Genomic DNA, 57,671 nt, shown 5'->3' with positions numbered 1-57,671 from the left:
TGTCTATATTTTATAGGCAGCAGCTTTTTTTATGCAATTGCCGATGATAGCTCTGTCCCACAGGTATTTCATTACTTCCGGTCCTGCGATGCTTCAAACAATAAACTTGTAAATTACTCATAAAATGCAAAGGAATGCTTCACCTATTCAAGTATGTACCAAACGAAAAAATATCTCTGTATAACTTTTTAAAAGAATTCAGCTTGGTTTTTTATATGTAATATTGCATATCAGAGTGTATTGATAAAAGTGTAAGGGGTCACTATAATGAGGGCATAAAGATAAATCACATTATCGTAGCAAGAAAAAGGAGGAAATAATATGGAAATCGCAATGGCAGTTTTGAAATTTGTAGGTGGCGTAATCCCGTTAATTCAAGAACTTTTAAAAGCATTTATGTAAGTTTATTAGTTAGCTATCATTTATCAATCATTATCATATCTTACTAAAAAAAGAACGGGGTGATTTTTCTGAATATTAAGAAAAACACTAAAAGAAGAAAATTCCTTACATGTTTATTAGTTAGTTTATGCACTATTAATTATTCATCTATTTCCTTCGCAGAAACACAAGTAGGTAATGCAACTGATGTAATCAAAAATGCTAGTGGCATTGATACTGGCATAGCAAATCTTAAATATAATAATCAAGAAGTTTTAGCTGTAAATGGTGATAAGGTAGAGAGTTTTGTTCCGAAAGAAAGTATCAATTCAAATGGTAAATTTGTAGTAGTGGAACGCGAGAAAAAATCACTTACAACTTCACCAGTCGATATTTCGATTATTGATTCTGTGGTGAATCGTACGTATCCAGGAGCGGTACAACTTGCAAATAAAGCTTTTGCAGACAATCAACCGAGTTTATTAGTGGCTAAGAGAAAGCCTTTGAATATTAGTATAGACTTACCTGGCATGAGAAAAGAAAATACAATTACTGTCCAAAATCCGACATATGGTAATGTGGCTGGAGCAGTAGATGATTTAGTATCTACTTGGAATGAAAAGTATTCTAAAACACATACGTTACCTGCAAGAATGCAGTATACAGAATCTATGGTTTATAGTAAATCACAAATCGCAAGTGCCCTTAACGTTAACGCTAAATATCTCGATAACAGTCTAAACATCGATTTTAATGCGGTTGCAAATGGAGAGAAGAAAGTGATGGTAGCGGCATATAAGCAAATATTTTATACCGTAAGTGCTGAACTACCTAACAATCCATCCGATCTTTTTGATAATAGTGTTACTTTTGGTGAGTTAACTCGTAAAGGTGTAAGTAATTCGGCTCCACCTGTTATGGTTTCAAATGTAGCTTATGGTAGAACTGTTTATGTAAAATTAGAAACAACATCTAAGAGTAAAGATGTACAAGCTGCTTTTAAAGCCTTACTTAAGAATAACAGCGTCGAAACGAGTGGACAGTATAAAGATATTTTTGAAGAAAGTACCTTTACTGCTGTAGTATTAGGCGGAGATGCGAAAGAGCATAACAAGGTTGTTACTAAAGATTTCAATGAAATCCGAAATATCATTAAAGATAATGCTGAATTAAGTCTTAAAAATCCAGCATATCCAATTTCATATACAAGCACTTTCTTAAAAGATAATGCAACTGCTGCTGTTCATAACAATACAGATTATATTGAGACGACAACTACAGAATATTCAAGTGCTAAAATGACACTTGATCATTACGGTGCTTACGTTGCTCAATTTGATGTATCTTGGGATGAATTCACATTTGATCAAAATGGGAAAGAAGTACTAACACATAAAACATGGGATGGTAGCGGCAGAGACAAAACAGCTCATTACTCTACAGTTATCCCTCTTCCACCAAATTCAAAAAATATAAAAATCGTAGCTAGAGAATGTACTGGTCTTGCATGGGAATGGTGGAGAACAATTATTAATGAACAAAATGTTCCATTAACAAATGAAATAAAAGTTTCAATTGGAGGAACAACATTATACCCAACGGCTAGTATTAGTCATTAGGTATAAAAAAGCGCCCTGTAATCAGGGCGCTTTTTTACTTAGTCACAAATTTTACTCTTTCCAAAACTGCTCTAGCAAAATAACGATCATAGTACCTACGAGTAATCCGTTACTTAAAACATATTGTAAGGAAGAAGGAACTCCGCTAAATGCACTTTCTGGAAGAAACATTATTCCCAAACTGATTAATAATGAAATTCCTAATATAGTTAATCGGCGTTGCTTTAATTCTTCACGTAAAATGGATTGAAATGAAATGCCTATTACTTGGACAAATGTAGCTAAAAGTGCAGAATTAGCAATAGGACCTGGTAGCAAGGATATAAAGTTTACAATTGAGGGGATAAAAGAAATACCTGCTAATATAAGACTTGCTATAAGAAACGACTTCACCTTTTTTTGACCTGTTAGTTGAATAAATCCTGCTGATGCAGGTAATGGTACAATTCCAATTGTAGAGAACAATGATGAAATAATATGTGATATACCTCCGACCCATACACCACGGTTCAGTGTTTGCTTTTCATTTTCTTTAGATAGGGGAGCCACTTGTTTTACAGCCGAAATAGCAGCAATTGTATTTGCAACTAAAAGAAAGGTAAATAAAGTTGCAGTTAGAGTCATTCCAATATCGAATCTAGGTGTGCCCCAAGCAAATACCTCTGGTAACTTAACTAGCGTTGTATGTGAAGGCATATGAGATGATTTTCCTAATACTGCATACAAAAGCCAACCACATGAAATTCCAAGTAACACAGCGTAACTTTTCATCCATCCTTTCCCTTTAATTGATAAGAAAGTAATAAGGGCAAAAACAAAGAGCGCAATAGTAGCTGTTGTATAGTCAGGATGAGTTGCAGGTCCTTGTAATCCCATCATTCCTTTTAGTAACACACCACTAAGCTGAAGAGATAATATTAAAAGAAAGGTTCCTGTAACCAAGGGTGTAAATAAACGTAAGATTCGATGAACAAGCCCTGTTATACCAAGAACGAAGAGTAATATACCTGCAATAATTAATCCGCCTTCTAAAAGTTGCAACACGTCTTTTGCGCTTTGTCCCTGATGCATAGCAACTTGTCCCAATATGACAAATATACTTACCCATGAACCGGCTGGCCCGTCCGCAATGGGGTAGCGATGCCCAAACCACGCTTGTAGAAACGAGCTTACTCCCACGACTAAAAAAGTCCGCTGCATTAATGTTGAGATATCTTCTATTGGTAAATGGAATATGCCACCAATAATGATAGGTAATGCAATTGCATTTGCTAATAGAAACACAAACCATTGTAGAATACTAAAACTCGTATCAAAGTGTTTTTTATTCATATTATTCTCCTTTGCCGAAAAAGAATATCATAGTAAAAATCCATCCTTTCTACACAGTTAGATTAAAAAGGATGGATTTATTAAATCTATAAAATTATTTTAATTATATAGATAGATTTTTAATTAATTACCATGTACGGAATGGCAAGAATTTCCCATTAAGTGTAATCACGATACGAGGATCGCCACCTTTTGGATCTTCTTGTGTATCCACACCTAGGTTGAAGTTAATCGCACTCATTACACCTTCGCCCGCTTTTTCTAAGATTAACTCTCTAATAGTTGGTGCATATTGTAACATCATTTCATATAAACGATATGCAATCGGGTCAGTAGGAGGCATTTCCATTACTTGGCCGCGAAGTGGAACTACTGTTAATGCTTGAACTACTTCTTCATCTAATTCTAATAGTTTACCGATTTTTTCTGCTTCTGGACGTGTCATTGTAGCTTGTCCTAATAACGCTGTTACAACCCAAGTCTCAGAGTTTTCACTTACTTTTGCAATTTCTTCCCATGTTAAACCTTTTGCAATTTTTGCTTCTAAAATTTTTTTTGTAGCTTCCGGTCGATTCATATCTAATACTTGTCTTTTCATATCTAATAACTTCCCTTCGTATAAGTAATATTAATTATTTTGTTTCACCATGTAATGCTTTATATCCATCTACCACTACATCTAATTTCCCTGTATGTGGATCAATAACTAAACCGTGTACAGGAACATCTTTTGGAATAAGTGGGTGATTTCTTACTAAATCAACATTAGCTTGTGTTGAATCGCAAACATCATCGAATCCGAATAACCATTTTTTAAGGTCAACACCAGCATATTCAATCGCTGATAAAATTTCTGGTGAAGCTACTCCACGATCTAATATTTTTTGAAGTGTTCCTTTTGGATTCGTTTGGCTCGCACCACATCTATGGTGTCCAATAAGGAAGATTTCATCTGCATTTAAATCGTATACTGATGCGACAACACTTTGCATAACACTATCGAAAGCAGAAGCAATTTTACCACCTGCATTTCTGATGACTTTTGCATCACCATCGTGTATATCTAAAGCTTTTGGAAGTAGCTCAATTAAACGAGCATCCATGCAAGAAACAACAACCATACGTTTTTTAGGCATTTTTGTCGCTTCACGAGGAGCGTATTCCTTATTTTCTACAAATTGTTCATTGAACGATAGAATTTCTTGTAATAACATATTTGTAACCTCCTTTAAATCTAGATGTATTTTTTTGTTGCGTCCTCTGTGTTATAAGTAAATATAACTGATAAATAATGTGATGTAAGAGGATAAACTAAGTATAGTGAATTGTATCGATAAGCAGAATAAGTTGGCGAAACACTTTCGGGCTTTCTACTTTCACGGTGAAAGGATTGGTTTATATCATTGATCAAACAGATTTTGAGATACTGAAATTATTAGGAGAAAACTCAAGAATACAATGGAAAGAGCTTGGCCAAAAAATACATATGACGGGGCAGGCCGTAGGAAATCGAATTCGAAGATTAGAGGATTTAGGGATTATTGAACAGTATACAATTGCAATAAACCGAATCAAATTAGGACAAGTAGTGACTGCATTTGTTACTTTGTTCGTAACAACAGCTAATCACCAAGAGTTTATGAATTTCTTTCAAGGAGAAGAAGGGATTTCTGAAGTACACCGTATAAGTGGTGAGGGGTGTTATTTATTAAAAACACATTTTGCGTCCAATGAAGACTTAGATAACTTTCTAGGACGACTATTAAAATACGGGAATTATCGTGTTAACTTATCAATAGGAAAGTTGAAATAAGGTTTCTTTTCCTTGGAGGGGATGGCAACATTATTTGCTAAACTTTATTTGTATAGAGATAATGAAGTCGTTTCATGTTTATCTTAAATAGTCAGAGCCTTACTACAATTTATGTGTAGTAAGGCTTTTTAAAGTTGTTAAAAAAATACATTGTAAGGAAGAAGGAAAGCCGTTAACAATAATGTAATTTCTAATAGAGTTAATTGATTGTATTGTAAAATTTTTTGAGATGAATTGTAGGGGAAATGAAGATCTTATAGAAGGGATTCTTATAGGAAGGGGATGTCCATGTTCGATTCAACAGATTTTAAAATTATAAAGTTACTACAAGAAAACGCTAGAATGAACTGGAAGGAAATTGGAGAGAGAGTACATTTGACTGGCCAGGCTGTTGGGAAACGAATTAATAAATTAGAAGAGGCAGGTGTCATTCAAAAATATACGATAGATATCGATAGGGCTAAGTTAGAAGGGTCTATTATGACGTTTGTTACACTATTTCTGCATGCACCACATTATCATAATCAAATTCAAACCTTTTTTGAAAAAACGGACGTAATTACTGAAATGTATCGTATAAGTGGCGATGGCTGTTATATCATGATTCTTCACACATCTTCACATCAACAATTAGAAGAGACTCTTGCAGATGTTTTACATTATGGTGATTATCGTATAAATACTGTCATTAAGACAATTGAAAAAAAGAAAGAATAAGATATTTATCCTTTCTTTTTTTATATGGAAATGGAATTCTTTATTTGTTTTTGTTTATAAAACTGTTTGCTGACATGACTTTTGCATAAATATCACCAAACTCTAATGCGCTCATGAATGACTGATGAGCGTGTACTGCGGGGATTAGATTTCCTTGAAATTCTAAATCTTTTGTTGTACAAGCATCTTCAATTACAACACATTGAAATCCTAAATCACTGGCAGCACGTACTGTTGCATCAATACATACGTGAGTCATCATACCGCAAATGACTAGTTGATCTATTTTTTCTTTTTTTAATGTTTCAAATAAATTGGTTCTTAAAAAACTATTAGGATGATGTTTTTGTATGACTCTTTCGTTAGCAATCGGTTGTACATCATCATGAATTTGAACACCTACTGTTTCAGGTAAGAAGAAAGTAGCTCCTTCATTGTTCGCAATATGTTGTACGTGAATAACTGTGTTATATTTTTCACGAAATACTTTCAAGACTTCTTTCGCTTTTTGTGCGGCTTTTTCAGGTTGATGCAATTCCATATTGCCGCCTTCAAAGTAATCATTTTGCATGTCGATTAATAGTAACGCTTCGTTCATAGTTAATCACCCCACATATATTTGTACAGTACGTTGTTTGTACTGTACCGTTATTATATAAAGTGTAGGTATGTGCAGGTAATAATGTCATGAAACGATTTTAACGCATACAGTTTCATTGTGAAAAAGCTAAAAGATACAAAGTAAAGATTGGGGAAACGGCTATATTAAACGTAAATATCAGGATGGTGAAGTGTTAGTGAAAGAGGACGATCATATTTGATTTAACACTTTTGTAAGTATAATTTTGCTATAATAAATACGTACTTACACGAAGGGGAGTTTAAAGATAAAATGAAGTCGTTTAATATCGATCATCTTATAGCTAGTGTTTTACAATGGATATTAAATATAGCTTTAATTATATTATCCATTGTGTTATCGATTTTCTTAGTGAATGAGACAATTACATTTGTGCAGTATATCTTTTCGGAAAAGGAGTATACATCGTATAAATTGGTTGAAAGTATTATCGTCTACTTCTTATACTTCGAGTTCATCGCATTGATTATTAAGTATTTTAAGTCGAATTATCATTTTCCGTTACGTTATTTTATTTATATCGGAATTACGGCTTTAATTCGATTAATTATTGTATCTCATGAGGAACCGATGGAGACGTTGTTATATGCGGGATCCATTCTTGTTTTAGTTATTGCTTTATACATATCGAATATGAGAGATTTGAGAAAAGAGTAGTGCAGACATAAGTTTGCGCTATTTTTCATTTTTTCGTTAATAAGTTGTAAATTTCGACATGAAATTTTTATATTAGTTTATCATGTTTTTGTAATAAATAAATCTAAAAAGGAGTGATGTGATTCATGTTTAACAAATTTTTGGGGAATTCAAGAGCAAAAAAGATTTGTGGAATTGGGGAATTAGCAACTTTAATAGGTTTTTCGTCGTTAGGGTCAGTTAGTGCAGGCGTAGCTTGCACTACCTTTTTATGTCTTGACCTTCAAGTTGCTTGAAAGTTTACAATGTAAATAGGGCGTTTGAAATTGAAAAAAATTGAGAAATTAAGTGAAGAGGTTTCTTTTAATTGGAGGTTATAACAATGAGTCAGGAATTGAAGTTACGTCCTTTAGAACGGGAAGATTTAAAGTTTGTACACGAACTTAATAATAATGCCCATATTATGTCGTATTGGTTTGAAGAGCCGTATGAGGCATTTGTGGAGCTGCAGGATTTATACGATAAACATATACATGATCAAAGTGAACGCCGGTTTATCGTTGAGAAAAATAATGAGATGGTTGGATTGGTCGAATTAGTGGAAATCGATTATATTCACCGAAGAACTGAATTCCAAATTATTATTGATCCTAATTATCAAGGGCATTGCTACGCAGCAGAAGCGACGCGTTTAGCGATGGATTACGCTTTTTCTGTATTAAATATGCATAAGATTTATTTAGTTGTGGATAAAGAAAATGAGAAAGCAGTCCATGTGTATAAAAAGGTTGGATTTATAGTGGAAGGCGAGCTTTTAGACGAGTTTTTCGTTGATGGTAACTATCATAATGCGATAAGAATGTGTATGTTCCAGAAGGAATATTTTAAAAATAAGTAGTTGAATGATTTGGAGGTAATGTTGACGCTTCGTAAAACTGTATGCTAAAATCCCTTTTAAGTATTAAGGAAGGTGCAGAACATGCTTTATATAAAATTTGTAAAACTCATTAGAAAACTTTGCTCCGCACAAATGTATACGGTGAAGCGTTGTACGGAGCTTAATCAAGGGGCATAAATCCCTATATTCATCGACTGAATAACTTTTCTAAAAAAGTATAGTTTATCTATGCTTATTTGGTTATGGTTTTTCAGTTGATGTATAAAATAGATTAAGGGGCCATAGACAATGCTTTGTCTATGGCCCTTTGTGTATATTATTCCAATGAGCTTTTACTGTAAATTGGAGTAGTATGGGAAAACCACGAAGCAGAGGGCTAGTGTCGAATGACGCTATCTCTCTGCTTTTTTTAATTTCAGGAAAAGAGGAATAAAAATGAGTTTACTTAAAGTTGAACGTTTATCACATAGTTTTATAGATAAAGTATTATACGAAAATGCTTCTTTTGATTTGTATAAAGGGGAACATATGGGGATTGTTGGACAGAATGGTGCAGGGAAAAGCACATTAATGAAAATATTGGTGGGGGAAATTATTTCTGATAAGGGGAGCATTAAGTGGCAACCTAATATTCAAATTGGACATCTTGATCAATATGCAGAAATTGATGGGAGCTATACCATTTCACAATATGCAAAGCGAGCCTTTTATGATTTGTTTGAAATGGAAAAGAGAATGAATAAGTTATATGAAGAAAGTGCGATGACTGGAGATGAGAATCAACTATTGAAAGCAGCTGAAATACAAGAACAGCTTGAGGCTCGTGATTTTTATTCAGTAGACAGCTTAATAAATAAGGTGGCAGCCGGTTTAGGTATTGATGCGATTGGGATGGATCGTGTTATTGATGAATTAAGCGGAGGACAACGGGCAAAGGTAATTTTAGCAAAGCTTTTATTAGAAGAGCCTACTATTTTATTACTAGATGAACCGACAAACTTTCTTGATAAAGAGCATGTTGAATGGCTTGCTAATTATTTAGTGAATTTTGAAGGGGCGTTTATTGTCGTGTCACATGATTTTGACTTTCTAGAAAAAGTGACTTCTTGCATATGTGATATAGAGTTTGGAACGGTGAAGAAGTATTACGGCAAATACTCAGATTTTGTAAGACAAAAGGAGCATTTGCGAAAAGATTATATGCGCCAATACTATGCACAGCAAAAGAAAATTGAAAAAACGGAAGAGTATATTCGTAGAAATATTGCTGGAGTGAATTCAAAAATAGCGCAAGGGCGTAGGAAGCAGTTGCAACGTATGGAAAGAATTGCGCCACCAAGTTTTACTCATAAACCGTCTATTCATTTTCAGAAACTTCCTATTTCGGTTCAGACAGTTCTGGAAGTAAATAATCTTGAAGTGGGTTACGATTTTGCTCTCTTACCAAAATTGAATTTTTCAGTGATGGGTGGGCAAAAACTTGTTATTACAGGGTTCAACGGAGTAGGGAAATCTACTTTATTAAAAACAATCGTGGGAACTATTTCTAGTATTGCCGGAGAATTTCACTTCTCAGAGCAAATAAAGATTGGATATTATGAGCAAGATCTGAATTGGAGCAACGATTCTTTAACGCCACTGCAAATTATTTCAGAACAGTTTCCTAAACTAAACGTGAAGGAGATACGTCATCATTTATCTGCATGTGGTGTGAAGGATACTCATGTTTCACAAGAAATTCGTACGTTGAGTGGTGGTGAACAATCAAAGGTTAAATTATGCGGATTATTATTATCACCTTGTAATTTCTTAATTTTAGATGAGCCGACAAATCATTTAGATGCAGAAGCGAAGGGAGCTTTGCAAAAGGCACTCATTCAGTTTAAAGGTAGCATTATACTCGTATCTCACGAAGCAAGTTTTTATCTTGATTGGGCAGATAGTATTTTTAATATAGAGACAGGATTAGTTAAGGGGGTGTGAAACATATGAGTAGAAATGATTGGAAAAAGAAAATTATTTTATTTTTGACCGCTCAAACGATCTCTTTGTTCGGTTCCTCTCTCGTGCAATACGCGATTATATGGTATATCACCTTAACAACATCGTCAGGGTTAATGTTGACCATTTCAACTGTTTGCGGATTCCTACCGCAAATTGCAATATCTTTATTTGCAGGTGTTTGGATTGATCGTTACGACCGTAAAAAGATGATTATGTTATCGGACGGGAGTATAGCAATTACTACGTTAGTTTTAGCAGTTTTATTTTTAACAGGATATAAAAGTATTTGGTTACTTTTTATAGTACTACTCATTCGTTCAGCTGGGACAGGGGTACAAACGCCAGCTGTGAATGCGTTAATCCCACAAATCGTTCCGAAAGATTATCTTATGAAAATAAATGGGATAAATAGCGGTATTACATCTTTAATTATGTTTCTTTCTCCAGCAGCAAGTGCTGCAATTCTTTCTATTGCTAGCATTGAAACGACATTTTTTATTGATGTTATTACGGCTATGATTGGAATTAGTATTATGTTTATCATTCAAGTGGAGAGACATGTGAATACAGAGAGTAAGCAAAAATCTAATTTACAAGGTATAAAAGAAGGCTTTGCTTACTTAAAAGAAAATGTATTTATTAAGAGGCTACTCTTTTTATTAATCATTGTCATGATTTTAATAAGTCCAGCCGCCTTTTTAACACCTTTAATGGTAACTCGTTCTTTCGGTGCAGAAATGTGGAGACTTACTGCTAGTGAGATGACTTTTAGTGCGGGGGCGGCAGCTGGTGGCGTATTGATTGCGGCATGGGGTGGTTTCCGTAATCGTATGCATACAACAGCGCTAGCTTGTGCGTTGTATGGACTGCTTATGATTGGACTAGGGATTGCTCCGGTATTTATTGTGTATTTAGTATTTAACTTTTTAATTGGTATAACAATGCCGTGCTTCAATACACCGGTTACCGTGTTATTGCAGGAAAAAGTAGAACCTTCTATGCACGGACGAATGTTTAGTCTTGTACAAATCGCTAATTCATGCGCGTTTCCTTTAGGAATGATAATATTTGGTCCATTGGCTGATATGTTTAGTGTAGAAATTTTGTTAATTTATGCTGGGATATTCGTGCTATTGTGTGCGATTTATGTTGTAGTAAGCAAGAGGTTTGAAGTGTAAATATTTATGTTTGAAAAGGTTTGTGAGGCAATTTAAGGTGCTTCATAAACCTTTTTCTATTTATAATAATCAATAATTTTTTATTGTAAAACAATAAAAAATTATTGACGAATGATTTTGTTTTAGGTAATATGATGTTAATAATCTAAGGGTAATTATATGAATAGAGGAGAATGTGAAATGATAAATAAATACGTCGTAGCTATTTCTTTCATGATTTTAGCGATCATTTCTTTAGCTATACATGCTTCAAACAGTAAAGTGGGAGCGAATGGATTCCTTGAAGAACCTTTCTTTTTCTTAGTACCGATAAGTTATGTATTGTTCTTGAGTGGTATTGGTGTATTACTATTTGGATTTATTACTTCAAAGCTGAAAAAAAGTAATAGATAAAATGAAGTTTAAGTAGTGAGGGATTCATTAATCGGGACAAAACACTCACCATGAAATAGAAACATACTATATGGAAGAAAAATAATAAGTGAGCTGAATCATGATGAATCATTATTTTTATAGTGGTAGACAAGTGGGAGCAGCTATTACACTGGCAGGAGCACAGGGGACAATTCATGCTGTGAATCAAGCGATTCAAATGCAGCAGCAAGCATATTTTGCACAAATGATGCAAGGGCAGTATATGTCGTACTCACAGCCTCCGATGCAAATTGTACATTACGATGTGCATCCAGCGGGTTTATTCTCCATTCCATATGGCGGGACATACTTCTTATGAAAGAAAGCGACTGATAAGAGTCGCTTTCTTTTTTTATATTCCGCCTAGCTTCATTCCAAGGAATGCAAAAAGGATACCGATTATATAAGTAGCACTTAAATATAGAAATAGTATGCAAAAGTTTTTACGATTGAAGAGCTGAATGGACTCTAGTTTAAATGTTGAAAATGTCGTGAAGGCACCCATAAATCCAGTACCTAATAATAATTGCCAACCTGTAGTGACGCCATTGCCAATTATATATCCGAGTAAAAACGCCCCTGTTATATTAATGAGAAATGTAGCAATTGGAAAGGAAGTTTTATTTCTTTTTTTAAACCAATTGCTAATTGCAAATCGTGTAATAGCACCGAAGAAACCTCCAGTTGCCACTAATAAAGCTTCCATCATAAGTGATCACCTTTCGTAAGATGTTTCTTAAGTAAGAAATCACCTAATGTATAGCCAAGACCAGACATAATGAGTCCACCAAGTATGCTGCATGATACATATAAGAAAGCCGTATTCCATTCAGAATGATTGATTAATTGCACAGTTTCTACACTAAATGTCGAAAACGTCGTAAAGGAACCGATGAATCCAGTTCCAACGCCTGTGATAATTTCTGAAGGCAAGATATTTCTTCGAGCGATATACGTAGTTAGCCACGCTAATAAGAAGCAGCCGGCTAAGTTAATAAGTAACGTAGCTAATGGAAATGAATGATGCCATGAAGTATGAATAGTAAGACCTAAATAATAACGAGAGAGGGCTCCTAATATACCGGCTATGCCAACGATAATATAAATCAATTTCTTCACCTCTTTAAATAGCTTGCTCAAAAAAATAGACTCCTACCAGTAGTTATACTGGTAGGAGTCATTAGCTAAGCAGCAGTTATGGCGAACTCCATCGCCTATAATTATTACATATAGTGTACTAAAAATTGCGTAGAATTTCCAGTGAAGAAGTGGAGCTGTTTTGTATGTATGTGATGCTTTAAGATAGGGAACTTCTGTTTATAAACTAAATATAGTGATATAAGGTTTTTGATGTGATAAAATGTTTCTTATGTCTGTCATTTGTTTTTAGTTGACTGAAAATAAAGAAAAGTAAAATTGGTAGTTTTAGAAAAGGAGTCGTTCGTTTGAAAAAATTATTAAAAATAGTACTTATATGTATTTTAGTAGGATTGGGAGTTGTAGGTGGTTTTTTAGCGTATATGACACTTACAAAAGAACAGCCGGCTAATGTTATAAGTTTGAAGGTGGAGAATAATAAGGAACGCGTGTTAGCGCTTGGAAATGAATTTAAAGTTACAACATTTAATATTGGCTATGCTGGATTAGATAAGGATCAAGACTTCTTTATGGATGGTGGAAAGAGATCTGGTTCAAGTAGTAAAGAGCAAACGGAAACGAATTTAAAGAATATGCTTTCGTTTTTACAAAATGAGAATAGTGATTTTACGTTATTACAAGAGGTTGATATAAAATCACTGCGATCTTTTGATGTAAATGGACATGAATTTTTGAAAAAAGGATTACCTGATTATGCTTCGTCGTTCGGAAAGAACTATGATACAAAATGGGTCCCTGTACCAATTACAAGTCCAATGGGATATGCGGAGGCTGGACTAAGTACGTTTTCTAAATATACAGTCCAAACAGCGCAGAGGTTCCAACTTCCTGGAATGGAGCCTTGGCCAAAGCGTTTGTTTGATTTAGATCGAGCGATTGTTGAGCATAAAATACCTGTTAATAATGGGAAGTTTGTGAGACTCGTAAATTTACATTTGTCTGCGTATGATGAAGGCGGGAAAATTAGAAAACAGCAAGTAGAGTTTTTAAAAGAATATATGAACAAGCATTATGAAAATGGTGATTACGTAATAATGGGCGGAGATTGGAATCAATTACTTTCGAACGCTCAGTTAAGTGATCCGAAGTTTGTGAAAGAGCGCCCAGAGTGGTTAGTAGAGTTACCAAAGGACTTTACTGATGGTGGCTTTAAGTGGGCTGTAGATCCGTCTGTTATGACGGTGAGAGATGATGTGAAGAAATATGTGGAGGGTGAAAACTTCGTCACGATTATTGATGGTTTTATCGTTTCACCGAATGTGGAAATTGTAAATGTACAAGGGAAAGATTTAAAGTTTGAAAATAGCGATCATAACCCAGTAAGTGCGGTATTTAAGCTGAAGTAATCGATATGTATAAGTAGAAGGTGGGGCTTCATATATGGAGTGGTTAAAGAGAACTTGTTTTTCTAACCTTGAGAAAGAATCACAGAAAAATCATTTATTGCTGTTCATTACGATTTGTAGTTTCTTTCTTGGAATAATCGCGATTGGGTATTACGGATATATTTTTACAGAGAGAGCAATAGCATTTTGGGTTTGTGGCATTTCAGTTGTTGTATTTGGAACGCTTCTTACTTTTATAGAAAGCATGGAAGCGATGTATAAATATATCATGACATTTATGTTGCTTATTATGTCTTTCATTATGGTACAAGCTTTTAACGAAAGTCCGGCTGTGTTTCAAATGATCTACTTTACACTAGCAGTTTCACTTATTTATTTAAGTGAACGTCTCGTTATCATTCTCGGCGGAGTGGCGGTTGTTATCACATTTATTCTTTGTAGTTATTGGCCGGAGCAATTTTTTGCTTATACAGCGGCATCTGAAGCTGCAAACTTCGCAAGCTTGTTAGCAATCGTAACGATCGCTATGTGGGGCGTAACGAAGATTGGCTCTAATCTGCTAGCTCGTTTAAGTGATGAGAAGCAAGAAGTGATGAGGAAAGCTCAGGAGCTAGAAGAGACTCAAAGACTTATTGAGGAAACTGTTGTGAAACTAGATAGTAATTTCAATCATTTAAGACAAAATATGAATACATCGATGGAGTCGATGAGTGAAATTAATTTTGCTTTTGAAGAGGTGGCAGTTGGTACTCAATCACAATCAGAGATGATGCATCGTTCAGTAGAAGTATTGAATGATATGGAAGGAAATATTGAACAAATCATTTCTCAAGTAAGAGGTGCATCGATTCGTGTTGATGAAAGTTTAGAGATTTCAAAGGGTAGTGTACATACTTTACGAAATTTTGAAGCGAATATGAGAAGTTTAAATGATGTTGTTTCACAATCAGGAATTATATTTAGAGATTTAATGATGCAGTCGAAGCAAATTAACGAAATTGTAGATGTAATAACGAATATTTCAAGTCAGACGAGTTTGCTAGCTTTAAATGCAAATATAGAAGCTGCAAGAGCAGGAGAGCATGGAAAAGGATTTGCTATTGTAGCGAATGAAGTATTAAAGCTTGCCGAAGAATCGAATCGTTCTGCGGGGAGAATTCAAGGTATTTTGAAGGAGTTTAGTAATCAAGCAAGTAAAGTGGAAGTGCAGGTAGAGAAATCAGAAAAAGTACAAGAAGAATGTAATGAAATGCTAGCAAGTGTTTTAACAAATGTAACGGATTTAGGGAAGTTTATTGATGCAATTAATGATGTAATGAGAGAGATTGTTGGTCATCAAGAAAACTTGCAGGTTAAAACGACGAATATCGTAAAGGATGTTACACATGCTTCTAATGTAATTCAGCAAACTTCTGCGGCTACGGAAGAAGTGTTAGCAAGTGTGGAAGAAGAAAAACATCGAAATGATATATCGGTGAAGACGTTACATACTGTTAGCGAGCAAGTGAAGTTACTAGAAGATATTTTAGAAAAGTAATATCTCTTGAAAAGGGCACACCATATGTGCTCTTTTTTCATTTAAACGAATACTTAATAGTAATTTAATTGCTTTTCTGCGCGTTTTCTGCCAAGCTTAAGGAGATAAACTGAGACTTTAATTAGTGGGGCTATACGCTACTGATTATTAGTTGAACCCCGCAAATAGCGGAATAAAATACTTCAAAGAAAGAATTATATAGGTGACGCATATGATCGAAGTTAAGACTTCTGAACTTAGTGATGGAGAATTTAATAGAGGGGTATTTGCAACTCGTGATATTAAAAAGGGTGAGTTGATTCACTCAGCACCAGTTATCTCTTATCCGAATGAACAGCATGAACACATTGAGAAAACGTTACTTGCTGACTACGCATTTGAGTATGGGGTAAATCATACGGCATTCCTTTTAGGATACGGCATGTTATTTAATCATGCATATAATCCGAATGCAACGTATGATATTGTCTTCGAGAATCATACGTTTAACTTCTTTGCTTACAAAGATATAAAAGCGGGAGAAGAGATTCTAATCAATTATAATGGTGAAGTTGATGACGATGAGCTATTATGGTTTGATCAGGAAAAAGAAGAGAACGAAAAGTAAATTATAATAAGTAATAAAAAAGATGCTTTTACCTATGTAAAAGCATCTTTTTTATTGATGAAAATAAAGTAAAGGTTACAAAAAAATACCACTTTATTTTCGTATGGTATAGTAAGATACTGAAGGATAGTGTTTTGAAAAAGTAATATATTTTACAAATTGTTGTCTTTCTGATGACATGTCAAGTTTAGTAGCCCATTTGGGTTGCTTTATTATGCAATATATATTTTAATATGAGTGGCACCTCTTATAAATTAAGAGGTTTATAGGTGTCTCGAATTGATTTTGGGTACACTGTATCCACCACTTTAGGTTCGTTCATGTATGTGGGGATATTATGGGCCCGTATAACGGGATAAAAAGAATATAGAAATAGAGGAATCGTAAAATGAATATGCAAGAGGTTTATGAATATTTAAGTACGGTATTGCCTGAAGGTCATGTGAAACAAGATGAAATGTTAAAGAATCATACACATATTAAAGTTGGTGGAAAAGCAGATGTGTTCGTTGCGCCGACGAATTATGATGAAATTCAAGAAGTTATCAAATATGCTAACGAATATAATATTCCAGTTACGTTTTTAGGAAATGGATCGAATGTCATTATTAAAGACGGTGGAATTCGCGGGATTATAGTAAGTTTAATTCACATTACAGGTGTGACTGTAACAGGAACGACGATTGTAGCACAGTGTGGTGCAGCAATTATTGATGTATCACGTATTGCATTAGATCATAATTTAACGGGTCTTGAGTTTGCTTGTGGTATTCCAGGTTCAGTTGGCGGAGCATTATATATGAATGCTGGTGCTTACGGCGGTGAAGTATCGTTTGTATTAACAGAAGCTGTCGTAATGACAGGTGATGGAGAGCTACGTACTTTAACGAAAGAAGCATTTGAATTTGGATATCGTAAGAGTGTATTTGCAAACAACCATTACATTATTCTTGAAGCGAGATTTGAGCTTCAAGAAGGTGTGCGTGAAGAAATTAAAGAAAAAATGGATGATTTAACGTTTAAACGTGAATCAAAACAGCCTTTAGAATACCCTTCATGTGGTAGTGTATTTAAGCGCCCACCAAATAACTTTGCTGGTAAATTGATTCAAGAATCAGGTCTACAAGGTAAGCGAATTGGCGGAGTGGAAGTTTCTTTAAAACACGCTGGATTTATGGTGAATGTTGATAACGGAACAGCACAAGATTACATTGATTTAATCCATTTTGTACAAAAGACCGTTGAAGAGAAATTTGGCGTGAAGTTAGAGCGAGAAGTAAGGATTATTGGAGAAGATAAAGAGTAACGAAATCCGTATGAAAATGTGAATTATTTTAAAATAACATTTGGGTATTGTTGACAATTTGTTTTTAATTCAATATAATGGCTAATAATTTAACAAATAATATACGTTGAAAGAGCCCAGTAGCAGTTTGTCACTGTTAACGAGAGAGCTAGGGGTTGCTGGAACCTAGCACAAACAAACTTGCGAATTACACTCTGGAGTATCTTAGGTAATGCTAAGCGGATTGGCAATCGATATTATTGCTAAGAGTGGTATGAGTAGCTATGCTATTTATACAAACTGGGTGGTAACACGGTGAATAATCGTCCCTATGTCATAGACATAGGGACTTTTTGTTTTCAAAAAAATAGAAGGGATGAAAAAGATGAATATTATTGATGAATTAGAATGGCGCGGTGCCATTAATCAACAGACGGACGAAGAAGGTTTACGTAAGCTAGTAGAAGAGAAAAAGATTTCACTATACTGCGGAGTTGATCCGACTGGTGATAGTATGCATATTGGACATTTGATTCCGTTTATGATGATGAAGAGATTCCAGTTAGCTGGCCATCATCCAGTTATTTTAATTGGTGGGGCAACAGGAACAATTGGTGATCCGAGCGGACGTCAATCAGAACGTCAACTTCAAACGTTAGAAGTAGTTCAGCATAATGTGGATGCGTTAACAGCGCAAATGAAAAAGCTATTTGATTTTGGCGGAAATAGCGAAGTGAAGATGGTAAATAACTACGACTGGACACATGAAATAAACATTATTGAGTTTTTACGTGATTACGGGAAGAACTTTAGCATTAATAGCATGTTAGCGAAGGACATTGTAGCCAGTCGTTTAGATACAGGTATTTCTTTCACAGAATTTACGTACCAAATTTTGCAAGCGATGGACTTCCATCATTTATACACGAAAGAAGATGTTCAACTGCAAATTGGTGGTAGTGACCAATGGGGAAATATTACGAGTGGTTTAGATTTAATTCGTAAGTTAGAAGGGCACGAAGCGAAGGTATTCGGATTAACGATTCCATTATTATTGAAATCAGATGGTACGAAGTTTGGTAAATCTGCAGGTGGTGCGGTTTGGCTTGATCCTGAAAAAACAACACCATTTGAATTTTACCAGTTCTGGGTGAATACAGATGACCGTGATGTAGTGAAATACTTGAAATACTTTACGTTCTTAACGAAAGAGCGCATTGATGAATTGGCAGTGAAGGTAGAAACAGAGCCTCATAAACGTGAAGCGCAAAAAGTATTAGCGGAAGAAATGACGAAATTCGTTCATGGAGCAGAGGCACTACTGCAAGCTGAGAAGATTACAGCAGCGTTATTTAGCGGAGATATTAAATCGTTAACAGCTGATGAAATTGAGCAAGGTTTTAAAGAGATGCCAACATTCCAGTCTTCAAAAGAGACGAAAAACATCGTAGAATGGCTAGTTGATTTAGGGATTGAACCATCTAGACGACAAGCACGCGAAGATATTAATAATGGAGCTATTTCTATGAATGGTGAAAAAGTAACGGATGTGGGGACAGATGTTACTGTAGAAAATTCATTTGATGGACGATTTATTATTATTCGTAAAGGGAAGAAGAACTACAGCCTTGTGAAGTTAGGAGAGTAGTTTGTGTGAAAGGATGGGGGTAGGAAGAATACTTCCATCTTTTCGTATACACAATTTGGACATAAAATTATCAGTAAATTTAGATAATTGAAAGGGTTATATGATTCTGCTGCCGAATATATAAGCTAGAGAAAATTACGGATAAAAATAGCCCGAACCATGCAGGGCATGATTCGGGCTTATATTCAGATTAGTAAGCTAAGCTGAATAGACCTTTAATGTGTGATAAGTAACGAACGTTACTTGCTTCTTTCATTAATGATGCTGGTAAGCCTTTAAGTGGAGTATTGCTTGCTCCAATTGTAGCAACAGCATCTTTACGTCCTAGACTAGCAAGTGTTCCAGAGTTTACAGGTGCGAACTCTTCGAATGCTTTGCCTTCTAGTGCTGCGTATAAGTTGTATCCAATTAACTCACCCATTTGCCAAGCGATTTGTGCAGTTGGTGGGTATGGACGTCCGTCTGGAGCGAAGACAACAGCGCTGTCTCCAGCAACGAATACGTCTTTGTGAGAAGTAGATTGTAGGTATGCATCAACTGTTGCACGTCCACGGTTTACTTCAAGACCTGATTCACCGATTAATGGGTTACCTTGTACGCCGCCTGTCCAAACGAATGTGTTAGCAACAAGTTTTTGACCGTCTTTTAAGTCAATTTCATTGCCAGCAACGTTTGTTACAGGAAGACCTGTTAAGAATGTAACACCGCGTGCTTCTAGGCTAGTAGTTGCACGTTCGATTAAGTGGTCTGGTAATACTGGAAGGATTTTTGGACCTGCTTCAACAAGAAGAAGTTTAACTTCTTTTGGATTTACGCCGTGGCTTTTTGCAAGTTTAGGCATAATGTCAGCAAGCTCACCAACTAGCTCAACGCCAGTTAATCCGCCACCACCGATTACGATTGTAGCATCAGCTTCGTTTTTCGTTTTTGCGTATTCACGAATACGGTCTTCAACGTGTTTGTAGATTTTGTTTGCATCAGCAGCAGATTTTAATACCATGCTGTTTTCTTCTAGTCCTGGAATACCGAAGTAAGCAGTTTTACTTCCTAAAGCAACTACAAGTGCATCGTAAGATAAAGTAGTGCCACCAGCTAGTTTAATTTCTTTCCTATCAACTGAGAATGACTCAACTGTTGCGATTTTAAGATCGATGTCTTTACCTTTGAAAAGCTTTGTAAGTGGCATTGCAATTGCTTGCTCAGCAACGTTACCAGCTGCAAGGCGGTGTAGTTCAGTGATGATTTGGTGTGTTGAGTATTGGTTAATCACTGTAACTTGTGCTTCTGATTTGCTGTAATATTTACGTACGTTTAAAGCGGCAAGAAGACCGCCATAACCAGCGCCTAAGATGACAATTTGTTTTGACATAGTATGATATCCCCCGTCTTTACTAATTGTTGTTATAAGTTAAATTATTTATTGTTACGTTCTGCACTAATTTGAAGGTATGCGTTCACAAAGCGGAACATTTTTTGTGCTTGTGGGTCTTTTAGTAATTTTAATAGACCGAACAGGCCGATAACTTCGTTGCTTTCGTCAGCACGATCTTTCGCTTCGATAGCAGTTGCAGCCATGCCTTTCACTGTATCTTTTACAGGTTCTACAAGCTCTGTGATTGCACTAACAGTGTCGCTTTTTAATACTTCATCAGTAGCAACAGTTTGAGCGAAGTCATAAGACTTAGTTAAAATATTAACAAGCTCAGTTAATTTTGGAAGCTGTTCTACTAGTGTTGTTAATGATTCTTGTACCTCAGGTTTTAACAACTGATCAAGTACATCAAGTTGTCCTTGGCTAGCAGAAATTTGTACAGTTTCTTGTTCTGGCTTTGTTTGAGTCATAGTTTCTGGCATCTCCAATTCTCCTTTACGATAGCAATACTCTTATTTTTGATAGGTAAGATAGTAAACGTTTGCGAAACTTTATACAAAGTTTCACAAAGCACAATAAAATGCCTTTAAATTTATGCCAGCAAGTAAGCTGAAATCATAAATCCAAAACCATAATGTCCTACCTATTATTTATGAACTGTCCGATACATGGCTTGTCCGCATAATGAAAAGTTCCTTTATCGGAAAGTGTATATAATATATATCCTATATTATATACTATATACACCTATGTTAACATAAAAATGATTCCTAATTATTTGATATTAAGCGTATAACGTAGTACTGACAAGGCGTGAAAGCGCATAAATTATTTTGATAAGGTAGGAAATGTACGTATATATAAATAAAAAAAGGAAAAAATGGACAAATTTATGTTCATTTTTTCCTTTTTTTATTGTTCACCTTCTGTAATTAGCATCGATGTGTTACCGCTTTTTTCAAGGTGGCATTCGCCCCAAGTACAAAGAGAATCGAGAATGGATTCTAAAGACCAACCGTAGTCTGTAAGAGAATATTCTACTTTCGGTGGTACTTGATTGTATACCTTTCTTTGAATAACTCCGTCTTCTTCTAATTCGCGTAATTGCTGTGTTAACATCTTTTGTGTAATACCAGGCATGAGACGTTTTAATTCACTCGTTCTCTTTGTACCTTTCGTTAAGTGGCAAAGAATAACGACTTTCCATTTTCCGCCGATAACCTCTAAAGTCGCTTCAACGGGAATATTATATTTCTTCATATAAAAAATCTCCTTTGATGAATATAGATTTCAGTTCTCCAACAAAAGAAGCTAAATAATTTAAATGTTACTAAAAAGTACCTATAGCACTTTAAAGTACGTACTTTTTATCATGTTGAATATGTTCCATAATAGCATATGTAAGAGGGAAATGAGTAGTACGGTACTAAAAAGTGCCTATGTTACTTTTTGGTACCTATCGTACTTTAAAGTGCGTTCTTCAAAAAAAGAGTGAAGCCATTCATAATAGCATATATCAGCAGTAAAGTTATGTTTGTAGAAGATAAAAAGGCCTTTTTATCACACTATTATGATTGGATTTCTCGCATTAAGGAGGAGTTCAATTGAATTCATATACAGTATCTTCTTCAGCGGTACAGACGAATCGAAGAAGTATGTTTGCTTTATTAGCACTAGCAATTAGTGCGTTTGGAATTGGTACAACCGAATTTATTAGTGTCGGTTTATTACCATCTATTTCAGAGGATTTACATGTTTCTGTTACAACAGCGGGTTTAACCGTTTCTTTATATGCATTAGGAGTAGCGTTTGGTGCCCCAGTATTAACGTCGTTAACAGCTAGTATGTCGCGAAAGACGTTATTAATGTGGATTATGATTATTTTCATTATTGGTAATGGAATTGCGGCAGTGGCAACAAGTTTTACTGTGTTACTTATCGCGAGGGTTGTATCTGCGTTTGCGCATGGTGTTTTTATGTCGATAGGATCCACAATTGCGGCTGCGCTTGTACCAGAGAATAAACGTGCAAGTGCAATTGCATTTATGTTTACTGGTTTAACTGTTGCGACCATTACAGGTGTACCGATTGGAACATTTATCGGTCAACAATTTGGTTGGAGAGCATCGTTTATGGTAATTGTGGCAATTGGAATCGTTGCCTTAATCGCTAACAGTATGCTGATTCCGTCTAACTTGAAAAAAGGTACATCCGTATCATTTCGTGATCAATTCAAACTGATTACGAATGGAAGACTATTACTTGTATTTACTATTACTGCATTAGGGTACGGGGGGACATTCGTAACATTTACGTATTTATCTCCGCTATTACAAGAAGTAACAGGATTTAAATCAAGTACCGTTACAATTATTTTGTTAGTGTACGGAATTGTAATTGCGATTGGGAATATGGTTGGCGGGAAATTATCAAATCATAATCCGATTCGAGCATTATTTTACATGTTCTTTATTCAAGCAATTGTATTATTTGTTTTAACATTTACAGCGCCATTTAAAGTCGCTGGACTCATCACAATTATTTTTATGGGACTATTTGCGTTTATGAATGTTCCAGGGCTACAAGTGTATGTCGTTATCTTGGCTGAGAGATTTGTTCCAAGTGCTGTTGATGTGGCATCAGCGATTAACATTGCAGCATTTAACGCAGGAATTGCTCTTGGTGCTTACTTGGGCGGTATTGTAACGAACTCGTTAGGGTTAATTCATACGGCCTGGGTAGGAGGCATTATGGTAGTAGGTGCTGTTATTTTAACAGCGTGGAGTATGACATTAGAAAAAAGAGATCAAGTGAAATAAGGGAGAGAAAATATAATGAAAAATTTACAAAGTACAACAACATTGCATAACGGTGTAGAAATGCCTTGGTTCGGTTTAGGTGTATTTAAAGTAGAAGATGGACCAGAACTTGTAGAAGCTGTAAAATCGGCGATTAAAGCAGGATACCGCAGTATCGATACAGCTGCGATTTATGGAAACGAGAAAGCTGTAGGAGAAGGAATTCGTGCTGGTATAAAAGAAGCAGGGATTTCTCGAGAAGATTTATTTATTACTTCAAAAGTGTGGAATGCAGATCAAGGATATGAAACGACACTTGCTGCATATGAAGAGAGCTTAAAAAAATTAGAGCTAGATTATTTAGACTTATATCTTGTTCATTGGCCTGTAGAAGGGAAATACAAAGATACGTGGAGAGCATTAGAAACACTTTATAAAGAAGAACGCGTACGTGCAATTGGCGTAAGTAACTTCCAAGTTCATCACTTACAAGATGTAATGAAAGATGCGGAAATCAAGCCAATGATTAACCAAGTAGAATACCACCCTCGTTTGACACAAAAAGAATTACAAGCTTTCTGTAAAGAACAAGGTATTCAAATGGAAGCATGGTCACCATTAATGCAAGGTCAATTGTTAGATAACGAAACATTACAAGCAATTGCTGAGAAACACGGTAAAACGACAGCTCAAGTTATTTTACGTTGGGATCTTCAAAATGGAGTAATCACAATTCCGAAATCAACGAAAGAACACCGTATCATTGCAAACGCTGATGTGTTTAACTTTGAATTAACGAAAGAAGATATGGAGAAAATCGATGCGTTAAATGAAAATCATCGTATTGGTCCAGATCCTGATAACTTTGATTTCTAAACTTATAGTGGAGAGAAAGAGTGCAAACAGTTTGCACTCTTTTTTTGTTTTGTTTATGCATAAAAAAAGTTTCTAACTAAATAATAAACAGAAGAAAATTTGTTATTTCATAAGGGGTTGTAAACATGAATATAAAAAGATCTTTCAAGCTAATGGCCGCTTTTTTGAGTGTTTTATTTGTTTTTGCGAACTTATTATTTCCACTTCAACAAGCATTCGCGGAAGTTATGGATCATACAAAGTATGAAATGGATTGGAGTTATAGTAAGTCAAAGAAGAAACCAATTCGAACAGAGCTTATTAAAACAGCAGATGGTAAAATTGCCTTTTGCTTAAATGTAGATTTGAAATCTCCAAGCGGTCAAGATTTACCGGAAATGGGGAAAGTGGATATTAATGTGTATCGTGTACTATTAAATGGATATCCACAAAAGAGCCCACAAGAATTAGGTGTTTCTGATTGGAGAGAAGCGCATTATGCAACGCAGCTTGCAGTATGGAATGCGTTAAAACAAATTGATATTAATGATTTAGATTTTCGAAATAAAAATGTAGAAAAGGTAACGAAAGATATTGTTGCAAAGGCAAGCGCTAGTGAAGAATTACAAGAAATTACGATGAGTGTCGTGCCGTCAGAAGAGCAACAAGCAGTGTTGAAAAATGATTTCTTTGAAACAGGTTTATATACAGTAGAAACAAATGCGAAAAGCGGAACATATAAAGTGCAAGCAACAGGTGCACCAGAAGGCGCGAAATTTGTAAATGAAAAGGGCGAAGCAAAAACGGAATTTAATGTAGGAGAAAAGTTCCGCATCTTAATTCCGAAACAAACACCAGCTGGTGGGTTTAGCTTTAAAGTATTAGGGAATTTAACAAAGTTACAAGGGATTGCACATAAAGGGACACCGACTATTCAAAATGCAGTTGTATTACTTGAGCGTAGTGAAGAAAAAACAAGTCCGGAGTTATCGGTAAGTTGGAAAACAACAAATGGTCATGATAATAATAAACCACATACTCCAAATGAACCACATACTCCAAATGAACCACATAAACCGAATCAAAAGAGATAATGAAAAAGCATTGGCTTGTGCCAGTGCTTTTTTATATGACTGATAAAATTATATTAAAAAAATTAAATGCGGGATAAAATTACTGTTTATACAGTTTGAACTCTATTTAGAAATAATATAAATATACCAAAATTCAAACATTACAATTAATAGATTGTATTCACAAAATCGTAACATTATTCTGATTGGAAAGGCTATCAAACAAAGTAGAAAGCGTGTAAAATTCAGTTGGAAAAACTACCTATTGATGGTCATATATGAAGAAAATGTAAGATTCTATTATTATTCACAATTTTAGATGTATAGATGACAATACTGAAATATATCTTTTACTATTCTCTTTTTATGTAGAGAGAACTCGTCACAAGTAGAGAGAAGTGAGGGGGATACAGTACATAAAAATTTTATAATGTAAGAAAGCGAATACATTGAGAGGAATGCGGTAGTAATTGATACAGGTGTGCGAGGTGTTAGTCTATTCGTTAAATGTTTTTATAAAAATAATAGGATGTCTTATTAAATGAATATATAGGATAGTTTCTCTAAATAAAGGAATAGGGGACACAGATTATGTCGAAGAAAAAGACGAGTAGGGTATTAGTAGCTGGAATATGTATATCTACATTATTATCGCCAGTAGCTTTCGAAGCATCGAAAGGATATGCAGCACCTTTAGAAGAGGTTAAAGGTGGGAATTTGGAAGAGAACAAATTTGAGCAAAGGACGTTCCAGGTACCTGGAAAAGGGGATATAGACAAGGAAACAGAACGATTAAAAGTAACTTTTGATCTTTCTGTTAATGAACCGACTGGAATTTATGCAGCGGCAAATGAAAAAATTACAGTTGAAATAAAAGGAACACAGTCTATTCAAGCTTTCATAGGAACGAGATCTTATGATGAAGAGGCACCTGAAAAATTTGATTTAAAACCTGGAAAAAACGTTATTTCATCGCCAAGAGGTGGTATTTTATATTTTTACAATATGAATAACGAAGGTGAGGTAACTGCTTCAGTTACGAAGGGTGGTAGCCATTTTCCTTTGTTTATTTTAGGTAAGCATACGAAAAAAGATTGGGATGAAATGTTAAAGAAATATAAAGATCCTTATGCGGTTGAATTAAAAGGTGAGCGGAGTTTAGTTACTGCTAGTCCGAGCTCTATACAAAAGTTTATGAAAAACACAAGCCCGATAGAGTTAATGAAATTGCATGATAAGATTATTCGAATAGAAAATGCAGTAGCTGGTTTATCAGAGGATGGAATTGGACTCGCGAAATCTCCAATTCATTATGTTCAGTTTGTTGAAAAACGGAAGCCTGCTGAAGATGATTTTATGTTTGCAACAAATTATCATACAGGATATATTCCAAGCGCAATGAATAGAGTTTTAGATATAGAAGTGCTTGAAAAGGATGGCTGGGGACCATGGCATGAAGTTGGACATCTACATCAGCAAAGTCCTTGGGATTGGGATGCTATTGGAGAAGTAACAGTCAATATTTATTCTTTAATGGTGCAAAAAGCATTAGGAAATGAATTAGAAATGGATGGGCACTATAAAAAGTCATTTGAGTACTTAGAGAAACCTATAGAAGAAAGAATAATTGATGAATTTGATCCTCTTACAATGTTTTGGCAATTAAATGTTGTTTACGGAGAACATTTTTATCCGAGACTGCATCAAGCTTATCGTATGTTACCTAAGGAGGAATTGCCTACTTCTGATGAAGAGAAAAAGCAAATGTTTGTTTATATGACATCAAAAGTGGCAGGACAAAATTTAGTTCCTTTCTTTAAAGAATGGGGATTAACTCCAAGTGATGAGACTAGAGAAAAAATAGAAAAATTAAATTTACCTAAATTAGAAAAAGAAATATGGAAAGCTACAGATAGTAATGATATTCGCGAGAAGCAAGTTGAACCGTATAAAGTTCCGTATGGTGAACCTGCTAATGAGGTACAAAACCTTGTAGTTGGTACCAATTTTGATGAAGAGCAAGCGGGTAAACTTGTTCAAAATTTAGGTGAGAATGTAAAAGTAACAGGTAAGATTATATGGTCTAAATTAGAGAGTGGAAAACAGGAAGTGTTAGTAGAAATTGAGGATGAAAAAGGGAATGAAAATTTAATTACTGTTCCAGTCAATGCTGTTTATGGTGACAGTATGATTTTTCAAGGAATTTCAAATGATGTAATGTCGACAGTGGAGCTTCGTCACAATGAAAAAAAATTACATGTCGCTTTTATTAGTAATGAAATACATTACCTTTTTGATAAAGAAAAATATATAGGTTTAACAGCATATGATCAAAATGGGATTGAAAAGAAAAGTGTATCAGCAGAAGGGCAAGAAAGTGGAAAACGATTTGCGATGGAACTAAATGGATTGAATTTTGAATATGGTGATGTAGTAAAAGTATTCCATGCAGAACCGAGTCGTTTAAAATGGTACCGAAATAACGAACTTGTAGATCAAGGGAAAGCTAAAAATAAAAAAGAGAAATTCTTTAAAATTACTCCGCAAGGCTTTGAATTAAAAGATGGTTTGCAAGAAGTAACGGCACGATCACAAATGGTAGTAGTCGGAACGGACATTGCCCAGTTAGATGTGAAAAACTTTGTTGAGGTAAAAGAAGGAGAAGTAGTCGGGTTTGTGGAGAATCCTGATACAACGAAGATCGGAAAGCAAACAGTAAAAGTAGAAACGAAAGATCGTTTTGGGAATAAGCAAGTGACAGAGGTACCTGTAGAAGTGGTTTATGGAGATAGTATTGTATACGCAGGATATGGCGATGATATTGCTTCAATTGTAACTTTAAAGCACGAAGAGAAGAAATTCCATGTGACTGATATGGATAGCGAGATTCATGAGTATTTTAATAAAGAGTTATACATGGGTATCACGTTATACGATCGAGATGGAAAAGAGAAAAAACATGTAACAGCAGAGGGACAAGAAACATCAGAGAACTTTGCGAAGCAAGTGAATGGTATGCAATTCGAGTATGGAGATGTAGTAAAAGTATTCCACGCAGAACCGGATCGTTTGAAATGGTATCAAAATAATACCCTTACTGGTCAAGGTGAGAAAAAAGGGGCAAAAGAACTATTCTTCAAAGTGACAGAAAAAGGCTTTGAGAGAATGGATATGTTGCAAGAAGTAACAGCGAAACCGCAACAAGTAGTAGTAGGAACAGATATTGAGAAGTTAGACGCAAAAAACTTTGTTGACGTGAAAGATGGAGAAGTAGTTGGATTTGTAGAAAAACCAAATACAACAAAAATCGGTGAACAACAAGTGAAAGTAGAAACGAAAGATATGTTTGGAAATAAGCAAGTGACAGAAGTTCCTCTAACAGTAACATATGGAGATAGCCTACTTGTATATGGATTAAGTTATGGTGCCGACGATATGAAATCAATTGTAACTTTGCATCATGATACGAAAAAACTGAGTGCGACACATACAAAGAACCTGATTCATGATTACTTTAAAGATGAAAAGTATTTTGAATTCACATTGTACGATAAAGAAGGAACAGTGAAGAAACATATAGCGGTAAAAGGTTTAGAGAATACGCAAGCATTTGCTAAGGAAGTGAATGGGCTTGCATTTGAGTATGGAGATGTAGTGAAAGTATATCATGCGGAATCTTCTCGTTTACATTGGTATCAAAAAGATGTATATGTGGGCGAAGGAAAAAGTAAAGAGATAAAGGAATTAGTCTTCAAAATCACTGAAAATGGATTTGAAAGATTAGACGGCGAGCAGACAGTAAAAGCAAATCCACAAAAAGTAGTAATTGGAACAAACAGCGAAACGCTAGACGCGAAGAAGTTTGTTGAAGTGAAAGATGGAGAAGTGGTAGGTTTTGTAGGGAAACCAGATACGACAAAAATTGGTCAGCAAACAGTGAAAGTAGAAACGAAAGATCGTTTTGGAAATAAGCAAGTAACAGAAGTAGCATTAGAAGTAAAGTATGGAGACAGTTTTGTATACCAAGGGCTTAGTGACGTTATCCGTTCTATTGTAACGGTAAATCATGACGATAAGAAACTACATGTGACGTATACAAATGAACAAATTCATAGCTACTTTAAGAATGAATTATATATGGGAATTACGCTATATGATCAAAACGGAATGGGGAAAAAACATGTAACAGCAGAAGGACAAGAAACTTCAAAGAATTTTGCTGAGCAAGTAAATGGAACTTCATTCCAGTATGGAGATGTAGTGAAAGTGTATCATGCCGAATCAGGTCGTTTAATTTGGTATAAAAATAGTGAGTTAGTAGGAAAAGGAGATAAGAAAAAGTTTAAAGAAATTTCCTTCAAGATTACTCCAAATGGCTTAGAACAAGTGCAATAATAAGAAAAAGCTCGTAAAACATTATGTTTTACGAGCTTTTTTTATTACTCAGTTTCAGAAACTACTGTGAAGCGTTCGTTTACGTGTTTTGGATTTTCGATTTCATCAAGTGCTGCAACTGCGAAGTCTTCGTAACTTACGTAGCTATCACCTTTTGCGTTAACAAGAAGATTGTCTTGTCCAGCTGTATAAGAACCAGTACGTTTTCCTAATGCGAATAGTGCAGAAGGACTGATGAATGTCCAAGTAATATCGTTTGTTTGTTGCAGAATTTCTAAGTTTTTACCTTGGTTTTGAGCTGTTGCAAGGTATTCATTTGGGAAACCTGGCGTATCAAATACACGCGTTGTTTTCTCTTCGTCTACAAATAAGCTTCCAGCGCCGCCAACTACAAGTAATTTTGTGTTAGGTGCACCTTTCATAGCTTCAATTAGTACGTTTCCTGCATCTACGTGAAGATGTTCTTCTCCTGCTGGAGCGCCGAATGCATTTACAACTACATCAAATGCTTGTAGGTCATTAGATGTAAGAGCGAATACATCTTTCTCTAAAACTTTTATATTTTCTTCTGTAATTTTTGCAGCGTTTCTTACGATTGCAGTTACTTCATGTCCGCGATCTAATGCTTCTTTTAAAATACGACTTCCTGCTTTACCAGTTGCTCCGATGATTCCGATTTTCATAATAAATCCCTCCAAAGTGTTTTGTTAAAGTGTATATCTGAAAGTAAATGAATTTGTTGTAATAAGGTTTGTTACAACCTGATGTAATCATTATAGTTACAGGTTGGTGTTTTTGTCAATGGGATAGTTTGTAGATTTACTTTTTATTTTAGTATGCACAGTTAGAGGGAGGAGAGTCATAAAGATATTGTTACTTCGTGTCTGGCTAATATTTGGAAATTGCAAATTGTCGAAAAATGTTGATTTTTAAATGTTTTTTAAATATAATTCGTTTTATGGAGAAAAGGAGGGGTTAATTGTATGAATATTTTAGAGCAATTTGTTTCATCAACGAATACAATTCTTTGGTCATATATTCTTATTGCAATGTTAATTGGTTTAGGTCTTTATTTTTCTATTAAATTGAAATTCGTACAAATTACTCATTTAGGAGAAATGGTTCGACTAATGAGTGATGGATTAACTGGAAAGACGCGTAAAAAAGGTAGTGTATCTTCTTTCCAAGCGTTCTGTATGAGTTCAGCAGCTCGTATTGGAATCGGGAACTTAGCCGGTGTAGCGTTAGCTATTTCTATGGGAGGACCTGGAGCGGTATTTTGGATGTGGGTTATTGCGATTGTCGGAGCGTCTTCAAGTTTCGTGGAAAGTACGCTTGCGCAAATTTATAAAATAAAAGATGGCAGTGGCTTCCGTGGTGGTCCTGCTTATTATATGGAAAAAGGTTTAAATAAACGCTGGATGGGGATTTGGTTCTCTATTCTAATTACAATTAGTTACGGTTTAATTTTTAACTCCGTACAAGCGAATACAGTTACTTTAGCATTTAAAAATGCATTTGGTATTGAGCGTTACATTGTTGGGATTGCATTAGCTGCATTAGTGGCAGTTATTATTTTTGGCGGTGTGAAAAGTATTGCGCGTATGTCGGAAATGATCGTTCCACCAATGGCACTTATTTATATTGCAGTAGCAGTTTTCGTTGTTATTAAAAATTATTATTTAATACCGGACATGTTTACAGAAATCTTTAAAGGTGCATTTGGTTTAGATTCAGCTGTAGGTGGCGGTATTGGTGCTGCGATGAAATATGGTATTCAGCGCGGATTATTTGCGAATGAAGCAGGTATGGGTAGTGCGCCGAATGCGGCAGCAACAGCGGATGTAACACATCCAGCGAAACAAGGATTTATTCAAACAATTGGAGTATTAGTAGATACATTTTTAGTATGTACATCAACAGCATTTATCGTACTATGTTCTGGTGCATATAAGGCAACGAATTTAGAAGGTATTGAATTAACGCAAGTGGCGTTAAGTTCACAAATCGGTTCGTGGGCAAGTAGCTTCTTAGCGATTATTATTTTCTTATTTGCATTTAGTTCACTTCTAGGAAACTACTATTATGGTGAAACGAATATTGAATTCATTAAACAAAGTAAAACTTGGTTAACAATTTACCGTATTGCGGTGGTTGCAATGGTATTATTCGGTTCTGTTGCTACACTTCAAGTTGTATGGAATATGGCGGATTTATTTATGGGACTAATGGTAATCACAAACTTAATTGCGATTACGCTTCTTGGCCGATTTGCATATGCTGCTTTGGCAGACTATGTAAGGCAAAAGAAACAAGGGAAAGATCCAGTCTTCAGTGCAGATTCTATTCCTGGTTTAACGAATACAGAGTGTTGGGATAAGCCAACGGTAACGGATAAAGAAAAAGCAGTGTAATGAAAAGGCGAGCGTCGAGATAAAATCGATGCTCGTCTTTTTTGTTGTAGTAAATGATAAAAAGAGTGAGAGGGAATTGTTAATATAATTTTTTTTGTTCATTATTCTCGTTATTTGTAGAGAACGCACTGTCTTAAAAGTATGAACGGTCAAATGTGAGGAGTGATTGAGTATTGGATAAATGCACGTACTGGTTATATTTTCACGTAAAAAAAACATATATGTTAAGAAGTTTAACGTGCTCATGTCATAAAACCTAACATAAAGTTCTTGATTACTAAAAGTTTTTAGAATATAATTTTCTTATTGTTAGGAAGAGGGGGCAATGCAATTATGGATTTTTTAGCTAAGGTAATTGGGGATGTAAATAATGTCCTTTGGTCATATATCATTATTGCGATGTTAATTGGGTTAGGGCTTTACTTTTCATTTCGTGTGAAATTTGTCCAAGTTCGTTACTTCGGTGAAATGATTCGATTGCTTGGGGACGGGGCAAGTTCGAAAACGAGGAAAGAACAAAAAGAGAAGAGTGGTGTATCGTCGTTCCAGGCTTTTTGTATGAGTACAGCTTCTCGTGTAGGTACTGGTAACTTAGCTGGTGTAGCTATCGCAATCTCAGCAGGTGGACCAGGAGCAGTATTTTGGATGTGGTTAATTGCGGTAATTGGGGGTGCTTCTGCATTTGTAGAGAGCACATTAGCGCAAATTTATAAAGTAAAAGATGGGAATGCATTCCGTGGTGGTCCAGCTTATTATATGGAAAAGGGTTTAAAGAAACGCTGGCTAGGAGTTGTCTTCTCTGTTCTAATAACAGTTAGTTTCGGATTAATTTTCAACGCTGTGCAGTCAAACACAGTAGCAGCGGCTTTTGATGGAGCATTTAACACAGATGGTAAGTTTGTAGGTCTGTTTATGGCTGGTTTACTTGCAATCATTATCTTCGGCGGAGTAAAACGTATTGCACGTGCGGTTGAAATGATTGTTCCAGTAATGGCAATTATATATGTAGCAGTGGCATTATTCGTTGTTGTAACAAACATTACGGCAATTCCGTATGTATTTAAAGAAATTTTCTTACATGCTTTCGGAATTAAAGAAGTAGTAGGTGGGGGATTAGGAGCTGCGATTTTACTAGGGGTAAAACGTGGATTATTCTCAAATGAAGCAGGTATGGGTAGTGCGCCGAACGCAGCTGCGACTGCAAACGTAACGCACCCAGTTAAACAAGGTTTCATTCAAACTTTAGGGGTATTTACAGATACATTATTAATTTGTAGTTGTACAGCATTTATCATTTTATTATCAGATGTGCCTGGAGCGGCTGATTTAAACGGAATTCAATTAACGCAACAAGCATTAAGTCAACATATCGGACCGTGGGCTTCTATATTTGTAGCAGTTGCAATCTTCTTGTTTGCATTTAGTTCATTAGTAGGTAACTACTACTATGGTGAAACGAATATTGAATTCTTAAATGGAAGTAAAGTGTTATTAAATGCATACCGCATTGCTGTACTTGGTATGGTTGTTTTAGGATCTGTAGCAACAATTCAAATCGTTTGGGATTTAGCAGATTTATTTATGGGGATTATGGCTGTTATTAACTTAGTGGCGATCGTATTCCTTTCTAAGTACGCTTTTGCAGCGTTATCGGATTATATTAAGCAAAAGAAACAAGGAAAAGATCCAGTGTTCTATGCGGAGTCTATTCCAGGTTTGAGCAATACAGAGTGCTGGGATAAGCCAACAGTAGCTGATAAAGAAAAAGCAGTATAATGAGGTGAGCATCAAGTGAAACTTGATGCTCATTTTTTTGTTTTATCCCGCTATTTGTGAACAGTAAAACTTTCGATTGATGCGGGCTGATAATCAGTGGAGATGACACTGATTAAAGTTTCGCTATATAATGTAAAAGACGAACATTCATGAATGCTTTATAATAAAATGTATTTTTTTTAAGAAAAGTGCGGATATGAGTTGTGATTTGTGTTAGAATGGAAAATGCCTTTGAAATAAGAGGTTTTATGATCTTTCCTATCCGATTGAAGGTTTTAGAGGAGAAATGGAAAGTTCGGATTATTTCTTATTTCAAGTGGTCAGACGTTCAACGTTAATGAAGAGTTAAATGGAGGATTTTATTAATGAAGTTTGTTATGTTTCTTGTAGGATTGCTCGTTGTATTCGTACTCGGTTTTCTTATAAGTGCCGATCGAAAGAAGATTAAGTATAAACCAATCGCAATTATGCTTGTTATTCAGCTAGCGTTAAGTTATTTCTTATTAAATACGCAAGTTGGTTATATTTTAGTAAAAGGAATTTCAGATGGATTTGGCGCGCTTCTTGGATATGCGGAAGCTGGAATCGTTTTCGTATTTGGCGGTCTTGTTAATAAAGGAGAGGTTTCATTCTTCTTAACAGCGTTATTACCAATCGTATTCTTTGCCGTTTTAATCGGAATTCTGCAACACTTTAAAATTTTACCGATATTTATTCGTGCTATTGGTACTGCGCTAAGTAAAGTAAATGGTCTAGGAAAACTAGAATCATATAACGCAGTAGCGGCTGCCATTGTTGGGCAAGCGGAAGTATTTATTACAGTAAAAGATCAATTAAGTAAAATCCCAAAACATCGTTTATATACATTATGTGCATCTTCCATGTCGACAGTATCAATGTCAATCGTAGGTTCTTATATGAAAATGATCGAACCGAAATATGTAGTAACAGCACTTGTATTAAATTTATTTAGTGGTTTCATTATTATTCATATTATTAACCCGTACGATATTACAGAAGAAGAAGATACACTGAAATTAGAAAATAAGAAAAAACAGTCATTCTTTGAAATGCTAAGTGAATATATTATGCTTGGTTTCACGATTGCAATCACAGTAGCGGCAATGTTACTTGGTTTCGTAGCATTAATTACAGCAATTAATAGCTTGTTTGATTCCATGTTCGGTATTACATTCCAAGCTATTTTAGGATACATTTTCTCACCATTAGCATTCGTAATGGGTATCCCGCAAGCAGAGATGGTAACAGCGGGACAAATTATGGCAACAAAATTAGTATCAAACGAATTTGTTGCGATGCTGGATCTTGGAAAAGTAGCTGGTGATTTATCAGCTCGTACAGTTGGTATTCTTTCTGTATTTCTTGTATCATTTGCGAACTTCTCATCAATCGGAATTATCGCAGGTGCAACGAAAGGTATCGATGAAAACCAATCAAATGTTGTATCATCATTCGGTCTACGCCTTGTGTACGGTGCGACATTAGTAAGTATTCTATCAGCGATTATCGTTGGTGTTATGTTATAAACAAAGATGGCCCTAGCTCATAGCTAGGGCTATTTTTTTATGGTAAATCTGCATGAAAAAACCAATTATTTAGGAATATATTAACATATAAAAATCTTTTTAAATTTATATTGCATTTCGACTAGATAACGCTTACAATTTGATTTGTAGGTGGTATCAATTTCAGACTTTCAAGTATGGTAGGAGAGAAGAGGCTACCTTTTATAAATTGCAATTTATGTAAACGCTTACTGATTTTAGATAAAAGTTGAATAGTATTTAGGGGTTTTAAATTTTTTTAACACAAATGGTCAGACGTCATTCGTTATACGTTATACGACCGATAACTCGTGGGAGAAGTGGAGGATTCACATATGAAGATCGTAATGTTTCTAGTCGGTTTACTTGTAGTATTTGTACTAGGGTTCCTTATCAGTTCAGATCGTAAGAAAATTAAATATAAACCAATTGCACTTATGCTTGTCATCCAATTGGTACTTGCGTATTTCTTACTAAATACAAAGGTCGGATTTGTATTAGTAAAAGGGATTGCAGATGGGTTTGGCGCTATTTTAAAATTTGCGGAAGCAGGGGTTAATTTCGTATTTGGTGGTTTAGCAAATGATGGACAAGCACCATTCTTCTTAACAGTATTATTACCAATTATTTTCTTAGCAGTATTAATCGGGATCTTACAACATATTAAAGTTTTACCGATTATCATCCGTGCAGTCGGTTTCGTATTAAGTAAAATTAACGGCTTAGGAAAACTAGAATCATATAATGCAGTAGCAGCCGCAATTGTTGGTCAAGGTGAAGTATTCATTACAGTAAAAGATCAACTAAGCAAATTACCGAAAAATCGTTTATACACACTTTGTGCATCTTCAATGTCAACAGTATCGATGTCAATCGTCGGTTCTTACATGAAAATGATTGATCCAAAATATGTAGTAACAGCACTTGTATTAAACTTATTCAGTGGATTCATTATCGTTCATATTATTAATCCATATGAAGTGAAAGAAGAAGACGATATTTTAGAATTACAAGAAAATAAAAAACAAACATTCTTTGAAATGTTAGGCGAATATATTATGCTTGGTTTCTCTATCGCTGTAACAGTAGCGGCGATGTTAATCGGTTTCGTAGCATTAATTACAGCAATTAACGGTGTGTTCGATTCAATTTTCGGAATCACATTCCAAAGCATTTTAGGATATGTCTTCTCACCATTAGCATTCGTAATGGGTATTCCAACATCAGAGATGCTAACGGCAGGACAAATTATGGCAACGAAATTAGTAACGAACGAATTCGTTGCAATGCTTGACCTTGGTAAAGTAGCTGGAGATTTATCAGCTCGTACAGTAGGCATTTTATCTATCTTCCTTGTATCATTTGCGAACTTCTCATCAATCGGAATTATCGCAGGTGCAACGAAGAGTATCGATGGCAAACAAGCAAACGTTGTATCTTCATTCGGATTAAAACTTGTATACGGTGCAACGTTAGTAAGTATATTATCAGCGATTATCGTTGGGGTTATGCTTTAATAAAAACAAACGAAGTCGTTTATCTCTCGCCTAGAGGGATGAACGACTTTTTTATTTTGATATGATAAATAATATAGAGAGGGGGATTAAGTTGAAAGAACGGGATAGTTTAAGGGAGTCTGATGAGATTATGGAGAACATTAATCAATTAACTGGTGAAGATGCTAGAACCGTTTTGAAATTCATACATGGGTATTTAAGCATAGTAGAAGAAGGGGATGGGACTTTTACTCATAGTGATTTTGTTGAAAAGGTTTCAGCGCTTTATAAGAAGGATATGGCTAAGGTTATTAAGCTTAGAGAAGAAATAAAAAAATCACCTTAATACATTCATTAAGGTGATTGAAATACTATTCAGTAGGAGGCGTAAATGTACGTTTCTCTAATTCAGCATCTAGCATAAATAGTGCGTTTGAATCGCTTGTAATACGTTTTAATTTTTGGATGATGCTATCGAATGAAGCTTCTTCTTCTACTTGCTCATCGACGAACCATTTTAAGAAGGTAATTGTTGCGTGCTCACGCTCATCCCAAGCGATATCAGATAAGTTGTAAATACGCTTCGTTACTTCACGCTCGTGCTCAAGTGCCACTTCAAAAGCGTTCAGTACAGATTCATATTCGTTATTCGGATTATCAAATCCAGTAACAATAGCGCGCTCACCGCGGTCGTTAATGTAGTTATAAAGCTTCATTGCGTGGAAACGTTCTTCCTCAGCTTGTACAAGGAAAAAGTTAGCGAATCCATCATAGCTCTCAGATGTACAGTAAGCAGCCATTGCCATATAAGCGTGGGCAGAGTAAAATTCAAAGTTCATTTGATCGTTTAATGCGTCGTGCAATTTTTTAGATAACATAAAATCCCCCTTAGTATTGTGACAAGAATATTATACCATAATTGATAATATTCTCATTTTGATGTCTCGAACCTTTTCGAAAGCTTTGTGACGTGAGCCTCCATAATGTCTTGTAAATCTAAATCATATTTTTTTGAAAGAATAATAAGGTTAGATAGTACATCACCAAGTTCTTCTTTTAGTTCCTGTTTTAGCTCTTCTTCTGTTTTCACTTTTTCGTCAGGACGATCACGACCAATTTCAATGGCGCGAACAACGCGTGAAACTTCTCCAACTTCCTCTGTTAAGAAATTTAAGCGAATAAAGGAATTATACTGTGACCAGCTTCGTTTTTCGTAAAATTCCTCCACCCATCTTTGAAATGCGACGATATCCATTTCTTCCTCATCCCTTCAATATGTTGTACAATGTTCATTGTATCATAACAATATATAGTTTCGGGGTGTAGGAATGAGAAAGATTTGTGTGTTTGCAGGTTCCAACTTAGGGGAGAGACCAGAATTTAAAGAGCAGGCAATAGCGTTAGGAAAAATGTTTGTTGAGAACGATTATGAGCTTGTATACGGTGGTTCTTGCGTTGGATTAATGGGAGAAGTGGCAAATGAAGTTCTTCGCTTAGGCGGACGTGTAACAGGTGTTATGCCACGCGGTCTATTCCGAGGAGAAATTGTTCATACAGGGCTAACAGAATTAATTGAAGTAGAAACGATGCACGAGCGCAAAGCGAAAATGGCAGAGCTTGCGGATGCTTTTATTGCATTACCAGGCGGATACGGAACGTTTGAAGAGCTATTTGAAGTAGTATGTTGGTCACAAATTGGTATACATAATAAGCCGGTTGGTTTATTGAACATAAAAGGCTTTTATGGGCCAATTTTGCAAATGGTTGAACGTGCAGCAGAAGAAGGATTTATGAATCCATCAAATAAAGAGTTGATCGTTTCAGCTGAGACGGCAGATAAACTAATTCATGCAATCCAAAATTATGAGCGTCCTGTTTTAGGAACGAAGTGGAAGCAGCTATCATAATACAATTTTATAGATGTTTGTGGAAACACATGTCATTTTATCTTGAAAAGGCATGTGTTTTTAATTTGGTTAAATATATTAATGTTAAGATGTAATGTTTTTGGAAAAGGAGAAATAGATGGAGGAGTTTGTGTATTTACGTCCTGTTTTTAAAAATATTTTAGCAGCATCTATTCTTGTTATGCTAATTGTTTCAACACAGAAGAAAGAGCTAATTAATGAATTTTCGCTTTGGCTTATTTCGATATTGTGTATCGGTGTTGCCGCGATAACGTTGTTTATGTCTGGGTTTATCGTTGATGAGTATAGTCTAGCTGGAGATGTACAGAGTTTTAGCATGTTTATTGCAATTGGTTGTATTAGCGGTTTGAATTTTATTATTTATTATAGACGGCAATAAAAAGAAGGCATTCCATATTACTTCGGAATGCCTTTATCATTTTGATTTTTATATAGATTTTTGGAAACACATGTCTTTTTTATCGTAAAAAGGTATGTGTTTTTAATCTGGTTAAATATATTGATAGTGAGATGTGAAATCGTTGGAAGAGTGGAAGTATAGATGGAGGTATGTTTTGCTGACTAAAAAAAGAACATCTGAATAAAAGGTAAGTAAGGAATTATTGAGTGACATAGAACTGTTCCGTTAAAGGGGTAGATTGTGGAAGATAGGGAATGTTTTTTATGAAGTTAATAGAGGTTTTTTTAATCGAAATCAGAATAAATTTTATAGATGTAATCCTTTATGAATTTTTAATCAGCTATGTATCATAATCTAATCATTAAAATGAAAATTGGAGGAGAAATGAGCATGGGTCGTTCTGTATTAAAAATGTATAACTACCACTTATGGGCAAATGAAGTTATTTTAAATCGCTTAAAAGAACTACCGCAAGACATTTTCCATAAGGAAGTTAATAGTGGTTTTTCTTCGGTGGCAAAAGTAATGTCTCACATATACCTTACAGATTTAGCCTGGCTCGAGATTATTTCTGGTAAAAGCATGAGTGATGCAATGGTACACACAGATCAATTGAAAGAACAGCTGGAAACAAAAAATATTGAGGAAATGGAAACTAGTTTTTATGAATTATCTAAAAGATATAAAGAACTTTTAAGTAGTCAACAAGATTATGAAAAAGTGTTTGAGGTTGATAATCCATATGCTGGGTACCTGGATACGACGGTTTCTGAAACAATACTACACGTCGTCACCCACGGAGCATATCACCGTGGGAATATAGCCACAATGTTGCGGCAAATGGGTCATACCTCTGTTATGCAGGATTTTGGACTATTTCTATATTCAAAATGAATTTTTTTATTTACCATAGAGTATGGGTTTATATGATGTTTTTTGTGGACGGCTTTTATTAGTGATTTAAGCTTAATTGTGTATTATACAAAAAAGGCATTCCATATTACTTCGGAATGCCTTTATCACTTTTATTATTTTGTTTCTTATACAGGTACCAGCCACCCCAGCCGCCACCAATTGCTACAACAACGAGGAAAGCATAGTCTTTCACCTCGACACGTATATTGAAAATATTAGCTATAAGTAAGACAATCCCAACTGTTATTAACGCAAAAAATGCTCTAATTAAGTAGTCTTTCAACTGAACCACTCCCGCCATTTAAGTAGTAAATGATGAATATGGAAAAGCTTTTTTGGATCTATTTTACTAAAGGGTGTTACCTGTATATTAACATAAAAGAGATTGTAATATATTGATAAAAGTAGAGGAGAGAGGTGCTAATATTGTCGTGATTTGTCGGTAAGTCGATATATTGGGAAAATCGCTGATATAAATTTCATGTACTGATATGTGCGACCACTCCATAGAAAAAAAGCGACTCTGAACGAGCCGCTTCCGCTTTTAGGTGATATCCAGCTCCAGCAGCTAGAATCTCCGGTCATTTCGCTCTCTCGCTCGAAGCAAAAAGCGCTTCAAGGTCGAGAGCTCCAATGCCCTGCGATTCTGAGCAAGCCGCTTCCGCTTTTAGTTCTATTATTGATTCAAGAACGCACGTAGCATCCAAGCGTGTTTTTCTAGTTCTGTGTAGATGCCTAGTAGTAGGTCAGATGTCATTTCGTCATCAGAGTTTTGAGCGATTTCCATGCCTTTTTTCAGTTCGACTAGCATCATTTCGTAGTCTTTCATGATTGCTTCAACCATTCCTTCTGCAGTTTCGCCGTATGCTGCTTCTTGAATAGAAGATAGTTCTAAGTATTCTTTCATTGTTGCTACTGGTTTGCCACCAATTGCTAAAATGCGTTCTGCAATTTCGTCGATGTGAGTAGCTGATTCTGTGTAAAGTTCTTCGAATTTCTCGTGTAATGTGAAGAATTGAGGCCCTTTTACGTACCAATGGAAGTTGTGTAATTTTGTGAATAAAACGCTCCAGTCTGCTACTTGTTTGTTTAATACTTCGATTACTTGTTTGTTCATTATGATCAATCTCCTTTTGAATTGTTATGTTATATCAATTACTAATTTATAATTATTATAATCTAGTAATTGATATAAATCAACCCTTTTGCTGGAATTAATTTGAACAAATTATGAACTGTTATAAATAAAAATCCCTATTACTGTGGAGTAATAGGGATTTTGTTTGATATATAGCTCTTGTTCTAAAAGAGCCGCTTTGGCTTTTAGATGTTATCCAGCTCTGGTGACCGATTGTTCTGAGCAAGTCATCTCCGCTTTTAATTGTTATACAGCCTTTTGCTTCTCTTCTATATCCTGTCCATCCCAGCACTCTGTATTCTGTAAACCAGGGATAGAACTTGCAATGAAGACAGGATCTTTTCCTTGTTTCTTTTGCTTTATATAGTCTACTAAGGCTGCGTATGCAAACTTGCTAAGGAATGAGATGGCAATTAAGTTTGTGAATACCATTAGTCCCATAAAGAAATCAGCTAAACTCCAAACCGTTTGAAGGGCAGCGATAGATCCGAAGAACACCATTCCGACAACTGCAACACGATAAATCAGTAACCATGTTTTGCTTTCTTTAATGAATGCGATGTTTGTTTCACCATAATAGTAGTTTCCTAGTAAAGAACTGAAAGCGAATAGGAAAATAATAATCGCTAAGAAAGTGCTTGCCCACGGTCCAATTTGTGAACTTAATGCTCGTTGTGTTAATTCAATACCTTCTAAAGTCGATCCTTTGTAAAGTCCAGAACATAATACGATAAACGCTGTTGATGTACATACTAAGAATGTATCTACGAAAACACCTAATGCTTGAACAAGTCCTTGTTTTACAGGGTGAGATACATCTGATGTTGCTGCTGCGTTAGGGGAGCTACCCATACCTGCTTCTGTCGCGAATAAACCGCGCTGAATTCCGAATTTGATTGCTGCTCCAATACCACCAGCGATAGCTTGGTCTAAACCGAATGCGCTGTTAAATATTTCTGTAAAAATGCTTGGTAACATATTGAAGTTGTTAATTACGACAAAAATAGCCACACCGATATAAATGATCGCCATTGGAGGGACAATCATTTCTGTAATACGTGAAATGCTCTTGATACCACCAAAAATAATAACTGCAACTAATAAAGCTAATAGAGCTCCTACGATCGTTCGCTCTAGTCCAAAAGCATTTTCAAACGCTATTGTTACTGTATTTGCTTGTACAGAATTGAAAATTAATCCGTACGCAACTGTAATAAGAAGTGAAAACCAAACACCCATCCAGCGTTTGTTTAATCCTTTTTCCATGTAATATGCTGGTCCACCACGGAACCTGCTTCCATCTTTTACTTTATAAATTTGCGCGAGCGTACATTCTACGAAACTAGTAGCTGCTCCAAGGATAGCGATAAACCACATCCAAAATATTGCGCCGGGTCCACCCATTGAAATGGCTAATGCTACACCAGCTAAGTTTCCGATACCGATACGTGCCGCTGCACTTAAGCAAAATGCTTGGAATGGAGAGATGCTATCTTTCTTTTTTTCTTTTCGATTAAACCCTTTACTAATTAAACTGACCATCTCACCGAAATGAGTAATTTGGACGAATTTTAATTTGAAAGAGAAATAAAGACCGAAGCCGATTAGCATTGCAATAAGAATATATGACCATAAAATATTATTCGTTACCTCAAGGAATCTGCTAAAGATATCAACCATATAATACACTTCCTTTTTTCCGTAATAAGAAAATTATATGCAAAAAATATACGAGAATCAATTTTTCTAAAAAATTATGTTACATAAACGTATTTTGTGTTATGATTATGTTACATCGTAATATTTTTAGAATTATTTACATTTTAAAAAACTAAATTTAAAACGAGAAAGAGGGGATAATTTGAAAGAAGAATCTTTATTGAATATAAGCCTTAAGAGTTTGAAAATGAGAAGTAATATATTTTTTATCATTACATCTTTAAGTATCTTTTTAGGAGCCACTTATTATTACAATAAAAGATTTCCAAGTCATAGGTATCCTGAATGGTTAGAATTTCTAAAATTGATTGGATGAACAAAAGACAGAAAAACAGAAAATTAAAATAAAGAAGTTATGGAGGAGCTAAATATGAATATTAGAGAAAGTGAACTTCCGGGTATTGGTTATAAGTTTCAAATCGTTACGAAAGGTAACGAAAAGATGGTGATTGTCATTCATGATGATGGGCGTAGAGAAATGTATCATTTTGATTCAGATCATGAAGAAAGTATCTCAAGTATTTCATTACGTGACTCAGAGGCGAGACAAATTGCAGCAATATTAGGTGGAATGGTATACAAACCTAGAGCATTAGAAAATGTTGAGATGGTCTTTGAAGGTTTAGCAATTGAGTGGTTTAAAGTGGAGAATGCAGCTCCGGCAATCGGAAAAACAATTGGCGACCTTGAAATAAGAAAAACATATAGCGTAACGATTATTGCAGTTATGAAAAAGAATATGAAAAAGCTGTTCAATCCAGGACCAGAAACGGTAATTGAAGAAGGCGATATGCTTGTAGTTTCAGGTGAGAGAGAAGAAATTAAAAAAATTATTAATGAGTTACTTTCGAATAGGGGGACTGACTAGATGGATACGTTAATTTTTGAAGTTGGTACAGCTTTAGTTTTAGTAGCAATTGCGGCGGTAATTGCTGGAAAGTTTAAATTCTCAGTAATTCCTTTTCTAATTGTTCTTGGAATGTTAGTAGGACCGCATGCACCGACAATAGGTGTTATTGATCTCAAATTTATTGAAAGTGCGAGTGTAATTTCCTTCCTTGGACGGATTGGCGTTCTGTTCCTTCTGTTCTACCTAGGACTAGAGTTTTCGATGAAAAAACTAATTAAATCTGGACGTTCCATTGCGATTGGCGGAACAATCTATATTTTAATTAACTTTTCACTTGGATTATTATACGGGTTTATAATGGGATTCCCTTTACTAGAAATCTTAATTATTGCGGGTATTATTACGATTTCTTCTAGTGCTATCGTTGCTAAAGTGTTAGTGGATTTAAGAAGAACTGGTAATAATGAAACCGAATTAATTTTAGGAATTATTATGTTTGAAGATATATTCCTTGCTGTATATTTATCAGTTGTCTCTGGTTTAGTTCTAGGGGATCATGCTTCCTTCCTAGGTGCTCTTACTTCAATTGGGATTGCTTTAGGATACATGCTTCTATTCTTTATTGTAGCTAGAAAAGCGACGCCGTTATTAAATAAATTGCTCAATATTAGTTCGGATGAAATTTTCATTATTGTAGTATTTGCTTCTTTATTCTTTATTGCAGGTTTCTCGGAAACAATTCACGTTGCTGAAGCAATTGGAGCACTTCTCTTAGGATTAGTTTTCTCTGAGACAGAGCATAGTGACAGAATTGAGCATCTCGTTGTTCCATTTAGAGACTTTTTCGGAGCTATTTTCTTCTTCAGTTTCGGATTAAGCATTGATCCGTTTTCATTAGGCGGAGCGATATGGTTAACGTTAGGTGCTGTCCTTCTTACAATCATCGGAAACTTTGTTGCAGGAATGATTGCAGGGCGACAAGCTGGATTATCTCATAAAGCGTCAACAAATATTGGATTAACAATCGTTTCAAGAGGAGAATTCTCCATCATTATGGCCAATATCGGCATCGCCGGTGGTTTAATGTCAGTCTTGAAACCATTCTCGGCACTATACGTGCTTATACTATCCATCTTAGGTCCACTTCTGACGAAAGAGTCAAAGAATGTATATAAATTTTTAAATAGAATCTTTAAGTGGGATACGAAGACTAACTAATTTTTAAAAATAAAAGTACAAGATATTTACTGCTTGTACTTTTATTTTTTGCAATGAAAACAGTAAAGAGAGGTACATGATGTTAGGAGAGTTGATTCAATCCGTTTTAGTTTTTCTAGAAGGACTTGGTTATTGGGGAATTATGCTTGGATTGATGTTAGAGGTTATTCCGAGTGAAATCGTATTGTCTTATGCAGGTTATTTAGTATCAACAGGAAGCATTACGTTTTGGGGCGCTGTCGCGTTCGGTACAATTGGTGGTGTAATCGCACAACTATTCATTTATTGGATCGGTCGGTACGGAGGAAGACCCGTCCTTGAGCGATATGGAAAATATATTTTAATTCAAAAGAAACATATTGATTATGCTGAAGATTGGTTTAATCGTTACGGAACTGGTGTTATTTTTACAGCGCGTTTTATTCCTGTTGTGCGTCATGCTATTTCGATACCAGCGGGTATTGCGAAAATGTCACATGCTAAGTTTATTACGCTAACTACATTAGCTGTTATTCCATGGTCAATTGTATTTGTATATTTAGGTTTTAAATTAGGAACAGAGTGGGAAAGTATTAATAAAGTAGCTGGGCCATATGTGAAATACTTTGCACTTGCAGCTATTGTTTGTGCAATTGGTTACTTTGTATTAAAAAAAATGATGAAAAAAAAGTGATTACGTAAAAAGAATCTATGCTGACATAGATTCTTTTTTTATTGTCATTTTTCGAAAGGGGAAAGAGTAGGTTTAATATTTTACATATTGTGGCATACATATAAGAAAAGGGAGTTTGGAAAGGGGATTATAGAGAAATGGAACTCCAGTTTCAAAATGTATATCAACAAGTTGAGAATTGGTATGTGTTGGATTCGGAGCTTCCTTGGGATGTCAAAAGGCTTAGAGATGATTTGTTTTCACTGATTGAAGTATGTAAAACACCAGTTGTTTTTTGTGATACGTGTGATGCGAATCATGTGCTTCTATCATTAGGAGAAGAAGAAGAGGAATTCTTATTCCCAGTAGGTGGTTTTTATCATAAAGAAAAACAATTAATTTTTGTTTGTATGTGGGAAGAGTACGAGCAGGTGCTCAAAACACTACTGCATGAGTTTCGTCATGCGATGCAGCATAAGAGAGAAGTATTGTATGTTGGAAGTGAAGTGTACGAAGATAGATGGATTGAGAAAGATGCGAGAAAGTTCGCGGAGAGGAAGTTAGATGAATATAAAAATAGAAAGTTAATGTAAAGCATAGTGGAGAAATGGCACTGTGCTTTCTTTATTGATTACTAAAAGTAAGTGATTGACTTTTATGAAGTTTAGTTCTAAACTAATGGTATGAAATGAGCGAGGTGATAGAATGAAGACAGAAGATAGACTCGGATTACTATTATGGTTTCGTTTATCACGTTTTTATAACAAAAGTATTCGTGAGACGAATCAGCATTTGAAAGAATGGAATGTATCTGCCGCTCAGTTTGATGTGCTAGCTCAAGTTGGAGGACATAATCGTCTAACGCAGCAAGAGCTCGGAAATAAACTATTTGTTACGAAGGGAAATATCACGCAGCTATTAAATAAAATGGAGCAGCTGGAGTGGATTCATCGTGAACAAGAAGGTACTACAAAATATATTTCGTTAACAGAAAAGGGAAAAGCTTTATATGAAGAAATCGTCCCGCCTCAAGAAACGTTCCAAGCGGAGCAGTTTCAAAATTTAAATGTAGAAGAACAACATCAATTATTACAATTACTAAAAAAATTACAGTGAGAAAAATTTTTAAAATAAATCTTGAATTCGAGATAATATGAGGTGAAGGATATGTTTAGAAAAGTTGATCATAAAAATATGGGAAGAGCAAATCACGGTTGGTTAAATACACATTTTCATTTTTCCTTTGCGAATTACTATAACCCGAATAACATGAACTTTGGAGTATTGCGTGTAATTAATGATGACCTAGTAGCGGCACAAACTGGTTTTGATATGCATCCGCACCGCGATATGGAAATCATTTCGTACGTTGTAGATGGTGCTTTAACACATGAGGATAGCATGGGGAATCGCGGAACAATTGAGCGAGGACATGTTCAATATATGAGTGCTGGCACAGGTGTATTTCATAGCGAGCATAATTTAGGAAATGAAACACTACGTTTATTACAAATTTGGATTTTACCAGATCGTGCGGATCATAAACCAAACTATGGTGAGTTTACATTTGATTGGAGCAAGCGTGAAAATGAATGGTTCCATATGGTATCTCCAGTAGAAGGAGAGGCACCAATTCGTATTCACCAAGATGCGAATTTATATTCTTTATCGTTAGATGCTGGAAAAGAAATTCATTTCCCGGTGCAAGAAGGCCGTCAATTGTACCTTGTACAAATTGAAGGGAGTAGTGTAATAAATGGTGAAAATCTTGTTATGCGTGATGCAGCAGAAGCAGTAGAAGATATTCATATTGAAGCGAAAGAGCAATCACACTATTTAGCAATCGAATTGAAAAGACAATAGAACGTTTATGGAAAAGAGGACATCGAATTGATGTCCTCTTTTTTTGAGTGGAATTGTCAGAAAAAATTTTCTCAATATTTAGAAAAAAGGTATTAGCCCGGAAAATAAGAATTGTATAAAAGTGTCAAAAATCTTTATGGGAATGGGGAATGTTATAGTGAAAAAGCAAGTCATTTCATCAGCATTAGCGTTAACTGTTATAGCCGGGGGATTTGGAACATTTGGAGCAACGACAACGAAAGCAGAAGAACAAAAAATTCAATATCATCAAGAATTTAAAACACCTGCATACATAGGTGAAGAATGGAAAGCACCAGAAGGACTAGATAAAAAAGAGACGGTCTTTCAATATTTAGAGAGTAAGAAAGATATGTTTAAATTAGCAGGAAATATTGATAAACACTTCAATGTCGTTGGGGAGGAAAAAGATGCTGAATCTGGTACGACACATGTGAAGTTAGTTGAAAAACATAATAATATTCCTGTGTATGGTTCAGATCAGACTGTTACACTAGATAAAGAAAATAATGTAAAAGCATTCTTCGGACAAGTTATTCCGAATTTAGAGGATAAAAATATTCCTGCGTTTGCAAATATTAGTGCAGAGCAAGCTGAAACGATTGCAAAGGCAGATATTGAAAAAGAAGTTGGTAAAGTAAAGAATTATGACGGTGTGAAAAAAGATTTATTTGTGTATGAAAAAGATGGGAAGTACTATCTTGCATACTTAGTTAAAGCATCGATTTCAAAACCAGCTCCAGGATACTGGCATTATTTTGTTGATGCAACGAATGGAAATGTGATTGAGAAATATAACGCTGTAGATCACATTACAGGATTTGGTTACGGAGTATTAGGCGATAGACAATCATTTGAAATTGCTCAAGATGAGAAAACAGGAGCGTTCAACTTGTTTGATGGTAAACGAGGACAAGGTGTTCATACATTTGATGCAGAAAATATGGATGAAAACTTGTTTAACTTATTCTCACAATGGCTTGGATACACAGGAGAAGAAGTTGAGAGTAAATCTAAGTTCTTCGAAGATAAAGCAGCGGTTGATGCGCATGTAAATGCAGGAAAAGTATATGATTACTACAAAAAGACATTTAATCGTAACTCTTTCGATGATAAAGGTGCGAAGCTTATTTCTACTGTTCACGTCGGAGAAAGCTGGAATAACGCAGCTTGGAACGGTGTACAAATGATGTATGGTGATGGAGACGGTACGACGTTTATTCCATTATCTGCTGGATTAGATGTTATCGGTCATGAATTAACGCATGCTGTAACTGAACATACAGCAAACCTTGTTTATAAAAATGAGTCAGGTGCGTTAAATGAATCGTTATCTGATATTATGGGTGTCATGGTTGAGAAGAAGAGCTGGGATTTAGGTGCTGACATTTATACACCTGGAAAACCTGGTGATGCACTTCGTTCTCTGAAAGATCCAGCATCTATTCCAAATCCATTAAAACCAGGTGAAGGTTACCCAGATCATTACAATAAACGCTACACTGGAACAGCTGATAATGGCGGCGTTCATATTAACAGTAGTATTAACAATAAAGCTGCATATTTAGTATCTGATGGCGGAGAGCATTACGGTGTGAAAGTAACTGGAGTAGGCCGTGAAGCGACAGAAAAAATTTATTACCGTGCTCTTACGAAATACTTAACTGCAAACTCTGACTTTAAGATGATGCGTCAAGCTGCTCTGCAGTCAGCTGAAGATTTATATGGTAAAAACTCTAAAGCTGTACAAGCTGTAACGAAAGCTTATGATGCAGTAGGCGTAAAATAATAAGAGAAAAAGACCTGACTAGGATGTCAGGTCTTTCTTTATTTAATCGCGAATACCTAATGCGATTTTCGCCATACGTGACATGCGTTCTTTAGACCAGGGCGGATTCCAAACGACATTTACTTCTATTTCATTGACTTCAGGTACGTTCGTTGATAATACTTTTTTTACGTCTGATACAATTTGCCCAGCCATTGGACAACCAATAGAAGTCATCGTCATCGTAATGACAGCATTATTATTTTCATCTGCTGTAACGTCATAAACTAATCCAAGATTAACAATATCAACACCTAGTTCAGGATCAATAACAGCTTCTAAGTTTGCATATAACTTTTCTTCAAATGCTTGTTGTGACATGTGTAGCACCCCCTACATATTAATGATATCGGTTCTCATTATAACGGATATATATATATAATGCAGGGAATGAGCTCAAAAAAATATTCCTCTTGAAAGAGGAATATTTTTTGAAAGCTATTCAGTTTTGAAATGAGATACGAGTTGATCTAATTCTTCAACTGTTTGTTTCATTTGTTTAGCAGTTTGTGTCATCTCATTCATTGTAGTGACTTTTTTCTCAGCAGATTGTGCTGTTGCCGCTGTTTCACTAGACACTTCAGTCGAAATAGAAGCGATGTTATTCAGTGAAGCGTTCATTTCTTCAGCGCTTGCAGCCATTTCTTCAGCAGTTGCTGAGATGTCTTGCATTTGAGTAGATACTTTATTTACTTGTTCCACAATCGTTGTGAAAGAATTGCCAGCTTCACGAATGACATGAATGCCTTCAAATGCTTCAGAACGGCCTTGTGACATCATCGAACTAGCAGTTTCAGTGTCTTGTTGAATTTGATGTAGTAATTGGTTAATATCCGTTGCCGCTGTTTTAGATTGTTCAGCAAGTTTTCGAACTTCGTCAGCTACGACAGCGAAACCTTTTCCTTGTTCGCCAGCACGAGCTGCTTCGATAGATGCATTTAAAGCAAGTAAGTTTGTTTGTTCTGCGATATTAGAAATAGATTGTACAGCTGTATCAATATATTTCGTGTGGGTGATTAGACGTTCGACCACTTCTGACGTAGCATTTACCGCGTCGTGTATCGTTGTCATTTGTGAAACGGATTTTTGAATAACAGTACTTCCATCATTAGCTTGTTCCGATGTAGTTACAGCAAGTTCAGTTACAGATGAAGCTGATTCAGCAATACGCTGAACGCTTACTGCCATATCATCCATTGCAGTTGAGCTTTCTTCCATGCTAGCAGTTTGCGATTGAATACTTGCATTTAAGCTAGACATCGTGCTTTGAACTTTTATTGTTGCCTCACGTGATATATTCGTCTTTTCTAGCATATTTTCAGAAGCATTTTGTACTTCCACGGATGTTTTTTGAACACGATTGATGATATGTTGTAGGTTTTCTAACATTTTATTAAATGATGTTGCAATCGTACCAATTTCATCGTTACTATTTACTTGTAGGCGGGCTGTTAAGTCACCTTCTTGAGATGATAATTCTTTTAGTTTACTATCGATTTGTTGAATTGGTTTTACAAGTTTACCAGAGAACCACCATGCAAGAATCATAGCTACGATAATACAAATAACAAGTGATAAGAAGACAACATATTCAATTTGTAGTGAAGATTGATCAATTTTTTTGATAGATTGATCACGTAACTTAGCTTGTTCATTACTGTAATTTGTGAAGTCACCAATTACTTTATAAACAGTACCATTTTCTGCATAAGCTACTTGTAAAGCCTCTTCCCACTTTTGTTCTTTTGCAAGAGTGAAAACTTTTTCTTCAATAAATTTTCTCCAAGTCGATCCTGATTCCATTGTATTTTTCATGGACTGAGAAACATTTGGATTAGAAAGAAGTTTATCTTTTGAATCCTCCAGACGTTTACTCATCTCATTAAACTTGTCTAATTCGACTTGATCATGTTGTAATAAATAACCTCTTAAAGCAGAAAGTTGTACTTGATAAGCATCTCCACGTTCTTTCAATTCTGTTGCCAAAGGGGAAATTTCTTTTTGTAATGCTTGAGCTTGACGAGATTGATCAATAGTAAAAAATAAAATAAAAGCTAAGGCAATGCCAAATAAAGCGCAAATCGTTCCCATCATAAACATTAGTTTTTTTCGAATGCTAATAAAATTCATATGATAAAAAGCCTCCTCTGTGAAATCTTAGTATTAGAATTAATTGATGTAAAAAATTGAAAGAAAGCTTTACTCCTTCTGGAATAAAGCTTTCTTCTTTCCTTTAGGAATTATAGCAGACGGAATGAGAGATAGAAAGAGATATTTTAAAGTAAAAAAAGAGAGATTGTAAATCCCTCTTTTTAATAGTTTGTAGGTCCTAGAAGTATAAATGAAAGTTTCGCTTTAAACGTTTGTTTTGAAATGAGAAACGAGAACTTCAAGTTCTTGTACAGTCGTTTTCATTTCAGAAGCTTTTTTAGCAACGACACTCATTTTGTTTACTTGGTCACCAGCCGAAGTTGCTGTTTGTGATGTTTCGGCGGCAACTTCATTTGAAATAGAAGCGATGTTATTTAAAGCTGCATTCATTTCTTCTGAACTTGCGGCCATTTCTTCAGCAGTTGCAGACATTTCTTGTATTTGTGTAGAGACTTTGTTAATGTGGTTAACAATTTCCGAGAATGAAGATCCAGCGGTACGAATGACTGTAATTCCTTCCGAAGCCTCTGACTGACCTTGTGTCATCATTTCATTTGCTATTTTTGTGTCAGCTTGAATTTGATGAAGTAAATGGTTAATGTCAGTTGCTGCTAGCTGAGATTGTTCAGCAAGTTTTCGTACTTCATCGGCAACAACGGCGAATCCTTTTCCATGTTCGCCAGCACGAGCTGCTTCAATTGAAGCATTTAAAGCGAGTAAATTCGTTTGTTCCGCGATATTAGAAATGGATTGAAGTGCAGTATCAATATGATTCGTATGTGTAATGAGTCGCTCTACTACTTGTGATGTAGCGTTAACAGCTTCGTTAATTGTATGCATTTGTGTAATAGATTTCTCAATGACTTTATTCCCACTATCTGCTTTTTCTGAAGTTGTAACAGCTAGGCTAGCAACAGAGGAGGCAGATTCTGCAATACGCTGAACACTCGTTGTTATATCGTCCATTGCAGTTGAACTTTCTTCGATACTTGAAACTTGTGAACGAATATTATACGCAAGAGCATTCATAGTTTCTTCGGTTTTTGCTGTATTCTCCATAGAAGCAGTGGTTTCGATAAACACATTTTCAGACGCTTCTTTTACACTTGTTGATGTTTGTTGCACTTGTTTTATGATACGTTGTAAGTTAGCGAGCATTTGATTAAAGGAATTGGCGATATCACCAATTTCATCTTTACTCGTTACGTGTAATCTAGCAGTTAAATCGCCATCTTGAGAGGCTAATTCTTTTAATTTCTCATCAATTTGTCGTATCGGTTTAACGAGTTTACCAGAGAACCACCATGCTAATAAAATAGATGTTAACGTACATGTAATAAGAGAGAAGAAAATAATATATTGAATAAGAGATGAAGAAGACTCTACGTCAGCAATTAATGCGTCACGTTTATCATTTTCTTCATTTGCATATTTAGTAAAACGGCTTAAAAGATCGTTTACATAATCGGTTTGAGCTAAAGCGATTTTGGATGCTTCGTCCCATTTTCCTTCGCGAGCGAGAGGGAGGGCTTCATTATCTATGACGCTTCGCCATTTTGCTCCCATTAAAATCGCTTCTTTCATTCCTTCTGGGAGTTTTTTATCACTTGTTACTTTCTCTCTAGTATCAGCAAGTTTTTTTCCTTCTCGGTTGAATTTATCCAATCCTTTTTGATCATGTGACAGTAAATATTCTTGTAAACCGGCAACTTGTGCTTGGAACCAATCACCACGTTCTTTTAAAATTGTTGCTCGTTTAGATACATCATTTTTTAACGTTTCAATTTCGCTTGCTTGGTTCATAGCGAATGAAAGAATAACAATAAGAGCAATACTAAATAAAGAAGAAATGCTTAAGAGTGTGAACAGTAGTTTTTTGCGAATACTAACATATTTCATCGTTATCCCTACCTTTAAAAACTATTTATTATGATTTATAAATATTAAGAACGACATTAATAAAAACACCATTATGAAGTTATTAATCTGTTCAATGAAAATTATAGCAGATAATGGAAGATGGCAGATTGATAAGAGGAAATGTTCTTAAAATGTATACATTTGTATATCAAAAAATTCATAAATAAAAATGAGAAATGCTATTGTAATTTGAAATAACATCATGTATACTTCTAATTAGTTGATAACGATTATCAGTATCAACTACGAACATTATTCTTCGTTATGTTGGTCATACCCCTTTTTGACGACGTAAGTCAGAGACGAAATGTTGAAATATCTTGTGTCCTATTCTACAGAATTATGGTAATCTCCAACCTCAACTTATATGCGTGAGCATGCAAAAAGGATCCTATCCGTGAAGGGATCCTTTTTTGCATGCTGTCGCAATTAATGTATATAGACCTGGTATATGTTCTTCAATTCCTTCCGGTGCAGTAGGAGGGAAGACCCACCTTTGATGAGACCCGTGTTCTTCAATTAGTTTTTCAACTTTAAAATGTTCTTGTGCAAGTGTTGTAATAATTTCTCCTAGCGTCCAGCGACGGATGGTTGTTTTAGGCAATGATTCTTTCTGCGCTTCTGTAAGAAGGATGCTATAAGCCACATCATCTTCAATCAATTCTTCATCGAAATAATTTCCATTGGCCCGAAATGATGGGTGGTCTACTCCTAATAATTTCGTGTAAACAGGATGATAGTCACGAAGGATAAGCGTTCCATCTCCTTTAAGCATGGTAGCAATTTTTTGAAAGAGCGGTTTTAAATCTAGAAAGTAATGGAGTACACCAAGTTCCAGTAATACGATATCAAATGATTCGGAGAGCTGCACATTTAGTACATCAGAAACGACATACTGGATAGAGACACCTGCTGCTTCCGCAAGTTCATTTGCATATTTTGCATTACTTGCTGAAATATCAACAACTGTTACATCAGCGCCTAAAAGAGCGAGAGCAACGGCTTTATTTCCTTTTGACCCGAGTAAGTTAATAATACGTTTTCCTTTTGGAGATTGTATGTAAGGTAAATAGTGTTCTACTTCGCGCACGGGATCTTTCATAAGCTTTTTTGCATAATCGGCTGGTGCCCCGTGGCGATTCGTCCAAGCTTCATAAGCAGCTGCATTCCAGCTTTTTTCATTACGCGTGCTTAGTTGTTTTTGATTCAATCGTATCACTCCTTTTGTGAACGTATATTTATTCTGCGGGAGAAGGGAATTTCCTTTTTTTTGAATTTAAGTTTGATTTTTCTGCAATTAAGTCGTAAAATACGTGTTATATATAAAAGCGTTGAAAAGGAAAAGTAGAATGAAATCATTCTGTCCAGAGAGCTTCGGTAGCTGAGAAGAAGCAAGAATATTCATTTGAACAATGGCCTTTGAGCTTCGTCCTGAACTTATCAAATGATAATAGTAGGCGGCGACGAGAGTTGGTACTCGTTATCAAAACCACAGTATAAGAGCATATAGCTCCGTACTTGTTAAGGCTAATTATGTGAGTAATTGGCGAAATAAGGTGGTACCGCGACTGTTTATAAAGCCCCGCCCTTATCTTTTTAAGATAAGGGCGGGGCTTTTTTATATTTAAAAGGAGGAATGTAAGATGAGTATTTTTATTGGAGGCGCTTGGCCGTATGCAAATGGTTCGTTACATCTTGGACATATTGCGAGTTTGTTACCTGGAGATATTTTAGCACGTTATTACCGGGCAAAAGGTGAGAATGTGTTGTATGTTTCGGGAAGTGACTGTAATGGAACACCGATTGCAATTAGGGCAAAACAAGAAGGTGTGACGGCGAAGGAAATTGCTGATAAGTATCATGAAGAGTTCCAGCGATGTTTTCGTAGCCTTGGTTTTACGTATGATTGCTATACACGTACAGATAGTGAGCACCATCATGAAACTGTGCAAAATGTCTTTTTACGTTTATTGGAAGAAGGCTATATTTATAAAAAAACAGTGGAACAAGCGTATTGTGAAACGTGTACGCAGTTTTTACCTGATCGTTATGTAGAAGGCATTTGTCCACATTGCCATGAAGCAGCAAGAGGAGATCAATGTGATGCGTGTTCAGCTATTTTAGATCCACTCGATTTGTTAGAAAAGAAATGTAAGTTATGCGGTAGTACGCCATCCGTACAGGAAACAGAGCATTTTTATTTTGCATTGCATACATTTCAGCAGCAAATTAAAGAGGCAGTAGAAATCGCAAAACAAGAAGGAACATGGCGTGACAATGCGATTCAGCTAACAGAGAGATATGTAAAGGAAGGATTACTAGATAGGGCCGTATCACGTGATTTACCAATCGGGGTACCAATTCCAGTAGAAGGGTATGAAGATAAGAAAATTTATGTATGGATTGAAGCAGTGACAGGATATTATTCGGCGAGTAAACATTGGGCTGAAGAAACAGGGAAAGATGATCAAGAGTTTTGGGATAAAGAAGCGAAAACATATTATGTGCACGGAAAGGATAATATTCCGTTTCATTCCATCATTTGGCCAGCAGTATTGCTTGGAATAGGAGAAGGAGCAATTCCTCGTCATATCGTTTCAAATGAATATTTAACAGTTGAAAAAAGAAAGTTATCTACAAGTAAAAACTGGGCAGTATGGGTGCCTGACATATTAGAACGCTACAATCCAGATTCTATTCGTTACTTTTTAACAGTAAATGCACCAGAAAATCGTGATACTGATTTTTCATGGCGTGAATTCATTTACAGTCATAATAGTGAATTGTTAGGTGCATACGGGAACTTTGTGAACCGGACATTAAAGTTTATTGAAAAATATTATGATGGCATTGTGCCGCAGGGAAGTATTGATGTAGAACTGAAAGATAAAGTAGAAGGATTATATAAAAATGTAGGAGAGTTGATTGAGCAAACTACATTTAAGGTGGCGCTAGAAACAATATTCGATGCCGTACGTTTTGCAAATAAATACTTTGATGAGAGGCAGCCTTGGAAACAAAGGGAAGATGATCCAGTTTCATGCGAAGAAACGATTTATAACTGTGTGTATCTTATCGCTAATTTTGCAAATCTCCTTGAACCGTTTTTACCATTTTCAAGTGAAAGAGTTAGAAACACGTTATCGATTGTGAACCGAAATTGGGAGCCTCAAAATACGTTGCCGAATAGAATTGATAGTGTGCAACCACTATTTGAACGAATTGATGTAAAACAAATCGAGCATGAGATAGAAAAGCTATATGGAGCAGTAAAGTGAGATAGAGAAAAAGACCTTTCAAATCAATGAAAGGTCTTTTGTTACGCACTATGCACGCTACTATGTTTCTTTTCTTTCCTAGCCGTAAGCATCTGAGGAATAAAAATGCCAAGTAGTATAAAGAGTATCCCAATCCACTGCATGAAGGTTACGACTTCATGTACAAGTGTAATAGAAGCGATAATGGCCGTTGGTAATTCAGCTGCTCCTAGTATTGTACTAAGTCCTGTTCCTACTTTCGGTACACCAATTGAAAAACAAATGACAGGTACGACAACGCCGAACAATCCGAGGAAGAAAGCGTATTTCCAAAGACCGGCTTGCAGGGCACCATCCGTTAAAAAGGTTGGCGGGAAGAATAGGCATACGATAAGAGTAGCACTTGTTGTCATAAGAAAGCTTTTCGTATAAGGCGGAACTTCTGTAGCAACACGCCCGCTTGCAAAAACATAGAATGAAAAAGAGACAGCGGCTAATAGACCAAAGATAATACCTTTCGTGGAAAAGTTTTGTCCGAGACCTTCAAAGACACCGCCTGCAAACAATGTTCCAGTAAATAAAATAATGATAGATATAACTTTCTCACGGCTTGGTAATGTTCGATTAGCGATTGCTTCTATAACTACACCAATCCATGTGAACTGGAAGAGTAGGACAACAGCGATAGATGCTGGTAGTTCTTCTACAGAAATAGCGTAGAAGATACCAGTCATACTCATTGTTGTGCCAACTGTTAGTAAGGAAAAGAATTGCTTTTTTGTTACTTTATGACGTGAAACGAAAAGAACGAGCAGAAGAAGTCCAATCCATCCGAAGACATATTGTCCTCCTAATAG

General features: G+C 35.5%; 54 protein-coding genes, 1 riboswitch and 2 other annotated features (1 of these 57 only partly in view). Of the genes, 34 read left to right on the top strand and 20 right to left on the bottom strand.

Annotation, left to right across the window (positions count from 1 at the left end; genetic code table 11):
• Window positions 1-461: 461 nt before the first annotated feature.
• A complete protein-coding gene (gene alo, locus NHG49_RS25845; protein ID WP_064476228.1) occupies window positions 462-2,000 on the top strand; it encodes an anthrolysin O/cereolysin O family cholesterol-dependent cytolysin Alo in 1,539 nt (512 codons plus the stop codon).
• 51 nt (window positions 2,001-2,051) lie between these two features.
• Here the strand turns inward: alo and NHG49_RS25840 are convergent, their stop codons facing one another.
• The 3 genes from NHG49_RS25840 to NHG49_RS25830 all read right to left on the bottom strand — a co-directional run bounded on the left by NHG49_RS25840 (window position 2,052) and on the right by NHG49_RS25830 (window position 4,546).
• A complete protein-coding gene (locus NHG49_RS25840; RefSeq protein WP_258126679.1) occupies window positions 2,052-3,332 on the bottom strand; it encodes a purine/pyrimidine permease in 1,281 nt (426 codons plus the stop codon).
• 127 nt (window positions 3,333-3,459) lie between these two features.
• On the bottom strand, window positions 3,460-3,909 hold the full coding sequence (gene cynS / locus NHG49_RS25835) for a cyanase (protein WP_033657709.1): 450 nt from the start codon (window positions 3,907-3,909) through the stop codon (window positions 3,460-3,462).
• 55 nt (window positions 3,910-3,964) lie between these two features.
• Window positions 3,965-4,546 (bottom strand): beta-class carbonic anhydrase, encoded by a 582-nt coding sequence (locus tag NHG49_RS25830; protein WP_000926488.1) that lies wholly within the window; start codon window positions 4,544-4,546, stop codon window positions 3,965-3,967.
• Between the two features lie 167 nt (window positions 4,547-4,713).
• Here NHG49_RS25830 and NHG49_RS25825 point away from each other — a divergent pair, with 167 nt between their 5' ends.
• Window positions 4,714-5,145, top strand: coding sequence for an Lrp/AsnC family transcriptional regulator (locus NHG49_RS25825; protein WP_002008929.1), 432 nt, complete (start codon window positions 4,714-4,716; stop codon window positions 5,143-5,145).
• Window positions 5,146-5,433: 288 nt separating this feature from the next.
• Window positions 5,434-5,862 carry an Lrp/AsnC family transcriptional regulator gene (locus NHG49_RS25820; RefSeq protein WP_223270633.1) on the top strand — a complete coding sequence of 143 codons (429 nt, stop codon included), beginning with the start codon at window positions 5,434-5,436 and terminating at the stop codon, window positions 5,860-5,862.
• A 40-nt stretch (window positions 5,863-5,902) separates the two neighbouring features.
• Here NHG49_RS25820 and NHG49_RS25815 read toward each other — a convergent pair whose 3' ends face one another.
• Complete coding sequence (locus tag NHG49_RS25815; protein WP_064476230.1) at window positions 5,903-6,460, bottom strand: cysteine hydrolase family protein; 558 nt, start codon at window positions 6,458-6,460, stop codon at window positions 5,903-5,905.
• A gap of 294 nt (window positions 6,461-6,754) precedes the next feature.
• Here NHG49_RS25815 and psiE point away from each other — a divergent pair, with 294 nt between their 5' ends.
• The 6 genes from psiE to NHG49_RS25785 all read left to right on the top strand — a co-directional run bounded on the left by psiE (window position 6,755) and on the right by NHG49_RS25785 (window position 11,951).
• Window positions 6,755-7,159 (top strand): phosphate-starvation-inducible protein PsiE, encoded by a 405-nt coding sequence (psiE, locus tag NHG49_RS25810; protein WP_000834706.1) that lies wholly within the window; start codon window positions 6,755-6,757, stop codon window positions 7,157-7,159.
• Window positions 7,160-7,520: 361 nt separating this feature from the next.
• Window positions 7,521-8,036, top strand: coding sequence for a spermidine N1-acetyltransferase (gene speG / locus NHG49_RS25805; RefSeq protein ID WP_258126675.1), 516 nt, complete (start codon window positions 7,521-7,523; stop codon window positions 8,034-8,036).
• 435 nt (window positions 8,037-8,471) lie between these two features.
• Entirely contained in the window at window positions 8,472-10,019 is a 1,548-nt protein-coding gene (locus NHG49_RS25800; RefSeq protein ID WP_154131563.1) for an ABC-F family ATP-binding cassette domain-containing protein, read from the top strand.
• 5 nt (window positions 10,020-10,024) lie between these two features.
• On the top strand, window positions 10,025-11,218 hold the full coding sequence (locus NHG49_RS25795) for an MFS transporter (RefSeq protein ID WP_258126673.1): 1,194 nt from the start codon (window positions 10,025-10,027) through the stop codon (window positions 11,216-11,218).
• Between the two features lie 159 nt (window positions 11,219-11,377).
• Window positions 11,378-11,611: a DUF3955 domain-containing protein gene (locus NHG49_RS25790; RefSeq protein ID WP_080349982.1), complete on the top strand. Its 234-nt coding sequence runs from the start codon at window positions 11,378-11,380 to the stop codon at window positions 11,609-11,611.
• Window positions 11,612-11,711: 100 nt separating this feature from the next.
• Window positions 11,712-11,951: a DUF3947 family protein gene (locus tag NHG49_RS25785; protein WP_000980964.1), complete on the top strand. Its 240-nt coding sequence runs from the start codon at window positions 11,712-11,714 to the stop codon at window positions 11,949-11,951.
• Window positions 11,952-11,984: 33 nt separating this feature from the next.
• On the opposite strand, the gene crcB (NHG49_RS25780) is transcribed toward NHG49_RS25785, so the two are convergent.
• Together crcB (NHG49_RS25780) and crcB (NHG49_RS25775) are read right to left on the bottom strand one after the other, a co-directional pair.
• The gene (gene crcB / locus NHG49_RS25780; protein WP_064476233.1) at window positions 11,985-12,341 is read right to left on the bottom strand and encodes a fluoride efflux transporter CrcB; all 357 of its coding nucleotides are present in this window, start codon (window positions 12,339-12,341) and stop codon (window positions 11,985-11,987) included.
• Window positions 12,338-12,742, bottom strand: a complete 405-nt coding sequence (gene crcB / locus NHG49_RS25775) for a fluoride efflux transporter CrcB (protein ID WP_064476234.1) — start codon at window positions 12,740-12,742, stop codon at window positions 12,338-12,340. The genes crcB (NHG49_RS25780) and crcB (NHG49_RS25775) overlap by 4 nt, the downstream gene beginning before the upstream one ends.
• 54 nt (window positions 12,743-12,796) lie before the next feature.
• A riboswitch (Fluoride riboswitch) is annotated at window positions 12,797-12,856 on the bottom strand.
• A gap of 221 nt (window positions 12,857-13,077) precedes the next feature.
• Here crcB (NHG49_RS25775) and NHG49_RS25770 point away from each other — a divergent pair.
• The 5 genes from NHG49_RS25770 to tyrS all read left to right on the top strand — a co-directional run bounded on the left by NHG49_RS25770 (window position 13,078) and on the right by tyrS (window position 19,213).
• Window positions 13,078-14,136: an endonuclease/exonuclease/phosphatase family protein gene (locus tag NHG49_RS25770; RefSeq protein ID WP_000734839.1), complete on the top strand. Its 1,059-nt coding sequence runs from the start codon at window positions 13,078-13,080 to the stop codon at window positions 14,134-14,136.
• A gap of 34 nt (window positions 14,137-14,170) precedes the next feature.
• Window positions 14,171-15,673 carry a DUF4077 domain-containing protein gene (locus tag NHG49_RS25765; protein WP_064476235.1) on the top strand — a complete coding sequence of 501 codons (1,503 nt, stop codon included), beginning with the start codon at window positions 14,171-14,173 and terminating at the stop codon, window positions 15,671-15,673.
• A gap of 211 nt (window positions 15,674-15,884) precedes the next feature.
• Window positions 15,885-16,280: an SET domain-containing protein gene (locus NHG49_RS25760; protein WP_258126672.1), complete on the top strand. Its 396-nt coding sequence runs from the start codon at window positions 15,885-15,887 to the stop codon at window positions 16,278-16,280.
• A 388-nt stretch (window positions 16,281-16,668) separates the two neighbouring features.
• On the top strand, window positions 16,669-17,586 hold the full coding sequence (gene murB, locus NHG49_RS25755; protein ID WP_064476236.1) for a UDP-N-acetylmuramate dehydrogenase: 918 nt from the start codon (window positions 16,669-16,671) through the stop codon (window positions 17,584-17,586).
• 97 nt (window positions 17,587-17,683) lie between these two features.
• Window positions 17,684-17,899: a binding site (T-box leader), on the top strand.
• 51 nt (window positions 17,900-17,950) lie between these two features.
• Window positions 17,951-19,213, top strand: a complete 1,263-nt coding sequence (gene tyrS / locus NHG49_RS25750) for a tyrosine--tRNA ligase (RefSeq protein WP_258126670.1) — start codon at window positions 17,951-17,953, stop codon at window positions 19,211-19,213.
• A 190-nt stretch (window positions 19,214-19,403) separates the two neighbouring features.
• Here tyrS and NHG49_RS25745 read toward each other — a convergent pair whose 3' ends face one another.
• The 3 genes from NHG49_RS25745 to NHG49_RS25735 form a co-directional block, all read right to left on the bottom strand.
• Entirely contained in the window at window positions 19,404-20,582 is a 1,179-nt protein-coding gene (locus NHG49_RS25745) for an NAD(P)/FAD-dependent oxidoreductase (protein WP_258126668.1), read from the bottom strand.
• Between the two features lie 44 nt (window positions 20,583-20,626).
• Window positions 20,627-21,067, bottom strand: coding sequence for a DUF1641 domain-containing protein (locus NHG49_RS25740; RefSeq protein ID WP_001115312.1), 441 nt, complete (start codon window positions 21,065-21,067; stop codon window positions 20,627-20,629).
• Window positions 21,068-21,497: 430 nt separating this feature from the next.
• On the bottom strand, window positions 21,498-21,845 hold the full coding sequence (locus NHG49_RS25735) for a winged helix-turn-helix transcriptional regulator (protein ID WP_000760478.1): 348 nt from the start codon (window positions 21,843-21,845) through the stop codon (window positions 21,498-21,500).
• 395 nt (window positions 21,846-22,240) lie between these two features.
• Between NHG49_RS25735 and NHG49_RS25730 the strand changes: the two genes are divergently transcribed.
• The 4 genes from NHG49_RS25730 (at window position 22,241) to NHG49_RS25715 (ending at window position 29,706) form a co-directional block, all read left to right on the top strand.
• On the top strand, window positions 22,241-23,404 hold the full coding sequence (locus NHG49_RS25730; protein ID WP_258126893.1) for an MFS transporter: 1,164 nt from the start codon (window positions 22,241-22,243) through the stop codon (window positions 23,402-23,404).
• A 15-nt stretch (window positions 23,405-23,419) separates the two neighbouring features.
• Complete coding sequence (locus NHG49_RS25725; protein WP_374987922.1) at window positions 23,420-24,259, top strand: aldo/keto reductase; 840 nt, start codon at window positions 23,420-23,422, stop codon at window positions 24,257-24,259.
• 125 nt (window positions 24,260-24,384) lie between these two features.
• Window positions 24,385-25,332 carry a thioester domain-containing protein gene (locus NHG49_RS25720; protein ID WP_258126667.1) on the top strand — a complete coding sequence of 316 codons (948 nt, stop codon included), beginning with the start codon at window positions 24,385-24,387 and terminating at the stop codon, window positions 25,330-25,332.
• Between the two features lie 570 nt (window positions 25,333-25,902).
• Entirely contained in the window at window positions 25,903-29,706 is a 3,804-nt protein-coding gene (locus NHG49_RS25715; RefSeq protein WP_258126666.1) for a putative mucin/carbohydrate-binding domain-containing protein, read from the top strand.
• 44 nt (window positions 29,707-29,750) lie between these two features.
• On the opposite strand, the gene NHG49_RS25710 is transcribed toward NHG49_RS25715, so the two are convergent.
• Window positions 29,751-30,389: an NAD(P)-dependent oxidoreductase gene (locus tag NHG49_RS25710; protein ID WP_258126665.1), complete on the bottom strand. Its 639-nt coding sequence runs from the start codon at window positions 30,387-30,389 to the stop codon at window positions 29,751-29,753.
• Window positions 30,390-30,689: 300 nt separating this feature from the next.
• Between NHG49_RS25710 and NHG49_RS25705 the strand changes: the two genes are divergently transcribed.
• The 5 genes from NHG49_RS25705 to NHG49_RS25685 all read left to right on the top strand — a co-directional run bounded on the left by NHG49_RS25705 (window position 30,690) and on the right by NHG49_RS25685 (window position 37,303).
• Window positions 30,690-32,120, top strand: coding sequence for an alanine/glycine:cation symporter family protein (locus tag NHG49_RS25705; RefSeq protein ID WP_064476242.1), 1,431 nt, complete (start codon window positions 30,690-30,692; stop codon window positions 32,118-32,120).
• 333 nt (window positions 32,121-32,453) lie between these two features.
• The gene (locus NHG49_RS25700; protein ID WP_088047823.1) at window positions 32,454-33,896 is read left to right on the top strand and encodes an alanine/glycine:cation symporter family protein; all 1,443 of its coding nucleotides are present in this window, start codon (window positions 32,454-32,456) and stop codon (window positions 33,894-33,896) included.
• 365 nt (window positions 33,897-34,261) lie between these two features.
• The gene (locus tag NHG49_RS25695; protein WP_000673848.1) at window positions 34,262-35,443 is read left to right on the top strand and encodes a NupC/NupG family nucleoside CNT transporter; all 1,182 of its coding nucleotides are present in this window, start codon (window positions 34,262-34,264) and stop codon (window positions 35,441-35,443) included.
• 353 nt (window positions 35,444-35,796) lie between these two features.
• Window positions 35,797-36,978: a NupC/NupG family nucleoside CNT transporter gene (locus tag NHG49_RS25690; protein ID WP_258126663.1), complete on the top strand. Its 1,182-nt coding sequence runs from the start codon at window positions 35,797-35,799 to the stop codon at window positions 36,976-36,978.
• Between the two features lie 91 nt (window positions 36,979-37,069).
• Window positions 37,070-37,303 (top strand): hypothetical protein, encoded by a 234-nt coding sequence (locus tag NHG49_RS25685; protein WP_258126662.1) that lies wholly within the window; start codon window positions 37,070-37,072, stop codon window positions 37,301-37,303.
• 25 nt (window positions 37,304-37,328) lie between these two features.
• Here the strand turns inward: NHG49_RS25685 and NHG49_RS25680 are convergent, their stop codons facing one another.
• A complete protein-coding gene (locus NHG49_RS25680; protein WP_258126661.1) occupies window positions 37,329-37,835 on the bottom strand; it encodes a ferritin in 507 nt (168 codons plus the stop codon).
• Between the two features lie 53 nt (window positions 37,836-37,888).
• Complete coding sequence (locus NHG49_RS25675) at window positions 37,889-38,212, bottom strand: MazG nucleotide pyrophosphohydrolase domain-containing protein (RefSeq protein ID WP_064476247.1); 324 nt, start codon at window positions 38,210-38,212, stop codon at window positions 37,889-37,891.
• Between the two features lie 73 nt (window positions 38,213-38,285).
• Here NHG49_RS25675 and NHG49_RS25670 point away from each other — a divergent pair, with 73 nt between their 5' ends.
• From NHG49_RS25670 to NHG49_RS25660, 3 genes are all read left to right on the top strand, one after another.
• Window positions 38,286-38,864, top strand: a complete 579-nt coding sequence (locus NHG49_RS25670; RefSeq protein WP_046955625.1) for an LOG family protein — start codon at window positions 38,286-38,288, stop codon at window positions 38,862-38,864.
• Between the two features lie 118 nt (window positions 38,865-38,982).
• Window positions 38,983-39,264 carry a hypothetical protein gene (locus NHG49_RS25665; protein ID WP_064476248.1) on the top strand — a complete coding sequence of 94 codons (282 nt, stop codon included), beginning with the start codon at window positions 38,983-38,985 and terminating at the stop codon, window positions 39,262-39,264.
• 411 nt (window positions 39,265-39,675) lie between these two features.
• Window positions 39,676-40,179: a DinB family protein gene (locus tag NHG49_RS25660; protein WP_064476249.1), complete on the top strand. Its 504-nt coding sequence runs from the start codon at window positions 39,676-39,678 to the stop codon at window positions 40,177-40,179.
• 106 nt (window positions 40,180-40,285) lie between these two features.
• Here the strand turns inward: NHG49_RS25660 and NHG49_RS25655 are convergent, their stop codons facing one another.
• The 3 genes from NHG49_RS25655 to NHG49_RS25645 all read right to left on the bottom strand — a co-directional run bounded on the left by NHG49_RS25655 (window position 40,286) and on the right by NHG49_RS25645 (window position 43,018).
• The gene (locus tag NHG49_RS25655) at window positions 40,286-40,483 is read right to left on the bottom strand and encodes a hypothetical protein (RefSeq protein ID WP_000656328.1); all 198 of its coding nucleotides are present in this window, start codon (window positions 40,481-40,483) and stop codon (window positions 40,286-40,288) included.
• Between the two features lie 393 nt (window positions 40,484-40,876).
• Complete coding sequence (locus tag NHG49_RS25650; RefSeq protein ID WP_001041897.1) at window positions 40,877-41,317, bottom strand: Dps family protein; 441 nt, start codon at window positions 41,315-41,317, stop codon at window positions 40,877-40,879.
• 267 nt (window positions 41,318-41,584) lie between these two features.
• Window positions 41,585-43,018 (bottom strand): alanine/glycine:cation symporter family protein, encoded by a 1,434-nt coding sequence (locus tag NHG49_RS25645; protein WP_064476250.1) that lies wholly within the window; start codon window positions 43,016-43,018, stop codon window positions 41,585-41,587.
• Between the two features lie 409 nt (window positions 43,019-43,427).
• Here NHG49_RS25645 and NHG49_RS25640 point away from each other — a divergent pair, with 409 nt between their 5' ends.
• From NHG49_RS25640 to nprB, 7 genes are all read left to right on the top strand, one after another.
• Window positions 43,428-43,925, top strand: a complete 498-nt coding sequence (locus NHG49_RS25640; protein WP_001026069.1) for a cation:proton antiporter regulatory subunit — start codon at window positions 43,428-43,430, stop codon at window positions 43,923-43,925.
• Window positions 43,926-45,125 (top strand): cation:proton antiporter, encoded by a 1,200-nt coding sequence (locus NHG49_RS25635; RefSeq protein ID WP_064476251.1) that lies wholly within the window; start codon window positions 43,926-43,928, stop codon window positions 45,123-45,125.
• A 79-nt stretch (window positions 45,126-45,204) separates the two neighbouring features.
• Entirely contained in the window at window positions 45,205-45,798 is a 594-nt protein-coding gene (gene uptA / locus NHG49_RS25630) for an undecaprenyl phosphate transporter UptA (protein WP_258126658.1), read from the top strand.
• A gap of 137 nt (window positions 45,799-45,935) precedes the next feature.
• Window positions 45,936-46,370: a DUF3920 family protein gene (locus NHG49_RS25625; protein ID WP_000422829.1), complete on the top strand. Its 435-nt coding sequence runs from the start codon at window positions 45,936-45,938 to the stop codon at window positions 46,368-46,370.
• Between the two features lie 112 nt (window positions 46,371-46,482).
• On the top strand, window positions 46,483-46,893 hold the full coding sequence (locus NHG49_RS25620; protein WP_000845460.1) for a MarR family winged helix-turn-helix transcriptional regulator: 411 nt from the start codon (window positions 46,483-46,485) through the stop codon (window positions 46,891-46,893).
• A gap of 51 nt (window positions 46,894-46,944) precedes the next feature.
• Window positions 46,945-47,640: a pirin family protein gene (locus tag NHG49_RS25615; RefSeq protein ID WP_258126657.1), complete on the top strand. Its 696-nt coding sequence runs from the start codon at window positions 46,945-46,947 to the stop codon at window positions 47,638-47,640.
• Window positions 47,641-47,797: 157 nt separating this feature from the next.
• Entirely contained in the window at window positions 47,798-49,447 is a 1,650-nt protein-coding gene (nprB, locus tag NHG49_RS25610; RefSeq protein ID WP_064476331.1) for a neutral protease NprB, read from the top strand.
• A 42-nt stretch (window positions 49,448-49,489) separates the two neighbouring features.
• On the opposite strand, the gene NHG49_RS25605 is transcribed toward nprB, so the two are convergent.
• From NHG49_RS25605 to NHG49_RS25590, 4 genes are all read right to left on the bottom strand, one after another.
• The gene (locus tag NHG49_RS25605) at window positions 49,490-49,807 is read right to left on the bottom strand and encodes a metal-sulfur cluster assembly factor (protein WP_000082523.1); all 318 of its coding nucleotides are present in this window, start codon (window positions 49,805-49,807) and stop codon (window positions 49,490-49,492) included.
• A 117-nt stretch (window positions 49,808-49,924) separates the two neighbouring features.
• Complete coding sequence (locus NHG49_RS25600; protein ID WP_064476253.1) at window positions 49,925-51,616, bottom strand: methyl-accepting chemotaxis protein; 1,692 nt, start codon at window positions 51,614-51,616, stop codon at window positions 49,925-49,927.
• A gap of 225 nt (window positions 51,617-51,841) precedes the next feature.
• The gene (locus NHG49_RS25595; protein WP_258126656.1) at window positions 51,842-53,536 is read right to left on the bottom strand and encodes a methyl-accepting chemotaxis protein; all 1,695 of its coding nucleotides are present in this window, start codon (window positions 53,534-53,536) and stop codon (window positions 51,842-51,844) included.
• Window positions 53,537-53,948: 412 nt separating this feature from the next.
• Entirely contained in the window at window positions 53,949-54,767 is an 819-nt protein-coding gene (locus NHG49_RS25590) for a class I SAM-dependent methyltransferase (RefSeq protein WP_001072278.1), read from the bottom strand.
• A 112-nt stretch (window positions 54,768-54,879) separates the two neighbouring features.
• Window positions 54,880-55,150 (top strand) — a binding site (T-box leader).
• A 50-nt stretch (window positions 55,151-55,200) separates the two neighbouring features.
• On the opposite strand from NHG49_RS25590, the gene metG reads away from it, so the two are divergent.
• Window positions 55,201-56,835, top strand: coding sequence for a methionine--tRNA ligase (gene metG, locus NHG49_RS25585; RefSeq protein ID WP_064476255.1), 1,635 nt, complete (start codon window positions 55,201-55,203; stop codon window positions 56,833-56,835).
• A 41-nt stretch (window positions 56,836-56,876) separates the two neighbouring features.
• On the opposite strand, the gene NHG49_RS25580 is transcribed toward metG, so the two are convergent.
• Window positions 56,877-57,671 carry the 3' portion of an EamA family transporter gene (locus tag NHG49_RS25580; RefSeq protein ID WP_064476256.1) on the bottom strand. The gene runs 108 nt beyond the window's last position, so only the last 795 of its 903 coding nucleotides appear in the window; its start codon lies beyond the right edge, outside the window; the stop codon is at window positions 56,877-56,879.

The sequence above is a fragment of the Bacillus sp. IBL03825 genome, assembly GCF_024712505.1.
Lineage (GTDB): Bacteria > Bacillota > Bacilli > Bacillales > Bacillaceae_G > Bacillus_A > Bacillus_A wiedmannii.
This window is presented reverse-complemented; position numbering and strand designations above follow the sequence as displayed.

Excerpts from the sequence above, each read along its gene's own strand:
- NHG49_RS25840 (WP_258126679.1), bottom strand. The coding sequence starts at position 3,332 with ATGAATAAAAAACACTTTGATACGAGTTTTAGTATTCTACAATGGTTT.
- cynS (WP_033657709.1), bottom strand. The coding sequence starts at position 3,909 with ATGAATCGACCGGAAGCTACAAAAAAAATTTTAGAAGCAAAAATTGCA.
- NHG49_RS25830 (WP_000926488.1), bottom strand. The coding sequence starts at position 4,546 with ATGTTATTACAAGAAATTCTATCGTTCAATGAACAATTTGTAGAAAAT.
- NHG49_RS25820 (WP_223270633.1), top strand. The coding sequence starts at position 5,434 with ATGTTCGATTCAACAGATTTTAAAATTATAAAGTTACTACAAGAAAAC.
- NHG49_RS25815 (WP_064476230.1), bottom strand. The coding sequence starts at position 6,460 with ATGAACGAAGCGTTACTATTAATCGACATGCAAAATGATTACTTTGAA.
- psiE (WP_000834706.1), top strand. The coding sequence starts at position 6,755 with ATGAAGTCGTTTAATATCGATCATCTTATAGCTAGTGTTTTACAATGG.
- speG (WP_258126675.1), top strand. The coding sequence starts at position 7,521 with ATGAGTCAGGAATTGAAGTTACGTCCTTTAGAACGGGAAGATTTAAAG.
- NHG49_RS25800 (WP_154131563.1), top strand. The coding sequence starts at position 8,472 with ATGAGTTTACTTAAAGTTGAACGTTTATCACATAGTTTTATAGATAAA.
- NHG49_RS25795 (WP_258126673.1), top strand. The coding sequence starts at position 10,025 with ATGAGTAGAAATGATTGGAAAAAGAAAATTATTTTATTTTTGACCGCT.
- NHG49_RS25790 (WP_080349982.1), top strand. The coding sequence starts at position 11,378 with ATGAATAGAGGAGAATGTGAAATGATAAATAAATACGTCGTAGCTATT.
- NHG49_RS25785 (WP_000980964.1), top strand. The coding sequence starts at position 11,712 with ATGATGAATCATTATTTTTATAGTGGTAGACAAGTGGGAGCAGCTATT.
- crcB (WP_064476233.1), bottom strand. The coding sequence starts at position 12,341 with ATGATGGAAGCTTTATTAGTGGCAACTGGAGGTTTCTTCGGTGCTATT.
- NHG49_RS25765 (WP_064476235.1), top strand. The coding sequence starts at position 14,171 with ATGGAGTGGTTAAAGAGAACTTGTTTTTCTAACCTTGAGAAAGAATCA.
- NHG49_RS25760 (WP_258126672.1), top strand. The coding sequence starts at position 15,885 with ATGATCGAAGTTAAGACTTCTGAACTTAGTGATGGAGAATTTAATAGA.
- murB (WP_064476236.1), top strand. The coding sequence starts at position 16,669 with ATGAATATGCAAGAGGTTTATGAATATTTAAGTACGGTATTGCCTGAA.
- tyrS (WP_258126670.1), top strand. The coding sequence starts at position 17,951 with ATGAATATTATTGATGAATTAGAATGGCGCGGTGCCATTAATCAACAG.
- NHG49_RS25745 (WP_258126668.1), bottom strand. The coding sequence starts at position 20,582 with ATGTCAAAACAAATTGTCATCTTAGGCGCTGGTTATGGCGGTCTTCTT.
- NHG49_RS25740 (WP_001115312.1), bottom strand. The coding sequence starts at position 21,067 with ATGCCAGAAACTATGACTCAAACAAAGCCAGAACAAGAAACTGTACAA.
- NHG49_RS25735 (WP_000760478.1), bottom strand. The coding sequence starts at position 21,845 with ATGAAGAAATATAATATTCCCGTTGAAGCGACTTTAGAGGTTATCGGC.
- NHG49_RS25730 (WP_258126893.1), top strand. The coding sequence starts at position 22,241 with ATGTTTGCTTTATTAGCACTAGCAATTAGTGCGTTTGGAATTGGTACA.
- NHG49_RS25725 (WP_374987922.1), top strand. The coding sequence starts at position 23,420 with ATGAAAAATTTACAAAGTACAACAACATTGCATAACGGTGTAGAAATG.
- NHG49_RS25720 (WP_258126667.1), top strand. The coding sequence starts at position 24,385 with ATGAATATAAAAAGATCTTTCAAGCTAATGGCCGCTTTTTTGAGTGTT.
- NHG49_RS25715 (WP_258126666.1), top strand. The coding sequence starts at position 25,903 with ATGTCGAAGAAAAAGACGAGTAGGGTATTAGTAGCTGGAATATGTATA.
- NHG49_RS25710 (WP_258126665.1), bottom strand. The coding sequence starts at position 30,389 with ATGAAAATCGGAATCATCGGAGCAACTGGTAAAGCAGGAAGTCGTATT.
- NHG49_RS25705 (WP_064476242.1), top strand. The coding sequence starts at position 30,690 with ATGAATATTTTAGAGCAATTTGTTTCATCAACGAATACAATTCTTTGG.
- NHG49_RS25700 (WP_088047823.1), top strand. The coding sequence starts at position 32,454 with ATGGATTTTTTAGCTAAGGTAATTGGGGATGTAAATAATGTCCTTTGG.
- NHG49_RS25695 (WP_000673848.1), top strand. The coding sequence starts at position 34,262 with ATGAAGTTTGTTATGTTTCTTGTAGGATTGCTCGTTGTATTCGTACTC.
- NHG49_RS25690 (WP_258126663.1), top strand. The coding sequence starts at position 35,797 with ATGAAGATCGTAATGTTTCTAGTCGGTTTACTTGTAGTATTTGTACTA.
- NHG49_RS25680 (WP_258126661.1), bottom strand. The coding sequence starts at position 37,835 with ATGTTATCTAAAAAATTGCACGACGCATTAAACGATCAAATGAACTTT.
- NHG49_RS25675 (WP_064476247.1), bottom strand. The coding sequence starts at position 38,212 with ATGGATATCGTCGCATTTCAAAGATGGGTGGAGGAATTTTACGAAAAA.
- NHG49_RS25670 (WP_046955625.1), top strand. The coding sequence starts at position 38,286 with ATGAGAAAGATTTGTGTGTTTGCAGGTTCCAACTTAGGGGAGAGACCA.
- NHG49_RS25665 (WP_064476248.1), top strand. The coding sequence starts at position 38,983 with ATGGAGGAGTTTGTGTATTTACGTCCTGTTTTTAAAAATATTTTAGCA.
- NHG49_RS25660 (WP_064476249.1), top strand. The coding sequence starts at position 39,676 with ATGGGTCGTTCTGTATTAAAAATGTATAACTACCACTTATGGGCAAAT.
- NHG49_RS25650 (WP_001041897.1), bottom strand. The coding sequence starts at position 41,317 with ATGAACAAACAAGTAATCGAAGTATTAAACAAACAAGTAGCAGACTGG.
- NHG49_RS25645 (WP_064476250.1), bottom strand. The coding sequence starts at position 43,018 with ATGGTTGATATCTTTAGCAGATTCCTTGAGGTAACGAATAATATTTTA.
- NHG49_RS25640 (WP_001026069.1), top strand. The coding sequence starts at position 43,428 with ATGAATATTAGAGAAAGTGAACTTCCGGGTATTGGTTATAAGTTTCAA.
- NHG49_RS25635 (WP_064476251.1), top strand. The coding sequence starts at position 43,926 with ATGGATACGTTAATTTTTGAAGTTGGTACAGCTTTAGTTTTAGTAGCA.
- uptA (WP_258126658.1), top strand. The coding sequence starts at position 45,205 with ATGTTAGGAGAGTTGATTCAATCCGTTTTAGTTTTTCTAGAAGGACTT.
- NHG49_RS25625 (WP_000422829.1), top strand. The coding sequence starts at position 45,936 with ATGGAACTCCAGTTTCAAAATGTATATCAACAAGTTGAGAATTGGTAT.
- NHG49_RS25620 (WP_000845460.1), top strand. The coding sequence starts at position 46,483 with ATGAAGACAGAAGATAGACTCGGATTACTATTATGGTTTCGTTTATCA.
- NHG49_RS25615 (WP_258126657.1), top strand. The coding sequence starts at position 46,945 with ATGTTTAGAAAAGTTGATCATAAAAATATGGGAAGAGCAAATCACGGT.
- NHG49_RS25605 (WP_000082523.1), bottom strand. The coding sequence starts at position 49,807 with ATGTCACAACAAGCATTTGAAGAAAAGTTATATGCAAACTTAGAAGCT.
- NHG49_RS25600 (WP_064476253.1), bottom strand. The coding sequence starts at position 51,616 with ATGAATTTTATTAGCATTCGAAAAAAACTAATGTTTATGATGGGAACG.
- NHG49_RS25595 (WP_258126656.1), bottom strand. The coding sequence starts at position 53,536 with ATGAAATATGTTAGTATTCGCAAAAAACTACTGTTCACACTCTTAAGC.
- metG (WP_064476255.1), top strand. The coding sequence starts at position 55,201 with ATGAGTATTTTTATTGGAGGCGCTTGGCCGTATGCAAATGGTTCGTTA.